This is a genomic window from Serinicoccus profundi (assembly GCF_008001015.1).
In the GTDB taxonomy this organism is placed as follows: domain Bacteria; phylum Actinomycetota; class Actinomycetes; order Actinomycetales; family Dermatophilaceae; genus Ornithinicoccus; species Ornithinicoccus profundi.
The window spans coordinates 170,618-227,059 of sequence record NZ_CP042862.1 but is presented as its reverse complement, the minus strand read 5'-3'; the positions used below and the strand labels follow the sequence as shown (position 1 = coordinate 227,059).

The 56,442-nt window shown below is 72.1% G+C and carries 54 protein-coding genes and 3 pseudogenes (2 of these 57 only partly in view); 9 read left to right on the top strand and 48 right to left on the bottom strand.

Translation table 11 applies throughout. The annotated features are described in order from the left end of the window. From FA582_RS16850 to FA582_RS01030, 3 genes are all read left to right on the top strand, one after another. A protein-coding gene (locus tag FA582_RS16850) for a hypothetical protein (RefSeq protein ID WP_237707452.1) crosses the window boundary here: on the top strand, positions 1–235 show its 3' portion. It extends 26 nt beyond the left edge of the window; only the last 235 of its 261 coding nucleotides appear in the window; the start codon falls outside the window, past its left edge; the stop codon is at positions 233–235. Between the two features lie 174 nt (positions 236–409). Continuing rightward, positions 410–3,385, top strand: a complete 2,976-nt coding sequence (locus FA582_RS01035) for a DUF4062 domain-containing protein (RefSeq protein ID WP_081480423.1) — start codon at positions 410–412, stop codon at positions 3,383–3,385. A gap of 331 nt (positions 3,386–3,716) precedes the next feature. Further along, positions 3,717–3,989, top strand: a complete 273-nt coding sequence (locus FA582_RS01030; protein ID WP_010145919.1) for a hypothetical protein — start codon at positions 3,717–3,719, stop codon at positions 3,987–3,989. Positions 3,990–4,209: 220 nt separating this feature from the next. Here the strand turns inward: FA582_RS01030 and FA582_RS01025 are convergent, their stop codons facing one another. From FA582_RS01025 to FA582_RS00995, 7 genes and pseudogenes are all read right to left on the bottom strand, one after another. Further along, positions 4,210–4,839 (bottom strand): hypothetical protein, encoded by a 630-nt coding sequence (locus FA582_RS01025; RefSeq protein ID WP_029540291.1) that lies wholly within the window; start codon positions 4,837–4,839, stop codon positions 4,210–4,212. A 255-nt stretch (positions 4,840–5,094) separates the two neighbouring features. Next, the gene (locus tag FA582_RS01020; RefSeq protein ID WP_010145921.1) at positions 5,095–5,337 is read right to left on the bottom strand and encodes a YlcI/YnfO family protein; all 243 of its coding nucleotides are present in this window, start codon (positions 5,335–5,337) and stop codon (positions 5,095–5,097) included. Continuing rightward, a complete protein-coding gene (locus tag FA582_RS01015) occupies positions 5,327–5,569 on the bottom strand; it encodes a hypothetical protein (RefSeq protein WP_202798056.1) in 243 nt (80 codons plus the stop codon). Before FA582_RS01015 ends, FA582_RS01020 begins: the two co-directional genes overlap by 11 nt. A 152-nt stretch (positions 5,570–5,721) precedes the next feature. Then, positions 5,722–6,276 carry a suppressor of fused domain protein gene (locus FA582_RS01010; RefSeq protein ID WP_010145922.1) on the bottom strand — a complete coding sequence of 185 codons (555 nt, stop codon included), beginning with the start codon at positions 6,274–6,276 and terminating at the stop codon, positions 5,722–5,724. An 82-nt stretch (positions 6,277–6,358) separates the two neighbouring features. Continuing rightward, positions 6,359–6,706, bottom strand: a complete 348-nt coding sequence (locus tag FA582_RS01005) for a hypothetical protein (protein ID WP_010145923.1) — start codon at positions 6,704–6,706, stop codon at positions 6,359–6,361. A gap of 88 nt (positions 6,707–6,794) precedes the next feature. Continuing rightward, entirely contained in the window at positions 6,795–7,424 is a 630-nt protein-coding gene (locus tag FA582_RS01000; protein WP_029540294.1) for a hypothetical protein, read from the bottom strand. Positions 7,425–7,615: 191 nt separating this feature from the next. After that, positions 7,616–8,825 (bottom strand): annotated as a pseudogene (locus FA582_RS00995) (AAA family ATPase). A gap of 82 nt (positions 8,826–8,907) precedes the next feature. On the opposite strand from FA582_RS00995, the gene FA582_RS00990 reads away from it, so the two are divergent. Next, on the top strand, positions 8,908–9,213 hold the full coding sequence (locus tag FA582_RS00990) for a hypothetical protein (protein ID WP_010145926.1): 306 nt from the start codon (positions 8,908–8,910) through the stop codon (positions 9,211–9,213). Positions 9,214–9,216: 3 nt separating this feature from the next. Here the strand turns inward: FA582_RS00990 and FA582_RS00985 are convergent, their stop codons facing one another. From FA582_RS00985 to FA582_RS00905, 17 genes are all read right to left on the bottom strand, one after another. Beyond that, a complete protein-coding gene (locus FA582_RS00985; RefSeq protein ID WP_010145927.1) occupies positions 9,217–9,567 on the bottom strand; it encodes a hypothetical protein in 351 nt (116 codons plus the stop codon). Next, complete coding sequence (locus FA582_RS00980) at positions 9,564–10,922, bottom strand: hypothetical protein (RefSeq protein ID WP_141567423.1); 1,359 nt, start codon at positions 10,920–10,922, stop codon at positions 9,564–9,566. The genes FA582_RS00985 and FA582_RS00980 overlap by 4 nt, the downstream gene beginning before the upstream one ends. Positions 10,923–10,946: 24 nt before the next feature. Beyond that, entirely contained in the window at positions 10,947–12,026 is a 1,080-nt protein-coding gene (locus FA582_RS00975) for a hypothetical protein (protein ID WP_010145929.1), read from the bottom strand. A 94-nt stretch (positions 12,027–12,120) separates the two neighbouring features. Beyond that, positions 12,121–12,396, bottom strand: coding sequence for a WXG100 family type VII secretion target (locus FA582_RS00970; protein WP_010145931.1), 276 nt, complete (start codon positions 12,394–12,396; stop codon positions 12,121–12,123). A 228-nt stretch (positions 12,397–12,624) separates the two neighbouring features. Then, positions 12,625–17,052, bottom strand: coding sequence for an FtsK/SpoIIIE domain-containing protein (locus FA582_RS00965; protein ID WP_147899711.1), 4,428 nt, complete (start codon positions 17,050–17,052; stop codon positions 12,625–12,627). A gap of 276 nt (positions 17,053–17,328) precedes the next feature. Then, positions 17,329–20,238 (bottom strand): LysM peptidoglycan-binding domain-containing protein, encoded by a 2,910-nt coding sequence (locus tag FA582_RS16280; RefSeq protein WP_010145933.1) that lies wholly within the window; start codon positions 20,236–20,238, stop codon positions 17,329–17,331. A 33-nt stretch (positions 20,239–20,271) separates the two neighbouring features. Continuing rightward, positions 20,272–21,237 (bottom strand): hypothetical protein, encoded by a 966-nt coding sequence (locus tag FA582_RS00955; protein WP_010145934.1) that lies wholly within the window; start codon positions 21,235–21,237, stop codon positions 20,272–20,274. Then, positions 21,231–21,974 carry a hypothetical protein gene (locus FA582_RS16275; RefSeq protein WP_158640845.1) on the bottom strand — a complete coding sequence of 248 codons (744 nt, stop codon included), beginning with the start codon at positions 21,972–21,974 and terminating at the stop codon, positions 21,231–21,233. The genes FA582_RS00955 and FA582_RS16275 overlap by 7 nt, the downstream gene beginning before the upstream one ends. Before the next feature lie 5 nt (positions 21,975–21,979). Further along, on the bottom strand, positions 21,980–22,567 hold the full coding sequence (locus FA582_RS00945; RefSeq protein WP_010145936.1) for a TadE/TadG family type IV pilus assembly protein: 588 nt from the start codon (positions 22,565–22,567) through the stop codon (positions 21,980–21,982). Then, positions 22,564–22,986 carry a TadE/TadG family type IV pilus assembly protein gene (locus FA582_RS00940; protein WP_010145938.1) on the bottom strand — a complete coding sequence of 141 codons (423 nt, stop codon included), beginning with the start codon at positions 22,984–22,986 and terminating at the stop codon, positions 22,564–22,566. The genes FA582_RS00945 and FA582_RS00940 overlap by 4 nt, the downstream gene beginning before the upstream one ends. A gap of 37 nt (positions 22,987–23,023) precedes the next feature. After that, positions 23,024–23,488: a TadE/TadG family type IV pilus assembly protein gene (locus FA582_RS00935; RefSeq protein WP_010145939.1), complete on the bottom strand. Its 465-nt coding sequence runs from the start codon at positions 23,486–23,488 to the stop codon at positions 23,024–23,026. Beyond that, a complete protein-coding gene (locus FA582_RS00930) occupies positions 23,488–23,697 on the bottom strand; it encodes a hypothetical protein (RefSeq protein ID WP_010145940.1) in 210 nt (69 codons plus the stop codon). Before FA582_RS00930 ends, FA582_RS00935 begins: the two co-directional genes overlap by 1 nt. Before the next feature lie 101 nt (positions 23,698–23,798). Further along, the gene (locus FA582_RS00925; protein ID WP_202798057.1) at positions 23,799–24,743 is read right to left on the bottom strand and encodes a type II secretion system F family protein; all 945 of its coding nucleotides are present in this window, start codon (positions 24,741–24,743) and stop codon (positions 23,799–23,801) included. Further along, on the bottom strand, positions 24,740–25,690 hold the full coding sequence (locus FA582_RS00920) for a type II secretion system F family protein (protein ID WP_010145942.1): 951 nt from the start codon (positions 25,688–25,690) through the stop codon (positions 24,740–24,742). Before FA582_RS00920 ends, FA582_RS00925 begins: the two co-directional genes overlap by 4 nt. Then, complete coding sequence (locus FA582_RS00915) at positions 25,690–27,045, bottom strand: TadA family conjugal transfer-associated ATPase (protein WP_237707453.1); 1,356 nt, start codon at positions 27,043–27,045, stop codon at positions 25,690–25,692. Before FA582_RS00915 ends, FA582_RS00920 begins: the two co-directional genes overlap by 1 nt. Next, positions 27,042–28,019, bottom strand: a complete 978-nt coding sequence (locus FA582_RS00910; RefSeq protein ID WP_010145944.1) for a CpaE/TadZ family protein — start codon at positions 28,017–28,019, stop codon at positions 27,042–27,044. The genes FA582_RS00915 and FA582_RS00910 overlap by 4 nt, the downstream gene beginning before the upstream one ends. A gap of 7 nt (positions 28,020–28,026) precedes the next feature. After that, positions 28,027–28,704: an SAF domain-containing protein gene (locus FA582_RS00905; RefSeq protein WP_010145946.1), complete on the bottom strand. Its 678-nt coding sequence runs from the start codon at positions 28,702–28,704 to the stop codon at positions 28,027–28,029. A gap of 146 nt (positions 28,705–28,850) precedes the next feature. On the opposite strand from FA582_RS00905, the gene FA582_RS00900 reads away from it, so the two are divergent. Both FA582_RS00900 and FA582_RS00895 read left to right on the top strand, forming a co-directional pair. Further along, complete coding sequence (locus tag FA582_RS00900) at positions 28,851–29,183, top strand: rhodanese-like domain-containing protein (protein WP_010145947.1); 333 nt, start codon at positions 28,851–28,853, stop codon at positions 29,181–29,183. An 80-nt stretch (positions 29,184–29,263) separates the two neighbouring features. Then, positions 29,264–30,088 carry an HAD family hydrolase gene (locus FA582_RS00895; RefSeq protein ID WP_010145948.1) on the top strand — a complete coding sequence of 275 codons (825 nt, stop codon included), beginning with the start codon at positions 29,264–29,266 and terminating at the stop codon, positions 30,086–30,088. 262 nt (positions 30,089–30,350) lie between these two features. Here FA582_RS00895 and FA582_RS00890 read toward each other — a convergent pair whose 3' ends face one another. The 11 genes and pseudogenes from FA582_RS00890 to FA582_RS00840 form a co-directional block, all read right to left on the bottom strand. Further along, the gene (locus FA582_RS00890) at positions 30,351–31,211 is read right to left on the bottom strand and encodes an Fpg/Nei family DNA glycosylase (RefSeq protein ID WP_010145949.1); all 861 of its coding nucleotides are present in this window, start codon (positions 31,209–31,211) and stop codon (positions 30,351–30,353) included. Beyond that, complete coding sequence (locus FA582_RS00885; protein ID WP_010145950.1) at positions 31,211–32,269, bottom strand: App1 family protein; 1,059 nt, start codon at positions 32,267–32,269, stop codon at positions 31,211–31,213. The genes FA582_RS00890 and FA582_RS00885 overlap by 1 nt, the downstream gene beginning before the upstream one ends. 9 nt (positions 32,270–32,278) lie before the next feature. Further along, positions 32,279–32,839: a hypothetical protein gene (locus tag FA582_RS00880; RefSeq protein WP_010145951.1), complete on the bottom strand. Its 561-nt coding sequence runs from the start codon at positions 32,837–32,839 to the stop codon at positions 32,279–32,281. A 24-nt stretch (positions 32,840–32,863) separates the two neighbouring features. Next, positions 32,864–33,088, bottom strand: coding sequence for a hypothetical protein (locus FA582_RS00875; protein ID WP_010145952.1), 225 nt, complete (start codon positions 33,086–33,088; stop codon positions 32,864–32,866). Continuing rightward, complete coding sequence (locus tag FA582_RS00870) at positions 33,076–33,588, bottom strand: twin-arginine translocation signal domain-containing protein (protein WP_010145954.1); 513 nt, start codon at positions 33,586–33,588, stop codon at positions 33,076–33,078. Before FA582_RS00870 ends, FA582_RS00875 begins: the two co-directional genes overlap by 13 nt. Next, the gene (locus FA582_RS00865; RefSeq protein WP_010145955.1) at positions 33,585–34,163 is read right to left on the bottom strand and encodes a thioredoxin domain-containing protein; all 579 of its coding nucleotides are present in this window, start codon (positions 34,161–34,163) and stop codon (positions 33,585–33,587) included. The genes FA582_RS00870 and FA582_RS00865 overlap by 4 nt, the downstream gene beginning before the upstream one ends. Next, positions 34,160–34,585: pseudogene (locus tag FA582_RS00860) on the bottom strand (MauE/DoxX family redox-associated membrane protein); the annotation flags it as partial. The pseudogene FA582_RS00860 and the gene FA582_RS00865, both read right to left, overlap by 4 nt. A gap of 142 nt (positions 34,586–34,727) precedes the next feature. Further along, positions 34,728–35,444 (bottom strand): hypothetical protein, encoded by a 717-nt coding sequence (locus tag FA582_RS00855; protein WP_010145957.1) that lies wholly within the window; start codon positions 35,442–35,444, stop codon positions 34,728–34,730. A gap of 13 nt (positions 35,445–35,457) precedes the next feature. Continuing rightward, entirely contained in the window at positions 35,458–36,087 is a 630-nt protein-coding gene (locus FA582_RS00850; protein WP_147899709.1) for a cell wall-binding repeat-containing protein, read from the bottom strand. After that, complete coding sequence (locus FA582_RS00845) at positions 36,042–36,929, bottom strand: cell wall-binding repeat-containing protein (protein WP_147899708.1); 888 nt, start codon at positions 36,927–36,929, stop codon at positions 36,042–36,044. The genes FA582_RS00850 and FA582_RS00845 overlap by 46 nt, the downstream gene beginning before the upstream one ends. Before the next feature lie 166 nt (positions 36,930–37,095). Beyond that, positions 37,096–38,922 (bottom strand): peptidoglycan-binding domain-containing protein, encoded by a 1,827-nt coding sequence (locus FA582_RS00840; RefSeq protein WP_010145959.1) that lies wholly within the window; start codon positions 38,920–38,922, stop codon positions 37,096–37,098. A gap of 427 nt (positions 38,923–39,349) precedes the next feature. Here FA582_RS00840 and FA582_RS00835 point away from each other — a divergent pair, with 427 nt between their 5' ends. From FA582_RS00835 to FA582_RS00825, 3 genes are all read left to right on the top strand, one after another. Then, on the top strand, positions 39,350–42,049 hold the full coding sequence (locus tag FA582_RS00835; protein ID WP_010145960.1) for a cell wall-binding repeat-containing protein: 2,700 nt from the start codon (positions 39,350–39,352) through the stop codon (positions 42,047–42,049). 305 nt (positions 42,050–42,354) lie between these two features. Beyond that, positions 42,355–43,542, top strand: a complete 1,188-nt coding sequence (locus tag FA582_RS00830; protein WP_158640844.1) for an amylo-alpha-1,6-glucosidase — start codon at positions 42,355–42,357, stop codon at positions 43,540–43,542. Between the two features lie 73 nt (positions 43,543–43,615). Beyond that, positions 43,616–44,506 carry a MerR family transcriptional regulator gene (locus FA582_RS00825; RefSeq protein WP_141567424.1) on the top strand — a complete coding sequence of 297 codons (891 nt, stop codon included), beginning with the start codon at positions 43,616–43,618 and terminating at the stop codon, positions 44,504–44,506. Positions 44,507–44,516: 10 nt separating this feature from the next. On the opposite strand, the gene FA582_RS00820 is transcribed toward FA582_RS00825, so the two are convergent. The 13 genes and pseudogenes from FA582_RS00820 to FA582_RS00760 form a co-directional block, all read right to left on the bottom strand. Then, positions 44,517–45,455, bottom strand: coding sequence for an ABC transporter substrate-binding protein (locus FA582_RS00820; protein ID WP_010145963.1), 939 nt, complete (start codon positions 45,453–45,455; stop codon positions 44,517–44,519). A 102-nt stretch (positions 45,456–45,557) separates the two neighbouring features. Beyond that, the gene (locus FA582_RS00815; RefSeq protein WP_010145964.1) at positions 45,558–46,247 is read right to left on the bottom strand and encodes an ABC transporter permease; all 690 of its coding nucleotides are present in this window, start codon (positions 46,245–46,247) and stop codon (positions 45,558–45,560) included. Next, positions 46,244–46,873 carry an ABC transporter permease gene (locus FA582_RS00810; protein ID WP_033228399.1) on the bottom strand — a complete coding sequence of 210 codons (630 nt, stop codon included), beginning with the start codon at positions 46,871–46,873 and terminating at the stop codon, positions 46,244–46,246. Before FA582_RS00810 ends, FA582_RS00815 begins: the two co-directional genes overlap by 4 nt. Positions 46,874–46,881: 8 nt before the next feature. After that, entirely contained in the window at positions 46,882–47,943 is a 1,062-nt protein-coding gene (locus tag FA582_RS00805) for an ABC transporter ATP-binding protein (protein WP_010145966.1), read from the bottom strand. A 50-nt stretch (positions 47,944–47,993) separates the two neighbouring features. Next, positions 47,994–48,866 (bottom strand): class II fructose-bisphosphate aldolase, encoded by an 873-nt coding sequence (locus FA582_RS00800; RefSeq protein WP_010145967.1) that lies wholly within the window; start codon positions 48,864–48,866, stop codon positions 47,994–47,996. A gap of 37 nt (positions 48,867–48,903) precedes the next feature. Next, on the bottom strand, positions 48,904–49,872 hold the full coding sequence (locus FA582_RS00795) for a PfkB family carbohydrate kinase (RefSeq protein ID WP_147899706.1): 969 nt from the start codon (positions 49,870–49,872) through the stop codon (positions 48,904–48,906). Then, on the bottom strand, positions 49,869–50,789 hold the full coding sequence (locus FA582_RS00790; RefSeq protein ID WP_010145969.1) for an ROK family protein: 921 nt from the start codon (positions 50,787–50,789) through the stop codon (positions 49,869–49,871). The genes FA582_RS00795 and FA582_RS00790 overlap by 4 nt, the downstream gene beginning before the upstream one ends. A 100-nt stretch (positions 50,790–50,889) precedes the next feature. Beyond that, positions 50,890–51,819 (bottom strand): NAD(P)H-binding protein, encoded by a 930-nt coding sequence (locus FA582_RS00785; RefSeq protein ID WP_010145970.1) that lies wholly within the window; start codon positions 51,817–51,819, stop codon positions 50,890–50,892. Between the two features lie 3 nt (positions 51,820–51,822). After that, positions 51,823–52,542 (bottom strand): CPBP family intramembrane glutamic endopeptidase, encoded by a 720-nt coding sequence (locus FA582_RS00780; RefSeq protein WP_010145971.1) that lies wholly within the window; start codon positions 52,540–52,542, stop codon positions 51,823–51,825. A gap of 300 nt (positions 52,543–52,842) precedes the next feature. Next, positions 52,843–53,712, bottom strand: a pseudogene (locus FA582_RS00775) (class I SAM-dependent methyltransferase). A 374-nt stretch (positions 53,713–54,086) separates the two neighbouring features. Further along, on the bottom strand, positions 54,087–54,848 hold the full coding sequence (locus tag FA582_RS00770; protein ID WP_010145976.1) for a DUF1365 domain-containing protein: 762 nt from the start codon (positions 54,846–54,848) through the stop codon (positions 54,087–54,089). Further along, positions 54,845–56,083: an NAD(P)/FAD-dependent oxidoreductase gene (locus FA582_RS00765; protein WP_010145977.1), complete on the bottom strand. Its 1,239-nt coding sequence runs from the start codon at positions 56,081–56,083 to the stop codon at positions 54,845–54,847. The genes FA582_RS00770 and FA582_RS00765 overlap by 4 nt, the downstream gene beginning before the upstream one ends. 134 nt (positions 56,084–56,217) lie before the next feature. Next, positions 56,218–56,442, bottom strand: the end of a protein-coding gene (locus FA582_RS00760) for a tryptophan-rich sensory protein (protein ID WP_010145978.1). 576 nt of this gene lie beyond the right edge of the window; only the last 225 of its 801 coding nucleotides appear in the window; the start codon falls outside the window, past its right edge — the gene reads right to left on this strand; the stop codon is at positions 56,218–56,220.

The following is a 56,442-nucleotide window of genomic DNA, read 5'->3' as shown; positions in this document are numbered from 1 at the left end:
CTTCCAACAATTGCTCGCGGCCGCGACCAAAGTCGAACAACTCAACTATCGCCAGCCGAGCGAGGATGCGTATCTGGCGGCGGGGAGGCGCGTGGTGGACCTGTGCGACGTGTTGGTCGCAGTATGGGACGGTCTCCCCGCGCAAGGCAAAGGCGGTACGGCCGACGTGGTGGAGTACGCACGTGAGGTGGGCAAGCCGGTCGAGGTGGTTTGGCCAGCAGGATTGACCCGTTGACATTACAACTGCCGAAGCTTCGGAGGTGGTGGTGAGCCTTGGATGGGGGGCCGTGCCACACCAAGCGCATTCTCAAGTTACGCAAATCCGCCCTGGCTGTATCTGCCTCACCCGACAGTCCTCACACACGCACCCACAAGCAAAGATGAGTATATCCGGTGAAGCGGAGTAGTCGTGTTCCAGCAGCCATCTGAAAACGAGTCGGCAACACGCCGCTGGACCAGGCTAGAGGTCCTGAGGTATGCCGCGCTCACCATCGCAATAACGGTCGGCGTTTGGCTTTTCGAGACCGTCGCAGGACTTGTGATAGCCATGGCTGGCTTCGTTCTCGTCTACCTAGCTGCTCCATTCCTGGCCTACCCAGTAGAGGCCATGCGGTACTACCGCACTCGAGCCCTTCTTGCGTCCTACGTCACGTCGCTGAAGGCAGGGTATGGAGTGGGTATTGACCTCGGCCCAGAGGCGGAGCAGCGCTCGTTGGCGCTTGCCGGGCGGGTCAAGCCATTCCGCGTGTTCATTTCCTCCACCTTCAACGATATGCTCAAGGAACGCGACATCCTTGCTCAGGAAGTGTTCCCTCGACTCGCAGTTGAGTGCGAGCGTCGGGGTGCCCTGTGGGCTCCCATCGACCTTCGCTGGGGCATCACGGAGTTGCAACAAAATGCCGGCGAGGTGGTCGACATCTGTCTGACCGCTGTCGAGCGGTGCCACCCCAACACGATTGGCATCCTTGGAGGTCGTTATGGCACCGTATTGGCTCTTGACGGGAAAAACTCAGGGCGGCTTCCTGAGTGGGTAGGTGAAGGCCGGGATCTTTCGATTACACATCTCGAATTGCGACATGCTATAGGCCTAAAGGGCCAGGTGGTCAAAGTATTCTCCCTAGACCGTGACCCAGCCAGTGACGGGGATGCCGCGAGTTTGTCGAGTTTGCGGCGAGAACTCGAGCAATCGGCTGACGTAGTCACCGAAGTCGAATCGGCAGAGAGTTTGGCTGCTCTAGTCCACGAACACCTGCTCGACCGACTCGATAGAGAGGTGCCAGCAGGCACCGACCACAGGCTCCTGCGTGAGATTTCTGCGCATGTGGTCCAAGAGCAGTTGCTCATTAGCCGTCCTCTTTTAAACGAAGAAGTTCTGCTTGAGACCCAGCATTGGCACGACGTTGAGAAAGTCGTCGCCCTTCTTGGACCACCCGGAAGCGGTCGCTCAACGCTGATGGCGAGGTGGGGTAGCCGTTGGCGGGAGACCCATCCTGATGACATCGTCATCCTGCGGTTCGTGGGCTTGACGGAAGAGTCTCAGACCTGGGCCGGCTTGCTTCGAAGCATCATGGCTGAACTTTCGCTGCGAACGGGACAGTCGATCGATCTCCCACAGGCTGATGGCGAGCTGGCTGTGCTAGCGGCCTTCCGGACGCGAGAGATCCAGCGACAACAGCGGGTCGTCCTGGGGATAGACGGCATTGAGCGAATCTTTGCGCCTAGCGAGCTGGAACGCCTCATGATGATGGGACTGGGGTGGCTCCCGCAACAGAGCCCTGCGACGACGATCAAGTACATTCCCATGGTGGTGACTGCGGCCGACCAGCCAACTACCTACGCGTACGACACAGCGACCGTTCGGGTGCCGCCGCTCGGCACGGAGGACCGCCGCACCCTCGTGGAGTCCAGCCTGGCGAGCGCGGGCCGGACGCTGCTGGCCAAGGAGGTAGAGGCCATAGTCAATCACCCGCAGACCAAGGACCCAGCCTTCCTCGGACTCTTGCTGGACGAGCTGCATAAAGTTGGCTCCCACACACGATTGGCCCACCGGCTCAGCACCTTGCTGCGAGCGACTTCGACCGCGCAACTCCTGGGTGACGTTCTCGCCCGAGTCACGTCCGATGTCAGGCCAGAAGCTGCGGCCGATGCAACTGCTGTCCTGACTCTTTTAAGCGGGTCTGAGACCGGTTATACGGAAGCAGAAGTCCTTGGTATTGTCCGGCAACTCATCCCTGCCTTTGACCAGGCATCTCTTGAACTACTGCGGTGGCGCTTGGCGAGCCTCATCGTCGAGATTCAGGGCCATCTCCAACTGAGGACGGCATACCGTCACGACGCGCGGTCACTACTTCGTGTGGGTGGACTCCAGGCCGAGACTCGCGCTGCCGTTCTCAGATGGTTTAGCCACCCAGACCGGATCCTCACCGGCAGGGCCGTACGAGAGGCCTGGCAGGAGGCCGACAAGCCGGACGTTTCCATGCTGCACAACATCGCACTTAGGCCTGGCGGGTTGCGGGCGCTGCAGTCCGCTCTCGGGTCGGGCTACCGGCAGGCTCTCGCCTTGCTTGCCGACCGTACCTCACAGAGCGCTGTGGACCTACTAGACTCGACGGTTGGCCCCGTGCAGACGAAACCCGCAGATTTGTCTGCACTGGCTAAGGCCTATATCGACATCGGCGAGGTCGAGCGAGCAGCTGCTCGGCTCCCAGACTTGAGTCACTGCGTCGTTGAGGACAGGGTGGTACGCGACGAAGTCCTGCACGTGCGGGGTCGCCTTGGTGTAAGGGGCACGATATCGCTTGAACCCAGTGAGTGGGACCTGCTGCTTACAGAGGGACTCCGTGAGCGCTCCGATAAAGTGTATCTCGCCCTTACGGGGATGGGGGCCATGAGCATTCGTCGAGGTGCCTTCTTCTGGGGCCACAAATACTTCAAGCAGGCTGCGGATCTAGCCTTCAGAACAGGCAATATGTCCTGGATCGCGCTGGCCGGCTTGAACGCGGCCATCTCTTCTACGGAGGGAGTGGCCGACCCCCTGCGAACGGAGCTTGGGTCCCTCCTCCATAGTGGCTTCGACCGTCTTGCCTCGATGGGGTTCAACACGGGAGACCTGAACCTGATCCTGGAGGGTCTTTGCCGCCGAGGGGTTGCTGAACTTGCTCTGGATCACGCTCACGAGGCCCGGGAGACGTTTCGGGCCGTCACGGAGAGCGCGCGAGATATTGGCCACGAGGGGTTTGTTGCACTGGGCGAACTCGGGGAAGCGGTTGCAGCCCAGGCACTTGGTAACCCCCGGATGGTGCGTGACCTCGAGCGGCAATACGGTGTGCAGGCTACCAGCCTCCACAAGGCACTGGAGCAACGTGCTCTGAGCTTGCTTGGCTGAGTCGAGGCCGTGAAGCGGCCGACCAGTATGCGGCACCTTGGCCCCGCGTTAGCACCGTTGTCCGTCAGCTGGCTCGGATCCAAATTGGCCAGCCCCCGATGCTCAGCGCATCCGTCCGTGGAGCCTCTGCGTGCGCATGCCCAAGTGTGGCACCGCCTGCGCCAGGTGACGAGAAGCGCCACGTCCGCAACTGCCGCCGAGCGAGCAGGCGTGTCAGTGACCATCATCGCTGGATGCCCTCGGGCAGGTCGGGCAGCTCGAGCCGTCCTGCGAGCCGAGGCAGGGCAGGAACGGCCCTTGTGGATTCTCCTGGGCGGGGTCATAGTGACACATGGCTCTGCAGCGCACGCCTAGCGCCGGGACGGTCTTCCCCGACCTCCGGGGGGATGGCCGCCTGCTTCGCGCGACCTGGCACCAGGAGCGGCAGGTCGTCGTCCTCTCACTCTGGCGCGACAACGTCTGCGTCAGCACCTTCCGGCTCGCAGCCGACGAGGTGCCCGACCTCATCGCCCTGCTCCGTCACGGCCTCGACGAGGCATACGACGTCGCCCGCGAGCGGGTAGAGCGGGTAGAGCGCCTCAGACGGCCCTCCCAAGCGGGCTGACCAGGCAGTCGGAATCACCCTCGGAGTCCCCCCGGGGGCGTTCCATTAGTTGCACTGTCGTAGCGGCCCGATTCTGCGCCAGCTGCCTCGATCGAATCGACGCCGCCTGCACAATCTGTGAGGGTTACTCGGTCGTGCAGCGTCCCTCCTGCCGCGTGGAGGACGGCTACGCTCGTCGGACTGCGCCGCAGGTGGGACCTGAGGAGCGTTGCGACCAGGCTCAGGAGTACGGGTGGACAGCCGGAGATGGGTGATTCGTGCTGCCCGGCACGGGCGAGGGGTGGAGGGCCATCCTCAGCGTCAGGACGGCTGCGACGACGAGCGTTGCAACGGTGACGGACCCGGTGAGCGGTGGCGTGTCCCAGTTGGCGTCGCTGAAAGCGAGCATGAACGCATATTCGACGACCAGGTGAACCGCACCGAAGGCCGTGGTTCCCCAGGCCACGACCAGCACGCGCGCAAGGGTGCGTTCATCGAGCTCCGGTTGCCAAGCCAGGATCGCGGCTATCGCCGCCAACGCAGCCACCTCAGGCGTCAGCAGTATCCACATCGAAACGTCGTCGTCGGCGCTGAGGCCGGGGTCGACGGTGGCGAGCGCCAAGGCGGCGGCCAGGGCCAGGGTTGTCAGTCCTGGCAGGGCTGCCACCAACTTGGTCCTCAGCGACCAGCTCGTCCCCACCACCAAAAGGAGCCACGCCGCCGCGGCCAGGCTCATGGCCACGACTCCGAGCTCCGAGGCCCACGGCGTCCGCTGCGCGGCCTCGGGTAGGAACGGGAAAGGGAGGCTGCCGTCCATCCGGCGCAGGCACGCATCGGAGAAGTCCGGAGCGTACTTGTAGGCGCGGACCACGCTGCCGGAGAGAAGAGCGCCACGACAGGGTTGCCAGTGCAGGTAGGTCGACCAGCCGGCGGCGACGGCGGCCGCTAGGAGCAGGACCGATGTCCCGACCCATGGCCAGCGCCGTTCTCGCATAAGTGACCGTAGCGCCGCCGAGGCCTCCATGTCAGCCGACTGCGTCGCGGAGCTCCGTGCCCATTGCCAACATCCCGAAGGTGAGCGAGATGCTTACTGTCATGCCGCTGGCCGCGTGCTGGGCTTATTGGGTCAGGCGGGGCGGGACAGCTCGTGCTCGACGGCTCGGCGGATCCAGGCCGAGACTGAACGATCGTCAGCTTCCGCCGCGCGCTTGACTTCCTCGAGCAGCTCGGCCGGGAAGCGCACCGGTACGGGTGCGCTCAGTGGACGCTTGCGTCGACGCGCAGGCCCCTGGGGCTCCTGGTTGCGCGGGTCGGCGTAGAAGTCGTACTCCTGCTCCGGCGTCATCGGCCGGCTGTCGTCAGTGCTCATCACGGTCCCTTCGGTACGTAGCGGCGAGGCCCGAAGACGCCTCGTAGCAGCCGATCGGTCGGCACTTGCTCGGATCGCCCGATCGAGATGGAGCCAGCGGCACGATGAGTACTCGCCCACTGACTTCCGCGAACATCACCCAATGAGCGGGCGGCTTTGCCACGTAGAACAGCGGGTCGCTGCTCCACGCGTCCATCACGTCGTCCATCCCCAGGTGCGGATGCTTGAACACGTGAGCGATCTGCTCGTCGACCTCGAAGGTTCGCCGCTCATCACCCGCATCTGCCGACTGGCGCTACTGGGGACCCCGCCTCAAGGAGGATTGGTCGCTGCATTCGCGAAGCGAGCGGCTCACGGCCCTGACCCAGCCGTCACTGCGGCGCACTAGACCACTGGCGGGCGTGTCACATCGTAGGGATCCCAGTCCAGCGCCCAGAACGCCTCGAGGCCCTTCTCGGCGATGAACTGCCTCTCAGCCGCGTAGGTGGGGTACATCCCGACGATGGTGACCGGCAGGTCGTCGCCAACGTCCACCCGGGCGGCGCCCGGACCGAAGACCAGCGGGGCGAACACGACGAAGCCGTCGAGCGATGACCCAGCCGCGATCGGCTCGCCGAAGTTGATGGTGTTGCCGTAGCTGAACGGGCAGTCATGGCGCAGCTGCTCAGCGAGGTGCGCAATGGCGAGAGCCCAAGCCGGATCGTCAGATCTCACGCTGATGCTCAGCTCCGGCCGACCCAGACGCCACGCCTCCTGACGGGCCAGCGAGAGTCCGTACGTGACACCGAGGAGCAGACCTTCGTCTGGCAGGTCCTGGTATCCGATGGCGGTCACACCATGATGGCCAGGTGATGTGGCCTCGACGGGCCAGAACTGCGGCTCGACGCCGCCGCTCAGCCCATCCAGGTGGGAGAGGAACTTCTCGATGCGGGTGCCCATACCGCCATCCTGACTCAGAACTCACCGAGCTGCCGTGCGACAGGAGCTCAGTGTCAGAGCGACGGTCCTGGCCACCCCCGACCTAGTGATGCCAGGGTGAGAACCACCACCGCGCCTCCGAGAACTTCAACGTCGAGGTGGTGGAGACGCTCAGCACGACGCCGCCGACAAACTCCAGGCGCAGTGCGCCCCCGCTCACTACCGTGGCATCCGAAACGGTGAGTCCGTCGAGATCATCGGCCGCGGTCAACCACTGCTGTGTCTCGTCCACGCCTCTTTCCGGCTCGCCACCGATCGACCAGGTGGCGTCCAGATAGAGGCGCGTCTCCCTGCTCGACGTCACGCGGTGATCGCAGAAGCCGACGAAAGGCCACGCCTGCCGGACACCCACCTCGACGACGAAGGTGCCCACCAGTTCGTTGACGTCCATCGCGACATCATGACTCAGGGCGACTGTGCACATGCTTCTGATGCCGCTCTGCGTGAGCCCCCGCGACGACGGCGGCCGCTGCCGCGCCTCAGTGCTGAGACGAGGCGGACCTCCTGAGAGCGATCCTCGCCAGGCCTACACCGACCGCCAGCGTCACAAGGCCCGCGACAGCCACCGCCGGGACGGGCCACCGTGATCCCTGCGCGGCGTCCTGCACCGTGGCCGATGCGTCGTCTCCGTGGGAAACCGCTTCGGGTGGGATGGTCTTGAGCTGGTCGTCCGGCCAAGGATGCTCGTCAGCTACTGCGACGAGATCTGTGACCGTGCTCGGATCCACGACGCTGATGGGGTCACACACGAAGGACTTGAGGTCGCCCCCGTCGATGACATAGGGCACGAAATAGTGCTGGCCGGCTTGCAAGCCGAAACCGTTCATCCACCCGGGATCTGGCTCGATGATGTCTACCTGCTCCGGCAGGCGCGGACCGAGAGCGCCCAGGACGTCCATCACCACTATGGTGCGCCCGTAGTCCGGACGGTTCGAGTCATCTTGGGTGCGTGTCCGCACGACGGTGCCCAGGACCGCCCCGTCATATCGCTCGCGGAACGGCTGTTCAACGGCGAGCACCTCCTGCTCGGCGGCGATGGCCTCCGGCGATCCATCCGGATGCGGCGCGCACGACGTGGCCGCGGCCCCCGGAGCGGAGATGGTGATCACGAGGGGGCCAAGACTCGCCGCGAGGCCAACACGCAGTCCTCTGCTACAGCTCCACATGACGACCCTCCTCGATCCCTCGGACGCGATCGTGGACCCGCTCGTTCCACCAGCCGAGAAAGCACCCTCTCCACTGCACGGCGCCCTGCTGTCCAGCGGACCTCCGTGCCCGTGCAGGGGCGTCAGCCCTCGCCTCACGTGTGCTGGCGGAGATACCTCCCGAAGTGCGGGACCGTGAAGGCGATCCGGCCCCGCTCGCCGGAGTAGATGAGGCCCTTCTTGAGCAGCGCGTCGCGCGCCGGGGACAGCGACTGCGGCTTGCGGTCCAGGTGGGTGGCGATCTCCGCGGTCGGCACCGACTCGGTCTCGTCGATCTCCTCGCCGGCCTCGACCCGCTCGGCCGCGAGGTCGGCCATGGCCCGGAGGTACTCCCGCTCCCCCGGCGTCGCCCGCTCGTAGCGGCTGCCGAAGAAGCCGACCGCCAGCTCGGCCTCCGCCGCCGGCCCGGCGACCCGCACGTCCTCGTCGGTGATCGGCGACTCCGGCGCGAGGTCCCACACCTCCTTGCCGTAGGCCTGGATGAAGTAGGGGTAGCCGCCGGTCGCGGCATACATCGCCGCCAGCGCCTCGGGTGACCAGGCCGCGTCCTCGTCCTCCGCGGGCAGCTGCAGGGCCCGCTCCGCCTCCTCGCGTGAGAGGCGGTCGATCCGGTTGTAGCGGAAGAGCCGCTCGGAGTAGGACTTGCTCGCCGACAGCACCGCCGGCAGGTGCGGGAGCCCGGCCCCGACGACGATCACCGGCAGGGCCGACTGGGCTCAGCTCGTGGCAGGCCGCGCAGATCGCCGACACGTCGTCGGCCTGCAGGTCCTGCATCTCGTCGATGAAGACGGCGACGCCCTTGCCGACGTCCGCCGCGAGCCCTCCGACGTCGGAGAGGAGCTCGACCAGGTCGATCTCGATGTCGCCGGAGTCGGCACGGCCGGTCACCGCCGGCGCGTCGATCCCGGGGTTCCACCGGTCGCGCAGCTTGGCACCAGGCTGGTCCTTCTGCGCGAACGCCTTGATGACGCCCAGCACGTGGTCGACCTCATCGCCCTGCGGGTGCCCCAGCTCGCGCACCGCCACGTGCAGCGCCGCCGCCATCGGGCGACGCATCCCCTGCTCCGGACGCGCCTCATACTTGCCGGTCCCCCACCGCGAGCGCACCGCCGCACCTCGCAGCGCGTTGAGCAGCACCGTCTTGCCGACGCCGCGCAGCCCGGTGAGCACCATCGAGCGCTCGGGGCGGCCGCGCTGGATGCGCTCCAGCACGACGCGGAAGCGGTCCAGCTGCTCGTCGCGACCGGCGAGCTCAGGTGGGCGCTGACCGGCGCCGGGGGCATAGGGGTTACGGATCGGATCCACGATGGCACTGTATGCGGTTCTCTAGCGAATCTGTCAGAGGCACGCAGAAAGAGCGATGGTCGGTCGTGCGAGACTGGATCGTATGCCTACGCCGTCCGAGCTCCGCGACCGCGCAGAGACCCTGCGGGACGTCGCCCGGACGATGCGGACCAAGGCACCGCTGCTCGACGACGACACGTCCGGCGTGCTCACCCACTACCCCCACGCGCGTGACGGGGTGTGGTGGGGCAGCGCCGCCACCGAGTTCTACGACCAGGTCACGCAAGCCCGCGGCCGGCTCCGCACCGCGGCCGAGGACGTCGTCGACTACGCCGGACGATGCGAGACCCGCGCCGAGGAGCTCGACGACGAGGCCGACCGGCTCGAGCTCGAGCAGGCCGGGCAGTAGGCCTCAGCGACACCCCCGCGCCCGACGGAGCCAGCCGGGCGTGAGCCGCCCTGCCGCGCCTCGCGGCCGACCGAGCACCAGCACGCACAGGGCACCCAGCAGCAGTCCCAGGACCACCAGCGCCAGCACCCGACCCGCACCGAAGCCCTCCCCCGGCAGCGCCACCAGCGCCAGCACGGGCACCCCGAGCAGCCCGAGCCACAGGGCACCGGCATGCCGTTGCCCCTCCGGGTCGGCGAGCATCCGCTCCCGCAGGAACGACCAGCGGCCGAGGTATGCCGCGACCCCCCACCCGACGAAGGCCAGGCAGGCGACGCCCCAGGCCAGGGTGGGGAGCACCTCGCCGTCGGTCACGGCACGCGTACCGGGTCGATGACGAGGGCCACGAGCTCGTCGAAGAGCGCCGCCGACGGCAGCGGGGTGAGGCCGACCCGCTCGGCGCCTGCGGGTCCGGCGCCGGTTGTCCCTGCGGCCACCTCCCCGTCACCCTCCCTGTCGACCTCGGCAGGCTCGGTCAGCAGATAGGCACCCCGGTCCCCGGCGTCCACCGCGACCAGTCCCGCCAGCGGGCCGTCGGCATCCTCCACCCGCAGCGTCCACAGTGCCGCCAGCCGACGCCATATCTGACGCCACCGCTCCTGCGTGTGCGGCGGCGGGGTCGTGCGGTCCTGCAGGCGCGACAGGAGCCGGTCACGGGTGACCTCGCGTGGGTCGAGGGCCAGCGACCAGGCCGGCGCGACGCCCAGCCACGAGCACAGGACACCGACGGCGCCCACGGTGGACAGGTCCATCACATGGATCCGGGAGGGCACCTCGCCCAGAGCCCGCCGGTGGGGATCGGCGCTCCGCCACTGCGAGATGCCGTCGGTGGCGAGGACGATGGTGTCGCCGCCGCGACGGTAGAGCGAGAAGGTCAGCGGCAGCAGACCGATGGTCGCCCCGATCTGGACGACGCGGTCCGCCCCGCCCACGACGGTCCGCAGCCGCGCCCCCGTCTCCGTCGGCGCACCGTCGTGGTCCACGAGCCCGACGTCGGCCAGCTCGGGTGCGCTCGTGGTGCCGTCACGCACCCAGCCCAGCAGGCTCTCGCGGTCCACCGTCACCCCGGAGGGCCGGAAGCGCTGCGCGTCCCGCACCCGCGACAGGTCCTCGAGGTTCTCGCCGAGGTCAAGCAGGTCGACGTCACGGGCCGGCTCGGGGTCGGTGCCGGTGCTCCTGGCCCGCTGCCACCGCCGGTTGTAGGGCTGCTCCGGCGCCTGCTCCCCCTCGATCCGTGCCCCCGCGACCACGTCCTCGAGCAGCGGGCCCACCACGGTCCACCGCTCCACGTCGACCGTCGCCGTGAAGGTCAGCACGCGGTCGGTCATGGCCATGACCCACTGCTGCAGGACGAGCTCCTCCCCCGCCACCCAGGCCAGCCACCGCAGGCGTCGACCGCCCGGCCACCGGTCGTCCGACACGAGGTGGGCGTCCTGCTCGGCGAGCGCGACGGCCATTGCCTCGGTCGCCGCGCGGTGCGGCGAGACGGTCGCGCCCGCGGACGGCACGGCCACCACGCTCAGGCTGGGCCGGAAGCCGAGGTCGGGACCCCACGGCTCGGGCACGAGGACGACCGGCTCCCCGAGCGTGGTCCGCACGGTCCCGACCGCCCATCCGGCGGGAGGCGTCAGGGTGACGCCGAGGTCGGGCAGGGTCGTCATGTCAGGCATCAGGGCCGAGTCTGTCATCCGGCCTCATCCGAAGACCGAGTCCCAGACCGCCTCGGCACCCTCCCGGAGGCCGGTGCCCAACGCCTTGCCCGCCTTCGACCCCACGAAGGCGCCGACCGCGCCCCCGACAACACCACCGACCACGGCACCGACCCCCGTGCCCAGGCCCGGCACGACCGACCCGACGGCTGCCCCGATCCCGGCCCCGACCTTGCCGCCGGCGATCCCGCCGGCCACGGCGCCGCCACCCTCGGTCGCGACGCTCCAGCCCGTGGAGGCCACGCGCTGGGCGTCGGAGTACTCGGGGTGGTGGCGCTGGTCGTGCTCCCACTGCGAGGCGCCCGCGTCGTAGAGCGAGAGCGCCGAGCCCACGACGATCAGGCCGCGTCCGCCATGCCTCGCCCACGCCGGCGGCCGACCGATCGTGGGGTCGGGCACGAGGCGTCGCCAGGGGGCATACGTCGCGTCGTCGATGAGCGTGCCCCTGCGGGCCGCCGACCCCTGGATCCGCCCCTGGCTCAGCCGTCCACGCTCGACCGGCTCGGGCACCAGCAGCCCGCTGGGCGAGGTCGTCCACGGTCGCCCCTGCACGACGACGCGCCCCGGACGCACCTCCACGTCGTCGGCGAAGGTGATCAGCTCGGAGATCTCCCCCAGGGCCCGTCCTGCCGACGGACCCCGGCGCGGCACGTGCAGACGCCAGGTGCGGTAGCGCTCCAGCAGCGACTCCCCGGTGCCGAGCACGAAGGCACCGAACTCGTCCGACCGGGAGATGCGCTCGACGTTGCCGAGGACCGACTCCTCGCCCTGCCACCCCAGCGCGCTGAGGTCGGGCAGCCAGTAGCCCGCCTCCGCCAGCTCGCGCAGCGGTCGCACGTCGTCGACGTAGTGGGTGGCGTGGTCGTAGGCCAGCCCCGCCGCCGCGGTGAGGGTCTCCCCGACCGACCGCACCGCGGATCGCACGTGGGGCGTCCGACCGACGAGGTGGTCCACCCGCTCCACGGCACGCTGGACGTCCTCGGCGACCTCGCCCGCGGTCTGCGCCGCGGCCAGCGTGGCCGCAGACATGGCCAGGACGCCGTCGGGGTCGATGCGAACGCTCATACGCTCCGTCTCGGTCTCGGGCCCTCGGGCGGGACGGGCATGCAGCAGGGGTCGAGGTGCGCAGCGCGCTCCCCGACCCCTGCGTGGACTGACGTCAGATGCGGTCCGACTCGCCGGTGGCGGCGGCCAGGTTGTTGTGCTGCGTCTTGATGTCTTCCTTGGCCTCGTTGAGCGCGTCGACCAACTTCGGGGTCAGCGTCGGCTTGAAGGTCTGCCAGGCATCCTTGAACTTCTCCGAGTTGGAGCCGGTCCAGACGGTGCTGTTGAGCGACTTGTCGATGTCGTCCGACACGCGCTGGATGTCCAGCGCCGAGGTGTCGAGCGTCTTGTGCAGGTCTCGCAGGGTTGCGAGTTCACCACCAACGGCCATGATGTATGTCCCCTTCCGAGGGTTGTGGAAATGGTCGTGATCGCACCCCCCTCAAACACCCTCGGCGGTGCGATCTCTCGCCACCCTAGGCAGACGCGTGCATCGGTGTCCACCGCTCAGGCGTCCGCTTCGGGCCAAACGGGCTGATTGGCACCTACCTGCCTGAGTGGGGTCGTCGCCGCCGAGGAGGTGGGCAGACCCCGAGCGCCGGTATGCCGTGACGTCAGGTCAGCCTGGCCAGATCACCTGCACCCGCTCGGCCTGACCGGCGACGACGAGGTAGCCCCCACCCGGGGGCAGCGACTGCCCGAAGGCCGACCGGTTGAGCCGGGCACCGAAGAGGTCGGCGTCGGCGCTGGACTGCGGGTTGAGCAGGACGCCGTTGCCCGACTTCTTGAGCAGGGCCGATGGGCCGCGGTAGTGGCTCTGCATGTCGGAGGCGGTGCCGGCGCCGACGAGCATCTTGCCCGAGTCACGCATCTGCTCGATGACCTTGACCAGGGCGTCGGCGAGCCACCCGTCGGACCCGACGAGTTCGGTGTCGTCGACGAGCACGACCAGCGGCTCCTCGCCCTGGACGAGGGCGGTGAGCTGCTCGGTCACCTCGGTCTGGTCGCTCTGGAGGTCCCACGGCCCGTGGACGTCGGCCGACCCGGCCAGGTCGCGCAACGGGCTCTTGCGCGGCGTGACCAGGGCCACCTGCCATCCCGCCGACAGCGCCTCCCCGGCCAGCTGGGAGAGCACCGAGGACCGACCGCTGCGCCGCGGGCCGGTGACCAGGACGGCGGGCCCGTGGTCGATGGCGTCGAGGTGCCGCAGCCCGAGGGTGTCTCCACCCACCGCGACCGCCAGCGAGGTGTCGGGCACGGTGAGGCCCTGCGCCCGCTCCTCCTCGCGCAGGCGCTGTGCCTCCTGCGCGGTGACGCGCACCGGCAGCAGGTCGACGTGGAAGGGGCGTCGCGAGCGCGGCAGCTCGGCATACCTCTCGGTCGCGGCCTTGCCGAGCTCCTGCAGGGCCCGCACCTGGGCGGTGCCCGCCGGGTCGTCGGCGAGCAGCGCGAACTGCGTCTCGCGCAGGCCCTCGGCCCGGAACCCCCGCCCCTCGACCATGGAGTCCGGGACCTTCTTGGCCGACATCCCGATGTTGGAGAAGTCGCTCGGGTCGGTCATCCGCAGCATGATCTTGTCGTCCAGGAGCGTCCCCATCCGCCCGATGATGACCGACCGGTCCCCCGTCATGACGACGCGCACCCCGACCGCGGCACCCTCCTGCAGGATCTGCTGGAAGGCGGTCACCAGCTTGCCGCCGTCGAGAGCGTCGTAAGCCTGGAAGAAGCCCTCCCAGCGGTCGAAGAGGATGAGCACGTAGGGCAGCCGGTCCTCCTGCGGCACCGAGGCCCGCTGCTCGGCGACATCGGCGAAGCCGGCCTGGGCGAGCAGCTGCTGCCGCTCGCTGATGAGGGTCCGCAACCGGCTCACGAGGCGGTCCATGCGGTCGGTCTGGTCGCGCGAGACGACAGCCCCGACGTGCGGCATCGCCTGCAGCGGCAGCAGGGCGTTGTTGCCGCAGTCCACGCCGTAGACATGGACGTCCTCCGGGGACAGGTCGCGCGCGACCGCCCCGGCGATCGCGCGCAGCGCCGTCGAGCGCCCGGACCGTGCGGCGCCGACGATCGCGAGGTGGGACCCGGTGGACAGGGTGTATGTCGCGACGTCCCGTCGCTGCTCGGCCGGGAGGTCGACGATGCCGACCGGCAGCCGCATCCGGTCGGCGTCCGCTGCGGCGCGCGGGAACTGCTCCAGGACCTGCTCCAGGGTGATGACGTCGTCCAGCGCCGGGAGCCACGGGCTGGCGGGAGCCCGCACCCCCGACTCCTCGCTGGCCTGCTGGCAGGCCTCGACGAGGGCCGCGAGATCGGTGGGGATGGACACGTCCTCCTCCGCCGCGGCCGCTCGTGGCGGGGCGACCCCGAGCTCGGCGAACGGCATACCCCGCAGCTCGATGTCGGCGGCCCGGCCCTCGCCGCGGGGGCGGCCCCCGACCCGCGAGGACTGGAAGGGGATGAGGCTGGAGTGGCCGAGCCGGGCGTAGGCGCGACCAGGGGTCGACTTCGCGATCTGGGCGGCCTCGCGCGACTCGATGACGTCCTGGGAGTCGTTGGCGTCGGTGACCCGCAGGGCGATGCGCAGGTTGGTGTTGGACTTGATCTCAGCGCTGACGACACCGGCGGGGCGCTGGGTCGCCAGGATGAGGTGCACCCCGAGGGACCGGCCGCGCCGGGCGATGTCGACGAGCCCGGTGACGAAGTCCGGCAGCTCGGCGACGAGCGCGGCGAACTCGTCGATGACGATGAGGAGCCGGGGCATCGGGGCGTCGTCCGGGCCCTTGGTCGCGAGGTAGTCCTCGATGTCCTTGGCGTCGGCATCCGCCAGCTGGTGCTCGCGCCTGCGCAGCTCGGCGCCGAGGGACTCCAGGGCGCGCCCGGTGAGGTGGCCGTCGAGGTCGGTGACCATGCCCACCGTGTGCGGCAGCCGGTTGCAGTCCTTGAAGGCCGCGCCGCCCTTGTAGTCGACGAGCACGAAGGTCATCTCGTCGGGGCGGTTGTGCACGGCGAGCGAGGCGATGACGGTCTGCAGCAGCTCCGACTTGCCCGAGCCGGTGGTGCCGGCGACCAGGCCGTGCGGCCCGTCCTTGACCATGTCGATCGCGAAGGCTCCCTCGGTGCCCTCCCCGATGACCGCCTGGGTGGTCCGCCCCACGGACACCCAGCGCTCCTGCACCGCCGCCCCGGTCGGGGGGTCGAGCCGCAGCACGTCGAGCAGCCGGCTCGAGCCGGGGATCGTCGCGGCGGCGTCCTCGGCCGAGACGTCGCGCACCGGCGCGATGGCGCGCGCGACCCGCTCGGCCCAGGACGAGCTCACCAGGTCGGGGCGGACGCCCTCGATGACCCACTTCTCGCTGACCGTGACCCGCATGAGCGGCTCGTCCGCCTGGACGACAGCACGGCACTCCTCGGGGAGGAGGCGCTCGTCCTCGTCGAGGCACAGGAAGGTGATGCCCACCGACGGTCCGCGCTGGAGGAGCGGGACCATGCCGGGCAGCAGCCGGAGCCGGCGGGAGCCGTCGAGGACCACGAGCTTCGGCGGGAAGACCGCTCCCTTGCTCGAGAAGGACCCCGAGTCGGCGATCTCCAGGCGCCGCTCCAGCTCGCCCACCAGCTCGGCGATCCGCCGCGCGGTGGTCTCGTCGTCGACGCCGACCTGCGCCAGCTCGGGGTCGCCGTCGTCGGAGCGCAGGTGGGGCAGCCAGCGGGCCCAGTGCCAGTCGGCCTCGCCGTCCGGGGAGGTGAGCAGGATGACGTCGAGGTCCACCGGCGAGTGCAGCACCGCGAGCTGGGCCAGCACCCACCGGCCCACCGCCCGGCGCACCGGGCCCGCCAGGCCGGTGACCCCCGCCTCCAGCAGGCTCACGGTGACGGGGACGTCCGGCGCGGTCCAGGCCAGGTCGCCCTCGTGCTCCTCGCGGGCGTTGGACTTCACCGTGACCGAGGAGACCTGGTCGGCGCTGCCGAAGCGGGCGAGCAGCCAGTCCGGGTCGCTGCGGCGCCGCTCCCAGAGCCGGCGCCGAGGCCCGATCGCGGTCATGAGCACCTCGCCGGGGTCGGCGAAGTCGCGCCGCCGGGCCGCCCGCTCGTCGGCGAGCCCGTCGAGAGCGCTCTGCTGGACCTTCTTCATCCGGATGGTGTACTCGGCGAAGTCGTTGCGGTAGCGCTTGCGCTCCTGGCTCCGGCCGGACACCCAGTTGGACAGCGCCATGAGCGGGGTGAGCGCGATGAAGATCAGGGTGTAGAGACGACCGGTGATGAGGTACATCGCCAGGCCCGCGATGGCCGGGAGAAAGATGAAGGCCCACGGGATCTGCTGGCCGAGGGGGCGACGCGGCTCGTTGGGCAGGGCGAACTCGGTCTGGCGCGCCGCGGGCAGCAGCCGGGGCGGGCGGTTGTAGTCGAGCGTCGCGCCCTGGGGGCTGAGGGAGAGCGAGGCGTCGGGCGCGGTCGGCACCGTGAGCTCCAGGAGGCAGGGCCCGACGACGAGTGCCTGCCCGGGCTCCCACACCTGGCCGGGAGCGACCTCCTCGCGGTCGAGGTGGAGCAGCGGGACCGGAGCGTCGGCGCTGATGACCCTGGTGCCCGGCGGCAGCTCGCTGTAGGTGCTCTCCCCGGCCCTGCGCTGCTGGATCTCGGCCTCCGCGTCCAGCACGATGGGTCCGGGCAGGGGGCGCGTGCGCCACACCGGCTGCTGGAGCACCCCCAGGAGCTCGGGGTCGGGGTCCAGCACGACGGTGGCGTCCGGCCGGACCTGAACGGTGAGACAGACCTCGGGCAGGCCCACGGGCGGCAGCGGCACCGAGGCGTGCACCGACGTGCCGACCACGTGCTCGCCGGTGCTGACCCGCGCGACCGTGCCCGACCCCGGCCCGGAGGAGATACGGATCTCGACGGTGCCCCGAGGCTCCGCGAGCAGGTCACCGACGGGACCACCGACCCCGACGAGCGACCCGTGCCGGACCGGGCTGGCCGTGAGCGGCATACCCGGGTCGAGACGTCGGTCCCCGACGTAGAGCTCCGGCGGGTGCTCGCGCTCCGCGACCGCCACGGCCCGCTCGCCCCCCCCGCGCGCGGGGCGGGGTCGAGGCCGTCCTCGCGGACCACGCGCAGCTGCGGGACCTGCCCCTCGTGGCCGCCGCCCACACCCAGGCCCGGGCGGATGCCCCGACCTTGCGTCTGCGCCGCCGTCCGGCGCGCGAGCGCCAGCGCGAGGTCACCGACGGTGGCGTCGTCCTCGGTGTCGACGACGAGATCCAGCGGCGAGGCAGGTGCGCCCCCCGCGGCCTCACCGGCCGCGATCGCCGTGATCAACAGCCGCACTGGCTCACCCCAGCTCGCGCAGATCCGGGGTGAGGTGCTGGGCCAGCGAGACGGTCTCCGGCTCGAGCGCGGTGTCACCCAGGGCCAGGGTCATCTCCCGCACCACCCGCGCCGCGCTGTCGGGGTCGGAGCCCCCGAGCAGCCGCAGCAGGTCACGCCACAGGGCCTGGGCCCGCGGGACGAGGGTCAGCCCGTCACGCAGCACCCGCTCGGCGCCACCCGTGTCACCCAAGGAGGCGAGGCCGGAGGCGGCGTGCCGGGCCACCGCGGTGACGACGACGCGCGCGTCGCGGGCGGCCTGGTGGAAGGCCAGCCAGCTGTAGCGGGTGCCGGGCGTGCCGGAGAAGGTCTCACCGCGGGCCTGGCCCAGGACCTCGGCCAAGCGCTGCGGCTCGACGCCGCGCCGCCCGGCCAGGGCGGCGAGCTCCAGCCAGTCGACGTGCACCTCGCGGCCCAGGCGCCACCGGCCGGAGTCGTCGCGGTCCAGCAGGGGGCTGCCGTCCTCGCGGGTGCCCAGCCACTGGGTCGCCGACGCCAGGGTCGCCTCGACCACGTCGTCGTCGACGCCTCGCGGCCACAGCGAGATGCGCAGCACCGCGTCGTGGACGCCCTCGGGGTGCAGGGCCACGAGCGTGACGAGCTCGGTGAGCAGCTCCTCACGGGCCGGGTTGACCTGCCCCTGCGCGTGGACGACCACCGGCCCCAGGAGCCCGACGTGGGCGCGGGCCTCCTGGCGGTCCTGCATCGAGGCCGCGGCGTCGACGTGGGCGCGCCCGGACTCCGGCAGGGTGGCCACGGCATCCGCGGGTCCCAGCGCCGCGGCCCGGGCGGAGGCTTCGCGGCCGTCCTCCGCGGTGTCCCTGACCCAGCCGGCCACCGTCTCCAGGTCACCGTGACGGAGCCGACGGGCGGTGCCGGTGAGGCCGAGCACGCCGAGGTCGAGGTGGCCGGACGCATCCACGGCGAACCTCCACCGGGCGGCGAGGGTCTGACCCACGCACACCACGGACACCCCGGTGCGCCCGGCCGCGAGCAGCTCGGTGAGCTGCTGGGCCTCCTGCGGACCGGGGCTGCCCGACAGCACGATGACGTGCGGCCGGAGGTCGCCCCCGGCGCCGGCGGAGCGGCCGGCCAGGACGCCGTCGACGCCCAGGCGGCGCAGCAGGGTGCGGCGTGCGTCGGTGTCGCGGCGGCCGACCTGCAGGGCCTCCTCGATCGAGCGCACCTGGTCGATGCGGCCCGGCGCGAGCTCGGCGAGCGTGTCGGCGCTGCTGCCGGCGAAGCCGACCAGCGTGACCCGGGTGCCGTCCGACCAGGGGTGGGTGACGAGGTCGACGACCGTAGACAGGGCGACCTCGCGGGCCACCTGCTGGTCGCCCCCGATGCTGACCAGGCCCGGGGCGTACTCCAGGTCGATGAGCAGGTCGAAGCCGTGCGAGCGTGCGACGTTGACCAGTCCGGGCCAGGGCGCCGGACCGTCGACGGGGTAACCGGCGAGGTCGGCGGCGCGCAGGACCCAGACGCCGCCCTCCTCGGTCTGCTGCCAGGGGGCGGGGGGCGCGGCGTGCTCGCCGCCGCCCGCGAGGTGCACGATGACCTGGTCGTCGCCGACGTAGACCGCTGCGGCGTCAGGAAGGGCCAGGCCCTGCTCGACGCGTTCGGCCGCCAGGACCCGCAGACCGCGGTCGAGCAGCTCGGCGCGACCGCCGTCCGCCGCGAGCCGTAGTGCCTGCTCTGCCGCGCCCGGGTCGCCGTAGGGGCCCCGGCGGGTGGACAGGGCGAGGGCCAGCCCCGCCAGGACCATGCCTCCCCCGAGGGCGAGGTCACCGAGCGGGACCTCCTGGCCGTCCGGCACCGCCACCGGCCCGGCCCCGGAGTCGGACGAGGACGAAGAGACGTCGAGGTCGCCCGCCCGGTCGACCGCCTCGGAGCCGGCGCCACCCGCGGCATCCGCCGCGACCTGCGCCGTGCGGCCGCCGACCTCGTCGAGCACGGCCCGCGAGGTGTCGGGGGTCGTGGCAGGCGCGGCGGGAGTGGCCGCCGGGGCCTGGGTACGCACCGAGGTGATGTCCGGACCGGTCGCGTCGGAGGGCATGACGAGCTGCCACCCCGGCTGGATGAGGTCGGCGTCCTGGAGCTTGCGGCCGTCGGGCTGCACGCGGTCCTTGTTGAGCTGGTAGAGCTCCTTGTAGCGGTAGGGGTCGCCCATGGTGCGGTCCGCGATGTCCCACAGGGTGTCGTGGTGGCGACCAGCGGGCGGCTTGACCTCGTAGAACTTGGTCACGGTGACGCTGGACCTCGCCGACTCCCGGGCGGCGTCGTCCTCGGTGGCGCCCGCCGAGGCCTGCTCGATCGTCCCCACCTCACCGACCGTGAGCCCGCCACGGGCGCCCTGCTCGGCCGAGGCACCGGCCTCGGCGGTGCTGACCACGGAGGCCGCCGGGGCGCCGGTCTGGCCCGGTGCCTGACCCGTCATGGTGGCCGTGCCGGCCAGGAGCAGGACCCCGGCGATGAGCCGGCGCGCCACGAGCTGGGACCCACCACCGGCGGGCACCATGCCGGGCAGCCGCCCGGCCCGCACGGCGCGCCACTCGGCGACCAGGCAGACCACGAAGTGGGCCCACACCAACCAGACGAGGACGGCCACGATGTTGATGAGGGCCTCGGCGGTGACCGGGGCGGTCAACCAGTCCAGGCTCGGCGCAGACGTGGGCAGCGGGTTGCCCACGAGGAGGACCAGGCCGACGGGCACGCCGACGACGAGGACCAGCATCCCCAGGAGGGCCGCGAGGCCCTTGCCGACGTGCCGCTCGGACGCTTCCGCCCGAGGCAGGTGGTCGGCCGCGGTGCGCGGCTGGAAGCCCGAGGTCTTGCGGCGCTCGCTCGCGGGACGCTTCGGTGTGGTGGTGCTCATCGGTGATCCTCCCCAGATCTCTGCCGGCTCAGGTCACGGGCGGACCAGGGCCTGCACCTCGTTGACCTGCATGAGTCCCTCGCCGCTCTTGACGAAGGAGTGGAACGGCTGCCACTCGCCCATGATCCGGGCGTCGATCTGCCACTGGGCGTGGATCTCGCCCCGGTAGGCGTCGTCGGGCTGGGTCTGACTGGCCTGCTCGTAGGCGTGCCAGCAGGCGTTCGGGACGGTCTTGGGGGTGTCGTCCGCCTCGACCTGGAGCCCGGCGCCCGGGCAACGCACGACAGGGCCACCGCGCCCCTCGGGGTAGACGAGCAGCTCGGTGATCCGCCCGCGCATCTGGACGCCCGGGATGGACAGGTCGACGAGCAGCTCGTCGTCGCTGGCGTTGTAGAAGGCCACGTCGTCGTTGACCCAGGGCACCGAGGCCGGTGAGGACAGCATGATCGGGTCGGGCACGTTGCCGCGCCGCACGAACCGGTCGATGAAGGCCTGCTGGTTGGGCGTCAGCTCGGTGAGCTCGGGGTCGTCGGGCTCGTAGATCCAGATGCCCACCGCGAAGAAGAGGCCGCCGGGCTCGATGTCGAAGGTCTTGCGGTCGATGCCTCGCAGGCACCGGTGCCAGAAGTACTCGGTGCCCTCCGGCGCCGCCGGGAGCTCGGTGTCCCGCAGCTCCTCCGGCGTCAGCCGCTCGTGCCAGCAGTCCGGCAGGTCGTCACCCTTGAGGACCTCCCGGATGGTCGGTCCGTCCGAGGCACGCGCCGAGACGCAGACCCCACCGACGGAGTTGGGGGAGGCGATGAGCGAGCAGGCTCCCCCGCCGGTCTGGTAGGTCTTGATGCGGGTGCGGTTCTCCGAGGGCCACACCACGGGCTGGCCCTTGCGTGGCTCGGTGTTGACGCCGGCCTGGGCGGCCAGCGGCACAGCGGCGAGCAGGAGCCCGGCGGACAGGGTCGCAGCGAGGACTCCGCGGGCGCGGGGCGTGAGCTGACTTACCATGATCGTGTCTCCACCTCGGTGGTCGAACAGTTGAGTGCTCCGGAGTACAACGCCTCGACGAGATACTCCTCCTCGTCATCCGGATCCGTGACGAGGGAGTACTCGATCGACGACACCTCGAGGCCCTGCATGCCGTCGTCGGATCGAGAGGGATCTGCCGAGAACCCGTCCGTCACCATACAACCCTGGACCGACCATGTCCCGTCCTCGAGCTCGGTGACCTGCAGCGGGGCATAGGGAAGAGGCCCCGGGTAGGCCCGGCCGAACTCCTCCTCGAAGACCTCGACCAGGGCGTCGTGCCCGCTCTCGTCGAGGGTGGCCAGCCACTCCTCGTCGCGGGGGTCGTCTGCCGTCGCCGCCCGGGCGAAGGCCTCGTTGAAGCGGACCACTGCCTGGACGCGAGGGTCCTCCTCGAGCTCGCCAGCCTCGACCGACACCGGCGGCGGCTCGGCGGTGAAGGTCGCCCAGGTCTCCGGCTGATCGTCCTCGGCGGCGACACCCTCGTCGTCGGCCGGGGACTCCTGCTCGGCGTCCTCCTCCTCGGTCGCGTCCTGCGTCGTCGGCTCGGACTCCTCGCCCGTGGGCTCGGCGCTGGTCGGCGCCGCGTCGTCCGAGGCGAGCGCGGTCGGCGAGCTCTCCGGGACGTCGCTCGAGGTGCCGCACGCGCCGAGCACGAGGGGCAGCACGACGCCGGCGGTCAGCAGCCGCCACCGTCGTCGGGGAAGGGGGGTCGTCATCGTCATCATGGTTCTGGGAGGGGTCCTGGCTCGGGGTCGGGTTCAGGGTCAGGTCCGGGGGCCGGACCGGGGTCGGGGTCCGGCTCGGGGTCACCCGGGCCGGGGAGCGGATCGGGATCGGGGTCCGGCTCGGGCGCGGGCTCGAGGAGCTCCCCGGCGACCGGCTCGGCGCGGCCCTCCCCCGAGGCGCTCAGGCTGCGGACGCCGACCATGCCCAGGAGGGTCGTCGGGATCTGCGTCTGGACCCGGACCACCATGGTGTAGGGCCGCGGGCTGTCGTCGGCCGGCTGGATGTCGGTGACGCCGCAGCTGGTCACGGCCTGGCGCTGCAGGACCTGGGCGCAGTAGTCGCGCACGTTGCGGCGGGCCTCCTGCGGGTCCAGCGTGGCCGGCGGCTCCGGCTCGATCGCCTGGGCCCCCGCCCGAGCGGCCTCCTCGGCATACGCCACGGCCTGGCTGCGGGCGTTGAGCTGCCGGGAGGCGTCGATGACGAGCCCGGCGATCATGAGCAGGGCCAACGCCATGATGGGGATGAGCGGGAGGATCGAGCCGCGCTCGGCATCGGCCCGCAGGGACGTCACGAGCCGGTTCACGGGGCCACCCCGCGGTACCGGTCCACGACCGAGGCGAAGGAGGAGGAGGGCGAGACCCGCCCCGGGGCACCCGGCATACCGATGTCGGAGAGGGAGTAGGTGCAGCTCGCCTCAACGGTGAGGGTCGACCCGGGCTCGAAGTCGCCGGAGATCTGCATCGTGAGGCTGCGTGGGCACCCGTCGATCGCCTGGGTGTTCTCCCGGAGCACCGCCATCGCGCTGGAGCGGGCCTCCTGCATCGAGCGGGCCTGGGTGGCGACCCGCGCGGCGTCACGGGTGCCGGCCTCGAGGTGACCGTTGGCCCACGCGACCCGTCCGAAAGTCCAGGCGAGCGCGAGCATCAGCAGGATGATGGGCGCGGCGAAGGCGAACTCGAGCGCGATGGATCCGCGCTCGCGGGTGGCGGTATGCCGTCCCATGTCGTCCTCGTCTCGCTCGTGCTGGATCTGTGGTGGTCTAGGGGATGCGCTCGGGCTCGAGGAAGCGCTCCACGGTGCCGGAGGCGTCCGCCGTGGCGTTGAGCCGCAGGCCGGGCACGAGGGTGATGACCCGCCCGGTCACCGTGACCGTCACCCGGGCGGTGCCGTCGGCCTCCTCGAGGTAGGTGCTGCTCACCTCGGGCGCCACCAGCCCCGGGCCGCCGACGTTGGCCGCGAAGCGCTCCGTCCGGGCCAAGGCGTCCGGCTGCAGGGCGGCGTAGTCGGCCTGGTCCTCAGCAAGACGCAGCATGGAGACTCCTTCGCGGGCGGCGTGCGTGGCGGCGGCCCGACCGTAGAAGAAGAAGGCGGCCTGCAGGCTGAAGAAGATCAGCGAGAGCAGGACGGGGGCGATGATCGCCAGCTCGAGCGCCGAGGTGCCACGGTCCGCGACGTCCCGGCGCTCCCGCCGCACCCGCGTCAGCGGGCGGCGGCGTGCGAGCATCAGCAGGTGGCGCCGGGAGCCAGGTTGCCGCAGCGCTGGACCTCGGCGGCCCGCGACTGGATGACGTTGAAGACGGCCGCCCCGATGAGGGCGGCGGCGACGACGACGACAGCGGCGATCAGGGCCCACTCCAGCGCAGAGGCCCCGCGGTCCTTGCGGGCGAGCAGGTCGTGGCGGACGCGCAGTGCGTAGGCTCTCATCGGCTTCATGAAATCCCCTTAGTCATGGTGAATCGCCTGGTCACTACCAGGGTCGCAACTCACGATCGTTGCACAACTAGACAGACGATGCCAGTCGGTCATCGGTTCCCTCAGATCGCCCGTTCTGACATGAGCGCCACGAGAGCGGGGTAGGCGAGGTAGACGAGGAAGGCGATGACGAGCAGCATCTGGGCGATGAGCATCGACTGCGAGCGCTCACCCTCATCACCCTCGGCCTCGGAGAGCGCCTTGCGCCGCATCGTCGTGGCCCGCGCCGACAGCGACTGCCGGATCTTGGCGCCGTCGTCGGCCGCGAGCACCAGGGCCCCGGAGAGGCTCTCCAGCTCCTCCAGGCCGATGTCCTTGCCCAGCCGGCCGAGGGCCTCCCAGGGGGTGGTGCCGAAGAGCCGGGCGTTGGCCAGCGTCTGACGGATCCGCACGACCGACCAGTGATCGCTCACCGAGGACGCCGCGAGCAGCGCCTCGGGCAGGCCACGCCCACCGGCGAGGTTCATCGAGACGAGGTCGAGGAAGATACCGACCGTGCGGCGGAACTCGCGCCGACGCTGCTCGGCCTCGGCGCGCAGCGAGAAGTCGGGCAGGAAGAAGCCGAGCAGCCCGAGCAGGAGCCCGAGGCCCAGCGGCATCGTCGGTCCGACGTCCAGGCCGCCCAGGCGCAGCGCACCCCAGACCAGCGGACCGACGAGCAGCATGATCGTGCCGCTCACGACCTTGAGGGCGAGCATGGCGCCGACACTGCGGTTGAGGATCGTGAGATCGGCGCGGTGGCGGTTCATCTGCCACCCGCGCTGCGCGGCGAGGACCTCGAAGCGGTCGGCCAGGGCCGTCATGACCGAGCGGCCACGGCTGCTCATCTCCGAGAACGAGGAGTCGTAGTCGGACAGCGTGTGGGTCTGCATCGAGCGGGAGCCGGCGTCGATGCGGGCCACCAGCGTCGCGACACCCGGGCGCGGGCGCAGCAGGATGCGGATGAAGAGGTAGAGGCCCAGCCCGACCAGCCCCCCGGCGAGCATCGGCCAGATCATCGCGCTCATCCTCGACCACCTCGACCACCCCGGCCGGCCCGACCGGTCTGCGCGCCCTCGCGGACGTCGTCGAGCAGCTGCTCCATGTCGCGGGCTCGGGCCTCACGGTTGACGACGAGGAAGCGGCTGAGCTTCTGCGGCTCGGAGAGCCGGCGCATCCAAAGCAGACCACCGGCGAAGAGGGCGGCGACCACGAGGAGCACGCCCTGGCCGGCGAGGGTGCCGTAGGGCTCGACGTAGACCCGGTTGAAGAAGGCCAGGCCGCCCATGACCGAGAGCACGATGATGACGATGATCTTGACCGAACGACGGATGGAGCGGCGCCCCGCGGAGATCCGCCGGCGCATGTCCAGCTCCTCGCGGGTGGAGACGGCCAGCGCGCCGAGGACGTCGCGCAGGCCCGGGCCGCGCAGGCGGGCGTTGAGCACGAGCGCCGAGCAGATGACGTCGGCCGAGGGGTCGTCGAGGTCCTCGGCGAAGTGGATGAGCGCCTCGGAGAGCGGCTCGCGGATGCGCAGCCGGTCGACGAGCAGGTTGAGCGAGGACCGGATCGAGGGACCGGCGTTCACCGCGGTCGCGGGGATGGCCTGCTCCAGACCGACGGCACCGGCGATGGTGTCGCGCAGCGACTCGGTCCAGGTCGCGAGCGACTCCAGCTTGTTGATGCCGGCGGTCTCGGCCCGGGCGTCACCGGTCAGCTGGTCCCACAGGCCGGCCAGCAGACCGACCCCGATCGCCGCGACGACCCACCGGGTGAGCAGCAGCACGAGCAGGCCCACGGTGATCCCGACGACCAGGCGCCGGCTGATCCCGCCGAGGGTGACCCCCGAGAACTGCCGGGGCGTCGAGGGGTCCCGCTCGGGCAGCCCGACCACGGCCAGGACCGCGACATACAGCCCGAGACCGACGACCGCGCCGGTCGCCATCGGCAGCAGCAGGGTGTAGAGCTGGCCCATCAGTCCCACCGGGTGACCGGCGTCGGCGTGTAGCCGAAGGGCACCAGGTCATCGATGCACTCGATCGGGGCCTTGGCCCGCGCGACCCCGTCGGGACCGGCCGCGAAGACCTCGGAGGAGAGCACCCGGCCGTCGACGCCGGTGACCTCGCGGATCGACTGCACCCCGCGGCGGAGGCCGCCACCCGTGGCGTGCTCGTTCTTCTTGCGCAGGAAGACGACGAAGTTGACCGACCCGGCGATGAGCATGTGCGTGGCCTCGACGGGAAGGTTCTCCTCGGCCTGCAACGCATACGTCGCGATGCGGTTGAAGACCTCCATCGAGGAGTTGGCGTGGATCGTCGACAGCGACCCGTCGTTGCCCTGGCTCATGGCGTTGAGCATCGTGACGATCTCATCACCCAGGACCTCACCGACGATGACCCGCGAGGGGTTCATGCGCAGGCTGCGACGAACCAGCTCGGCCATCGTCACCATGCCGACGCCCTCGGAGTTGGGCAGCCGCTCCTCGAAGGCGACGACGTTGGGGTGCTGGTCCTCGAACTTGTCGAGCCCCAGCTCCAGCGCCCGCTCCACGGTGATGAGCCGCTCCTCGGACGGGATCTCCGCCGCCATCGCGCGCAGCATCGTCGTCTTGCCCGAGTTGGTCGACCCGGCGATCATGATGTTCTTGCGGGCCGCGACCGCCGCCTTGAGGAAGCGCATGACGTCCTCGTTGAACGTGTTGGTCGCGAGGAGGTCCTCCAGGCTCACCTGGCCCAGCCGCGCGCGGCGGATCGACAGGGAGGGTCGCTGGCAGACGCCCATGACCGCCGACAGGCGCGAGCCGTCCGGCAGCCGCAGGTCGAGCTGGGGGTTGGCCGAGTCGAAGGGGCGCGAGGTCAGGCCGACGTTGGCCGCGAGGATCTGGATGAGCTCGATGAGCTCCTCGTCGCTGTCCGCGACCGGTGGGGCCGTCTCCTCGTGACCGTCGGCATACCCCACGAAGACGCGGTCGCAGCCGTTGATGTCGATGTTCTCGACCTCACGGTCCTCCAGGAGCGGCTGGAGCCGACCGACACCGAAGAGCGCAGCGTGGATCGCGGCCGCGACCCGCTCCTCCTCCTCCGCCGTCGGGGGCACCCGTCCCTCGGTGATCATGAGGGTGGCGTGGTCCTCGAGGACCTGCACGATGAGCGAGCGGGCGAAGTGACGCTCGTCCTCGCTGCTCATCGGCGAGCGGCCGGCGACCTCGTCGCGGCGGCGCTGCTGGTTGAGCCGGTCGGCGACCTGCGAGCGCAGGGTGCGGACCAGCTGGTTCATCTCCTGCTGCTGCTCGGGGGTCGCGCCGGCGAGCAGGGGGGACGAGGTGCTCATCGCAGGCTCCATCTCTTCTTGCGTGGGCGTGACCGGCTCGACCGGGTCTCCTCCGCGGCCTCACCGTCGCCGGCCGCCTCGGCGTCGGCGTCACCCTCCGTGGTCCCGCTCACGCCCTCCTCCGGTATGCCGTCGGCCGACTCCTCCTGGTCCTCCCCCTGCGCGGTGGTGTCGGGGCCGGTGGCGGCCTCGGGTGCGGGGGCCGCGGCGATGCTCGGCCCGACGGCAGCCACGAGGCGCTGGACGAGCGAGCGGCCGGAGCGCACGAGCATCGTGCGCTCGGGCCGGGACACGGGGTCGCCGTGGAACATCCGCTCCGGGCGCGCGTCGAGGGCCACCTGGCCCAGGTCGAGCACCTCGGGGAACTCGGCGCGCACCGTGGCGATCGCCGAGGACGCCTCGTCCTGCTGCTGCACCCCGGACAGGGCGATCAGCCCGATCCGCGGGGCGTCGGCGCCGAGCGCGGCGAAGGTCTGGGTGATGACGGTCAGCCGCTCCCGCATGTGCATGACGCTGGCCGGCTCGGCCCGCACCACGCCGACCACGAGGTCGCTGCGCTGCACGAGGGACAGCTGCCCCGACCGCGCGGCGAGCTGGCCCGCGTCGACGACGACATCGGTGCCGGGCAGCTCGCGGAAGGCGCGCGCCAGGGTCGGCCACAGCGCGGCGGAGGCCTCGGCCTGCTCGGAGGTCTCCAGCCCGACGAGCACCCGCTGGCCACCGAGGGCGACCTGGGAGTGGTCCATGACGACGCCGGAGGACAGGCCGTGCCGGGCGAGCGGCAGCAGGGTGAGCAGGCCCGGGTGCTGGGTCAGCGCCATCCCGGACTCCGAGGGCAGCCGCATGAGCAGGTCTCCGCCGTTGCCGTCCGCGTCGACGAGCAGCGTCGGGCGGGGCCAGAGGGCGGCCACGAGCATGGCGGTGCTCGTCACCCCGGGGGCGCCCTTGGCGCTGAAGAAGGAGATCAGTGCCATGCCGCGCTCACTCCGTGCGCCAGTCGACCACCGGTGCGGTGTCGGCCGGGAGCACCGCCAGGGCCGCGGTGCCGGTCACGCTGGCCGTCACCACGGAGGCGACGACGTCCTCGGGCAGCAGCAGGGTCACGTGGATGGTGTCGCTGGTGTCGACCTGCGCGCCGACCGCGACCACCTTGGCCGCACCGACCAGCTCGGTCGCGTCCTCGGCGGCGGCGACGGCCGACTCCTGCGCCGTGGCGAAGACGCGCACGATGTCGCCCGCCTCGACGGCATCCGAGGGCCGACCCGGGGAGGCGATGACCACACCGACCTGCTGGGCGCCGGCGGGCGCGAGCTCGGAGGGGGTGAACATCTGCCCGGACACCAGGCTGCCCGCGGGGATAGTGCTCACCGCCTGGGAGCCGACGAAGCGCTGGAGGGAGTCGGCGCTCACCACCTGGGCACCGTCCTCGAAGGCGATCTCGGCGACCCCGAAGTCGTCCTCGGTGACCTGCTGGCCCTGGCGGATCGTGTCGTTGGCGACGAGGACCTGCACCCGGTTGCCCGTGCGGTAGACCAGGAGCGCGCTGCCGAGCGCCCCGACCAGGACGAGGAGGAGCGCGAGCAGCGCGAGGGCCGGCCGCTTGTCGCGGGTGCGCGCGGGCAGGCGCGAGGGCGTCGCACCTGAGGTGGCGGTGGTCATACGGTGTCGTCCCCTTCCGGCACAGACCGGAGCGTCGTCTCGATGGAGTGGCGATCACCGTGGGGTGCTCAGCCGACGTCCACTCTAACCCTGACCACGGGTTATCCCTAGCGACTCAGGCTCGGAATCGGTGTCATAGTGAAGCCATGAGCGACATTCCCAGCATCGCCGTCACCGATCTCGCCGACGACGCCACGGTCGTGGACGTCCGGGAGCCAGAGGAGTGGGCGGCCGGCCACGCGCCGGGCGCCGTGCACCTCCCCCTCGGCGACCTGCCCGCGCGCATCGACGAGCTGCCCGAGACCCCCGCGTCGCTCGCCGTGGTCTGCCGCAGCGGTGGGCGCTCCGGCCGCGCCGTGGAGTGGCTCGTCCAGCAGGGCTTCGACGTGGTCAACGTGGACGGTGGGATGCAGGCGTGGGACCGCGCGGGCAAGCCGCTCGTCGGCGGGGCCGACGGGCAGGACCCCTCGGTCCTCTGACACCTTCTGGCAGGATCTAGCGTTTTCTAGTTTCTTCGCGAGATTGGTCCAGAAAACCCTCGCGAGCTAGGGTCGCGACCATGTCGACGCCCCGTCCCGCACCCCTTTGCATCGGCACCCGGGTCGTCGTGCGGCACCTCATCGAGGGCGGCGAGCGGGCGACCGACACGGTGGGCGAGCTCGTCTGCTCCACCGACGTCGACGTCGTCGTCCGGAGCCGCCAGGGTGACGTGTCGATCGCGCGGGCGGACGTCGTCGTGGCCAAGGAGGTGCCTCCGCCCCCGTGGCGACTGGCCGCCTTCCTGCGGCGGGCCGGGGTGGCCGTGCTGGACCTGGACGGGGTGCTGCGGGCCTTCGACGCCGAGGGCGCACGCTCCCGCAGCGAACGCGAGCTGGGGCTGGACCACCTGGGTTTCCTCGACGTGGCGTTCGACCTTCCGTCAGCACGGGCCATGGTCATCGGCGACGGCACGTATGCCGGGTGGGTCGCAGACCTGCGGGCGCGACTGCTCGAGCTCGGTCACGCCGAGCCACTGGTGACGAGGGCGATGGAGCGCTGGGAGCGCGACCGGGGAACCCCCATCGCGTCGACCGTCGAGCTGCTCGAAGAGATCGCGGGCCGCGGCACCCCGACGTTCGTCTTCACCAACGGCACCGACCGCGTGCCGCACGAGCTGGAGCAGATCGGCCTGGGGCACCTCGTGCCGATGCTGCTCAACTCCCACGTGCTGGGCTTCGCCAAGCCGGCACCCGAGGCGTATGCCGTGGCGCACGCCGAGATCGAGCGGCGCCTCGGGCGGCCGGTCGGTCGGGCGGAGGTGCACTTCACCGACGACCGCGTCGGCAACGTCGATGCGGCGCGGGAGTTCGGCTGGCAGGCGCAGGTGTTCGCCCCACCGAGGTGAGGTGTAGGCCGCAGGGCGACCCAGGGGCCACCTCGCGGCCCTGCTCCGGCATACCGGGCCGCGGCGAGGGCGCCGACGGCGTCACGACGGTGAGGATGCCTGCCCGTGCACCGATCCTCCCCAGGAAAGCCGCCCACAGCGGCGAGGATGCCTGCCCGTGCACCGATCCTCCCCAGGAGAGCCGGCCACAGCGGCGAGGATGCCTGCCCGTGTACCGATCCTCCCCGCTGTCGGCAACCCACGGTGCCGGCGACCCAGGGGCTCAGCGCAGCAGGCGGGACATGCGGCGGTCGGCCAGCGGCTTGCCGCCGGTCTGACAGGTGGGGCAGTACTGCAGCGAGGAGTCGGCGAAGGCGACCTCGTGCACGGTGTCACCGCACACCGGGCACGCCTCGCCGGTGCGGCCGTGGACATTCATCCCCGCCCGCTTGGCGTCCTTGAGCTGCGCCGCAGGCTTGCCCTCGGCCGCCATCACCGCCGCCTCCAGCGTCGTGCGCAGCGCCTGGTAGAGCACGGCCACCTGCTCCTCGCTCAGCCCCGCCGCGAGGGCGAAGGGCGAGAGCCGCGCCGCGTGGAGGATCTCGTCGGAGTAGGCGTTGCCCACCCCGGCGATGACCGACTGGTCGCGCAGCACCCCCTTGATCTGGGTGCGCCGCCCGGCGAGCAGCGCCGCGAAGGCGGCCTCGTCGAAGTCGTCGGCGAGCGGGTCGGGGCCGAGCGAGGCCACCCCCGCCACGTCGGCGGAGTCGCGGACGACATAGGCCGCCAGACCCTTCTTGGTCCCCGCCTCCGTGAGGTCGAAGCCGGCGCCGTCGTCGAGGCGCACCCGCAAGGCGATCGGGCTCTTGCCGGGCCGGATCATCGTGCCGGGCACCTCGTCATACCAGCGCAGCCAGCCGGCCCGGGCGAGGTGGAAGACCAGATGCGTGCCGTCGACGTCGACATCGACGAACTTGCCGTGCCTCGACACCCCGTCGACCGGGGCGCCGACCAGGGCGCTCGGCGGCGGGTCGAAGGTCTTGAGGACGGCGATGGAGCCCAGCTCGACATCGGTGACGACCCGCCCCGTCACCCGCTCGGACAGGAAGTCGGTGAGGGCCTGCACCTCGGGCAGCTCGGGCATCAGCCCTCCTCCCCCGACCGGGTGCGGGCCCCCACGAGCAGCTGGTGGAGCCCGAAACCGTTGGACGCCTTGAGCATCGGCACCTGCACCCGTTTGCCGAGCAGCTCATCGGTGGCCACCGGGAGACCGCTGGAGAGGACCTGCTCGGCCGGGGTCAGCTCACGCAGGCAGATGGCCTCGACGGACTCGGGGTGCTCCTGGGCGAACTCGCCGTAGATCACCGGGTCGTGCTGCCCGTCGTCGCCGACGAGGATCCAGCGCATCCCCGGGAAGTCCTCCCGCAGCCGCCTCAGCTCGGCCTCCTTGTGCTCCTGACCGGACCGGAACCAGCCGGTGTTGGTCGGCCCCCAGTCGGTGAGCAGCATCGGCCCCACGGGGTAGTCGTGGCGGCGCAGGAAGCGGGTGAGGGCCGGAGCGGTGTTCCAGGCGCCGGTCGAGAGGTAGAAGACCGGCATGCCGTGCGCCTCGGACAGCAGGGCGCGGTACATCGCGCTCATCCCCGGCACGGCCTGGCGAACCTGCTCGGAGCGCACGAAGGTGTTCCACCCGGCGATGAAGATACGCGGCAGGTGGGTGACCATCACCGTGTCGTCGATGTCGCTCACCAGGCCGACGCCGACGGCCGGGTCGACGACGAGCACCGAGACGGTGAGGGAGTCCCCGTTGCCGAGGTCGAGGTGCGCCTCCTGCCACCCTGGCTCCAGGCCGTGACCCTCGATCTCGACGTCGACGTAGCCGCCCCGGTCGGTGCGCGCGGTCACCTCGGCCTCCCCCAGCCGGACGTGCACCCCGACATCGACCGCCGGGGCGGTGAGGAAGAGCCGCCAGCCCCGCTGCGCGATGTCGAGCAGCGACTCCTGCGCATGGGTCAGCGCGGTGCGGGACTCCTCCGGCTCGTGCCGGGACAGCAGCACCCGGGCGAAGATCCGGGCCCGCGTGGGAGTGCCGTAGCCGGTGTAACCGAACAGCCGCTCGTGCCAGCCGCGCCGACGCAGGCGGGAGTCCAGCCGTCGTCGGACGGAGTCTTCGAGCAGGGCGGCGATGTGGGGACGCGCCATGCGCACACCCTAGCCGCCGAGGCGCGACCAGGCCGCTGCGAGCAGCAGCACCCCGGCGAGCACGCTGCCGGAGCGCTCGAGCAGCCGCGAGTGGCGGGCGAGGAAGGTCTGCCACCCCGGCGCACCCAGCAGGATCCACACCAGCACCGCCCACGACCGGGAGAAGCCGAAGGCCGCGCCCAGGAGGACCGCCGACCACCACGGGGGCACGACGAGCAGCACGAAGGCCGCCGCGAGGTAGGACGCGGCCGAGGGCACGAGGGTCCGCCAGCCGCAGCCGTACTCCAGCCCGAAGCGGAAGCCGCCGCGCGCCATACCCCGGCCGAAGACCTCCTGCGGGATGAGCGTGGCCCGCTGCGGCAGCGGCAGCGCGGGCGAGGCGAGGTCGAGCACGACGAGCGCGAGGACCACCACGACGAGCAGCGCCAGGCGCACCGTCTCCGGGACCGGGCTGATCAGGCCCGACAGCACGCCGAGCGCCAGCCCGGTCGTGGCACCGCCGAGCGTCGTCCCGACAGCGAAGGCCCCCCACAGGGGGAGTTGGAGATGTCGGCCCCGGACCGAGGCCACCAGCGCCCACGCGCTGTTGACGCCTCAGGTGGAGCCGGAGAGCGCCAGCCCGGCGACGGTCACCGCGAAGAGGGCGGGGACGACCCAGACCGGGCCTCCGGCCGGCAGCAGCGCCGCGCTGAGCAGCACGCCGACCCCGCCGAGGAGCAGCAGCAGCGGGAGCGGGTCCGCCGCCCACCGGCGACGGGTCGAGATCCCGGTCGCGGCGTCGGAGACGACCGGGAGGTCGGGATCCTCTAGATCGCCCATGGGCAGATCGTGGCCAGGCAGGAGCCGGAGCCCGAGCAGGTCCAGCCGTCGGAGCACCGGTAGGTGCGGCCGTCGCTGAACTTCCAGTTCCAGGAGTCGTAGACGCCGTTCCAGCAGTCGTCCGGGCGGTGGGTGTAGTAGCGGTCGGCCCCCGGGCCGTTCTTGTGCCACGCCACGACGTTGCCGGCGCCCGAGCGGTACTTCCAGCAGCAGGCCCGGTCGGTGCACATCGGCGAGGGACCGCACGGTATGCCGTTCTCGGTGTGGTCGCGCGCGTAGGTCGCGCACGGCCCGGTCGAGGTGTCGGTGTAGTCGAGGAAGTAGGCGGCCTGCGCCTTGGCGCGGCCGCTGCCCTTGTTGATCAGCGCCAGGGACCCGACCCCGACGGCGGTGCCCGCGCCGAGCACCCGGGTGAGGAAGCCGCGTCGGCTCGGGCGCTCGCGCAGCCGGTCGCGCAGGCGCCCCGTGTCGGCCTCCGGAAGATCCTCGAAGCGCATCATGACGGGCTGTCCTCCCTGATCGACAGTGGCGTGCGGGACTGGCGGAGCCAGCCGGAGAGGTCGGTGTCCTCCTCGGGCAGCAGGGCCGCCCGGAGGGTGCCGCGCGCGTCGACGAGCGCGAGGTAGGGCGTCGCCGGCACGGCCAGCCGGTCCATGACGGCGCGGCCCTGCGGGACGCAGGTGAGCCGGTCGGCACCCTGCGCGTCGAGCAGGCCGGGCTCGCAGGAGCCGGCCGAGACCAGCGCCAGGGCGGTGGAACCGTCGCGGACCGAGGGGTCGGCCGCCAGGGCCCGCAGGGTGAGGGCGCAGGAGCTGCAGCCGGGTGAGACGAAGGCGAGGAGGGTATGCCGCGCGGCCGGGTCGAGGAGGTCCGCGGCCAGGTCGTCGGGGACCCGGAACCCCACGAGCTCGCGGGTGGTGCGGGCACCGGTGGCGCCCGGGGCCGAGCCCGCCGCCGCTCCCCCCTCGAGCTGCTGGGTCAGCAGGCTGACCTGGCGCAGCAGCCCGGCGAGGCCGAGGGCCAGCAGGGCGATGGCGACGAAGGCGAGCACGAGGGCCGAGGCGGTGAAGGTCATCGGGCCACCCCCGCCAGCGTGGTCAGCCGCGCGGGGACGGCGCGGGCGGCGGGCAGCGCGGCGGTGGCCACGGCCAGCGCGAGACCGGCGCAGGCAGCCACGACGCCCTGGGCCCAGACCGGCGCCCCGGAGGTCGAGGACCAGGGTCCCGAGGGCAGCGCGAGCGCCGTGACGGCGAACGCGGCGAGCAGGCCCGCGCGCACGACGCTCCAGTGGGTCAACGGTGTCGTCCCGAGGCCGCAGCCGCAGGGCACGTCGGCCCCGGTGGTGCGCCGCAGCGCGAGCAGGAGGTATGCCGTGAAGCCGAGGCACAGGAGCACGGCACCGAGGGCGGCCACCCGGGTGGGGAGGGGCGCCAGCAGGCCGACACCGCCCGCCAGCAGGGCGAGCGCCAGCACGACCTCCGTCGGCCCGAGGAGGAGGGCGAGCGCGCGGTGGTGGGGACCGGCAGGACGCCGTGGGCCCGCAGCGCGGCGCGGGTCGACCGGGGTGCCCGCACGTGCTCGGCGCCCGACGCGAGGAGCACGAGCCCCACGGCCAGTGCCGTCGCGGCGGTGAGCACGCTCACCGGACCAGCTCCACGCTCACCTGGGCCATCGAGGAGATGACGGTGTCGACGATCTCCTCGCTGCCCGGCATGCCGTAGGTGACGAAGTCGGCGCTCTCCAGCACGGCATACGGGTGGCGCTCCTCGCCAGAGGACCGGGCCAGCAGGCCGCCGCGCACCTGAGCGCCCGCGGAGCGGCCGGCCTGCAGCTGCCCGGTGCGGGCCCGACGGATGTCGAGGAGGTAGCCCATCGGGCCGGTGCCCTCGACGGCCGGGGCGGGCGCGAGCTCGACGACCTGGGCCAGGGTCTGCGTGCGGTAGGGCGACCAGCTGGTCCGGCCCGCCGGGGTGAGGACCGGGCCGAGCGGGTCGGCCTGCACGTCGATGTCGGCGAGGTAGCCGGCGAGGGTCTCGACGTCCATCGTCGGCACGGTGTGGCCGTAGACCTGATGCCCCTCGACGGCGACGGCCCAGCCGACACCTTGCTGCGGGTCACCCCCGAACCGGCCGTAGCGCAGCGTGCGGCCCTCGCGCAGCCCGACCTCGCGGTCCAGGGTCGTGCCGGTCACCTCGAGGTAGAACGCGAGGTCCGCCTCCACGCCGGAGGTGACCTCCAGCTGACCGGCGCCGTCCAGCGCCAGCACGGCCAGCGAGGTGCCCCCGGGAAGGGCGGTGGCGTCCGGCACGTCGACGCGCACAGCATCGCCCGAGAGCAGGCGGTGGGTGGTCTCCATGATGTCCCTCTCCTCAGCCGACCCGTGCGCCGACCTGGTCCATGACGACGGAGCTCAACGCGCCCTGCCCGCCGAGCAGCACGCCGCGCAACGGGTCCAGGGCGCTCAGCGCCGTCCGCGCGTCGCTCACCAGCTGGTCCTGCCGGGTGAGGACGACCGGCACCCCCTGGCTGCCCGCCCGGGCCGCGCCCACGAGGGCGTCCGGGAACGCGGTGCCGGTCGCGACGTAGACCCGCGAGGGCTCGGCGTCGAACTGCCGGGCGATGGCCGAGGCGACGGCATACCTGTTGCTGCCGGTGATGCGCGTGACCGAGCCGGAGGTGTGCCGCCGCAACTGGTCGACGACGGTGTCGGAGACGGCGACCGGGCCGCCGACGACGACGATCCGCCCCGGGTCGAGGCGGGCGATCTGCTCCTCCACCGCCGGGTGCAGCCCGGACTGCGGGGTGAGCAGGACGGGGACGCCCTGGTCGCCCGCGCGGGCGCCGATGGCGAGGGCGTCGGGGAAGTTCGCGCCGCTCGCGACGTAGAGCACCGGACGACCCGGGGAGTATGCCGCGGCGAGGGCCGCCGAGACGTCGTAGCGGGTCGCGCCGGTCACCCGGCTCGTGGACCCGGCGTAGGCGCCGGCCTCGCGGGCCACGCCGAGCTCACCGCCCCCGTCCCGCCGAGCACGACGAGGCGCTGCGGCGCGAGGCGGTCCAGCTGGGCCGCGGTGTCGCCGGGCAGGCTGGTCGAGCGGGTCAGCAGCACCGGGGCACCACGGTGGGCGGCGAGGGCCGAGGCCCCGATGGCATCCGGGAAGTTCTCCCCCGTGGCGAGGTAGGCGACCGGCACCCCGGCCGGGTAGGTCGCCGCGATCCGGGCGGCGGAGGCATACCGGTCGGACCCGGAGATGCGGGAGACCGGGGCGCTGCGGCAGGTGTAGACCTGCACGTTGTCGATGTCCCATCGGGTGGTCGCGCCGGACTGGCTGCGATGCTCGAACCACGTGCCGAGGTCGCCGCCCTCGTCGTCCGTCGCCGCCGTCACGTCGTAGACCCGGCCGTCCCAGGAGTCGTCGGCGTAGACCCGCAGGTCGACGGAGTTGACCTGCGCGCGGGTGTAGGCGGAGTTGCCCTGGGTGCCGCGTGTCGAGAGGCCGAGCATCGTGCGGCGGTCGACCGAGACCTCGAGGTAGGGCAGGAAGAAGTGGTCGCTGGGATCGCTGGAGGAGACCACGGCCCGGGCGGCCGAGCCGTCGCGCGAGGAGACCAGGCCCCAGCCGTTGGTGAAGCGGGACTGCGGGATCGCGGAGTCCATGCTGTAGGCGCCGACGCTCACCCGGCGGGTCATGCCCTCCGGGCACGGCGCCTGGCCCAGCCCGGACCAGTCCACCGCGGTCGCCGTGGCCGCCTGCAGCTGTCCGGCGTCCGACTCGTCCGTGCCGTCGCCCTGTGCGGTGGAGGTCGTGGTCAGGCCGGCCAGCGCGAGCCCCGCGACCATCAGCCCGGAGGTCGTCAGTGTGCGCCTACGGCGTGCTGCCCTCATCGCGTGCCCCTTCTCCTCGACCTGGACCTGTCCACCGTATGACGCGATGGCCGGTGTCCGACGTTGCCCCGCGGCTCGGGAGACGATGCAGCGGATCCGCCGCGGACCAGGAGGGTGGGCCTCAGCGGTCGGCGTCCTCGACCGCCGCCTCGTGCTCCTCCTGCTGGCGCGCCAGCTCGGCCTCGCGCTCCTTCTCCTCGCGCTCCTGCGTGGCGCGCTTCTCCCGCTCCTGCTCCTCGCGGATCCGCTGCGCCTCCAGACCGGGAGCCGCGGAGACCCGCTCCGCCTCGATCGCCTCGGCCTCGACGGCCACCCAGGTGAACCCGTCGACCTCGCCCGTGGGCTCGAGGTCCGCGCCCTCCTGCACGGCCCGGACCGCCTCGGCGGTGAGCGGGCCGAAGCTGCCGTCGACCTCGACGCCAAGCAGCTCCTGCAGCACGGCGACCGCGCCGCCGGAGTAGGGGGTGTCCTCGCTGCCCTCGATCACGGCTCGGGCGGCCAGCTCACCGTCCGGGTCGGCGCCGATGTCGCGGCTGCCCTCGGCGAGTTCGACGTCGCGCAGCGCCATCGTCGGGTGGACCGCGCGCTCGAGGTAGACCCAGGTCAAGGGGGTGACGACCGCCGGCTCGTCACCGCGACGCTCGGCCTGCTCGGCGAGCACCGGGATGGTCTGCTCCCACTCGGCGAGCGCCTCGGCGGTCTGGGGCCCGAAGTCGCCGTCCGGCTCGGCCCCGAGGGCCTCCTGCAGGGCGACGACGGCCTCACCGGTCTCGCCCTCGGTCAGCGTCAGCCGCTTGTAGGGCGTGAACCGGGAGACCTGCCAGTCCTCCGGCGTGATGGCGCGGGCCGACTCGGGGACCTCCTCGAGGTCCCAGCCCTGCGCGGCGGCGTAGGTCAGGGCGTCCGCGACACCGGTCGCCGGGAGGTCGTGCTCGGTCTGCCACTCGACGAGCGCCCGCCGGGTCTGCTGGTCGAGCACGCCCGTGGCCTCGATGCCGAGGACGGACTGCAGCATCGAGACTCCCGCTCCCGCCTCACCCGGGCGCACCCGGCCGAAGTCGGTCCGCGGGGCGGCGAGCGCGGGCTCGAGGCACTCCTCGAACCGCGGGAAGGTGTGCAGCGCGGCATACTCCAGCGCGACCGTGTCGCACGGCCCGAGGTCGGGCTCGGTCACCGCGACGCCGGTCCACCAGGAGGTCCGCATCATCGCGCCGTCCCAGGTGAAGGAGAGGTGCACGTGGTCGGTGTGCGGGCTGGGCCCGACGTAGTGCCGCCACTCGTTGTCGTCCTTCATGAAGACGAGGCCGTTCCAGATGATGTACTCGATCCCGAAGCGGCGCATCATCTCGCCGTCGTTCTCAGTCAGCCAGGCGACCGCGGCGTCGCCGATGCGACGCTCGTGCGGGTCGAAGGCGTTGAGCGTCCAGTCAAGCGCGCGGCCGTCGTGGTGCTGGCTCATGTAGTCGATGCACGGCCGGGCGCCCGACCAGGCCTCGCGGCCGTAGTGGTCGGTGAGGAGCAGGGCGAAGGCGGTGACGCCCGGCCGGTCCTCGGGGTCGCAGGAGAGCTGGTCCTGGTAGGACGTGTCGGCGTCGACCTCGACCGGGAGCCCGTCGTTCTCGGGGGGCGCGGGGACGGGGTAGGCCGGGTCCTGCGGCAAGGGGGCGAAGGTCGCCGCCCCGGCCGGCGAGCCGCTGTGGGAGTAGCCGGCGCCTCCGGGGGTGGGCGCGGGGGTGCTGCCCACGGCGGCACCCGCGCCCTCCCCGGAACCCCCGGTGCCCGGGTCGGCACCCTCGGCGCCCGGGTCGGCCTGACCTGCGGCGCCGGACTGGCCTGCTGCCCCGGACTGGTCGCCGGCCGCCGACGCGGCGGGGTCGACCTGGGTCTCCTCGTCCGCCAGGGCCATCGAGGTCGACAACGCCAACGTCCCCGTGAGCAGCGAGGCCACCAGCAGGCGTGCCCCTCCCCGACGCCGTCCCCCAGTGCCTACCATCGCCTGCCAACCCCTGACTGATCCGTGGGCGCGAGAGCGCCGAGACTCTTACTTGTCTGTGTCGCGTCGTGGTCCACGCCGCGCAGCGCCGAACGCCACCCGCAGGTAGGACTCGACGCTGGTCGGAAGCCTACGTCGGCCCCCTCGTGCGCGGTACCCCCGTCTGCCAATCTTTGCCAACTCGTGACTGCGCACTTCCCCACGAACCCCAACAACCACATACGTTACACGTGCCCCACTGGCCGCGGCTGGCCGACCGCCCGCGTTCACCGGACCGTGACCTTTTCGTCGGGTGACGGACGGTCTCCATGGGCTACGTTGCTACCGGCGGGCTCAGTGACGAGTTCGCGACGCACATCCCCCCGCGAGGAGAACTCAACGCATGTCCCCCCGAACCCCCTCCGCACGTCGTGGTCTCGTGGCCGTCGGCGCAGCGGTCGCCCTCGTCGGTGGCGGAGCGGTCGCCGCGACGAGCGCGCCCAGCCTGCCGACAGCCCCCGAGATCGAGGACCCGACCCAGGTGCACCGCATCGCGGGCACCGACCGCTACGAGACCGCCGCCGAGATCGCCCGCGCCTTCCCCGCGGACGCGACCGACACCATAGTCGTCGCCTCCGGCGAGGTCTTCCCCGACGCGCTGAGCGCGCAGATGCCCTCCACCTCCGCCGGTGCCGCCGGTGGCATGGCCCGTCCGGACGCCGACGGCGCCGGCCTGCCGGTGCCCATGCTGCTCACCAAGCAGGACGCCCTGCCCGGCGCGACCGCGTCCGCACTCACCGACCTCGCCCCGAGCCAGATCATCATCGTGGGTGGCACCGTCGCCATCTCCGCGGACGTCGAGGCCGAGCTTGAGAGCTTCGGCGCCGAGGTGGTGCGGATCTCCGGGGAGAACCGCTACGACACCTCCGCGGAGATCGCCTCCCTCTTCCCGACCGGCCTGCCCGTCCTCTACCTCGCGACCGGCACCGACTTCCCGGACGCCCTCACGGGTGGAGCCCGCGCCGGGCGCGACGGCGCACCGATGCTGCTCACCGACCCGGACACCCTGCGCCCCAGCACCGCCGACGCGATCGAGGCGCTGCAGCCGCAGTCCGTGGTCGTCCTCGGTGGCTCCGGCGCCGTCTCCGACGAGGTCGTCGAGTCGGTCACCGCCCTGGTCCCCGACACGACCCGGGTCTTCGGCGCCAACCGCTACGAGACGGCCGTCGCCCTCGCCGCCTCCTACGAGTTCGACTCGGTGGCCTACGTCGCCAGCGGCGAGAACTACCCGGACGCGCTCACCGGCGGCGCCCTCGCGGCATACCACGGTGGTCCGCTGCTGCTCAGCCGCGCGGACAGCGTGCCCGAGCCGACCGTCGCCGCGCTCGACCGCCTCTCTCCTCAGGGCGTCGTCCTCTTCGGTGGGGAGGGTGCGCTGAGCGAGCTCGGCGTCGCCACCCCGCTCAACACCTGGCTGCCGCTCTGGGTCGACGAGCTCGTCGTCCAGATGCTGTCGTTCAACGACTACCACGGGCACATCGAGGAGGAGGACGGCACGCTCGACGAGGAGCAGGACCCCGACCAGAACCTCGTCGGCGGCGCGGTCAACCTCAGCTCCACGCTGGATGCGCTGCGCACCCGCTCCTTCGACGAGCAGTCGCTGACGGTCGCCGCGGGTGACCTCATCGGCGGGTCGACCTTCGTCTCCGGCCTCTTCCAGGACGAGCCGTCGGTCGAGACCCTCGAGATCGCGGGGCTGGACATCTCCGGTGTCGGCAACCACGAGTTCGACGAGGGTGTCGAGGAGCTGCTGCGGATGCAGAACGGCGGCTGCCACCCCGAGCGCGGCTGCTTCGAGGAGGAGCCCTACGACGGCGCCGACTTCCAGTGGCTCGCCGCCAACGTCGTGGACAAGGAGTCCGGCGAGTCCGTCCTGCCGGCGACCGAGGTCCGCACCGTCGACGATGTCGACGTGGGCTTCATCGGGATGACCCTGGAGGAGACCCCCACCCTAGTCAGCCCCGGTGGCGTGGCCAGCGTCGAGTTCCTCGACGAGGTCGAGACCGCCAACGCCCAGGCCGCCGAACTGCGCGAGCAGGGCGTGGAGTCGATCGTCGTGCTGCTGCACGAGGGCGGCTACCAGAGCGGGACCTACCGTGAGTGCGAGGGCGTCTCGGGCCCGGTCGTGGAGATCGCCGAGAACCTCGACCCCGCCATCGACGCGGTCGTCACCGGCCACACCCACGAGCCCTACGTCTGCTCGATCCCCGACCCGTCCGGCGCCGACCGCCTGGTCACCAGCGCCAACCAGTACGGCCGGGTGGTGACCGAGACCGCGCTCACCATCTCCCGCGAGAGCGGTGACGTGATCCGCGAGCGGGCCTACGCCGACAACAACCTCGTGCTCCAGTCGATCGACGACGACCCGGAGATGGCTGCCGCCGTCGACAAGTGGGTCGCCCGTGGCGAGGTGCTCGGCGGCGAGGTCGTCGGCACCGTCGTCGAGGACATCACCGGTGACGCCGGTGGCGACCGCGGCATCGAGACCCCGATGGCCGACCTCATCGCCGACTCCATCCTCTACGGCACCGACGGTGACGACGAGGGTGGCGCACAGATCTCCTTCATGAACGTCGGTGGCGTGCGCGACAGCTTGCTCGTCGACGAGATCAGCAACGAGGAGGCGCCCGGTGAGGTCACCTACCAGGAGGCCTACGACGTCATGCCGTTCGGCAACATCCTCGTGTCGATCGACATGACCGGTGCCGACATCAAGGCGGTCCTGGAGCAGCAGTTCGTCCCGGACCGCGGCCGTCAGTACCTCGCGCTCGGCGTCTCCGAGGGCTTCACCTACACGTGGGACGACGAGCAGCCCGAGGGCAGCAAGGTGAGCGACATGCAGCTCGACGGCGTGGCGCTGGAGATGGATCAGACCTACCGGGTCTCGACCCTCAACTTCCTCCAGCAGGGCGGCGACAGCTTCACCGCCTTCACCGAGGGCACCAACCTCGTCGGCGGCCCGGAGGATCTCGCCAACCTGGTGGACTACCTGCGCGCCAACCCGGACCTCACCGCTCCGGAGAGCCGCGTCGACGGTCTGTGAGGCACGCGGTCACACCCGGCGCCACCAGCGCCGGGTGAGCACCCCGGTCTGAACGCACGAGGGGCCGCCACCCATCCGGGTGGCGGCCCTTCGGCATACCTGGTGCGGAGCGTGCCGGGAGCGCGGGGTGCGGGGTGCGGGGAGGATCCGTGCACGCGCAGGCATCCTCACCACCACAGCCACCCCGGGCGGGAAGGATCGGTGCACGCGCAGCCATCCTCACCACAAGTGCCACCCCACACGGGAAGGATCGGTGCACGCGCAGCCATCCTCACCACCACAGCCACCCCGGGCGGGAAGGATCGGTGCACGCGCAGGCATCCTCACCACCCCAGCCACCCCGGGCGGGAAGGATCGGTGCACGCGCAGCCATCCTCACCGGCGAGACGCACGACCTGGCCACCGCGGCGGAGGTCGGCAAGATCCTGCACGAGGTGCGGCGCGCCTCCTTCGAGGACCACGAGATCGCGCTGCCGCCGCTCTACTACGGCACGGTCGACGCCACCCCGCTGTGGATCTGCCTGCTGCACGACACGTGGCGGTTCGGCCTGCCCACCGAGGGCCTGCGCGAGTTCCTCCCCACCCTCCAGGCGGCGCTGGGCTGGATGGAGCGCAGCGTCGCGCAGTCCACGGACGGCCTGCTGCGCTACCTCGACGACTCCGGGCACGGCCTGTCCAACCAGGGGTGGAAGGACTCCGGCGACGCCATGCGCCGCGCCGACGGCAGCATCGCCCCGGCCCCCATCGCCCTGCTCGAGGCCCAGGGGTATGCCGTGGAAGCTGCCCGCGGCGCGGCCCGGCTCCTCGAGGCGCTCGGCGAGGGCGACCCCGCCGGGTGGCGCTCGTGGGCGGACGCCCTGGCCGGTCGGGTCCGCGACCACTTCTGGGTCGGCTCGGGCGAGGAGGCCTACCTCGCCATGGCGCTGGACCGCGACGGACGCCCGGTCGATGGCGTCGGGTCCAACATGGGGCACGTCCTGGAGACGGGCCTGCTCACCGAGGAGGAGTCGGCACGCGTCGTCCGCCGGCTCATGCGACCCGACCTGCTCACCCCCTTCGGCGTGGCCACGCTGTCCGCGGACAACCCGGCCTACAACCCGCTCGGCTACCACACCGGATCGGTCTGGACCCACGACACCGCGATCGCGCTGCGCGGCCTGGTCGCCACCGGTCACCGGGCCGAGGCGGACATCGTCATCGAGGCGCTGCTGCGACTGGCCCAGGCCGTGGACGGGCGCTTCCCGGAGCTCACCTCCGGTGAGCCCCTGGGGTCCACCGCGGTGCCCTACCCCGCGTCATGCCGGCCGCAGGCGTGGTCGGCCGCGACCGCCGGCGTCCTCATGACCGCCGCCGTCGGGCTGGAGGTCGACGTGCCGGGCGGGGTCGTGCGGACCGACCCGTCGGGGGTGCTGCCGCGTCAGTGGCGCCTGCAGGGGGTCACGGTGGCGGGCGAGGAGCTGACGCTCGAAGGGGGCCCGGAGCCACGGTCCTGACCCAGGGACCGTCCACGCGGTAGCATCGTCGAAGTTGTTCAACGATCGTCACACTTTTGTCACAGCTGGAGAGGTGGCCGCAGCGATGGGGCAGGCGCGCTACACCGTCAAGCAGGTGGCGGATCTCACCGGTGTGGCACCGGCCACCCTGCGTGCCTGGGAGCGTCGGTATGCCGTCGTCGCCCCGCAGCGCAGCTCCTCGCGCTACCGGCTCTACGACCAGGCCGACGTGCGCCGCCTCACCCGTATGGCCGAGCTCGTCCGCGAGGGGAGCCCGGCCTCGCTCGCGGCCACCCAGGTGCGGGACGAGGAGTCGGTGCAGAACGCCACCGCCGAGTTCCGCAGCGTGGACGGACCGCCGGTCGCCGACCTCATCGAGGCCGCCCAGCGCTACGACCAGCAGCTGCTCACCCGGGTGCTCGACCGCGCGTTGTCCAAGGTGTCCTTCGAGCACGCGCTGGAGGGCTGGCTCATGCCCGCCCTCACCGAGCTGGGTCGGGCCTGGGAGCGGGGGGAGGTCGACGTCGGCAGCGAGCACTTCGTGTCGGCCGCCGTCCACCGACGCCTCTCGGCGGCCTTCGACGCAGCCGGGCTCAACGAGGGCGCGCCCGTCGCGCTCGTGGGCCTGCCTGCGGGGGCGCTGCACCAGCTCGGGGCGCTGGCCTTCGCCGTCTGCCTGCGCCGGCAGGGCATCGACGTGCGCTTCCTCGGCGCGGATGTCCCGCACGCCAGCTGGGAGCACTCGGTCCGGACCCTGAACCCCGCCGGGGTGGTGGTCTCGGTGCCGATGCCCCGGGACGCCGAGGCGGCGGCCGAGCTCATCGCGAGCCTCGAGGAGTCCCACCCCACCCTGCGGGCGTGGGTCGGGGGCCACGGCACGGCCGACCGCGCACTCGGCACCCCGCTGCCACCCTCCGCCGTGGAGGCCGCGCGCACCGTGTCGCGCGACCTCCTGCGGCGCTGACGGGCTCCGCTCAGAGGTTCTCGTCGACGAACTCCCGGGCGACCTCCGCCGGGTCCTCGCCCTCGCTCTGCACCTGCACCATCATCGAGGTGAGGTTGTCGGTGTCCAGCGCGGCCGAGACCTCGTTGAGGGTCTCCTCGATGGTCGGGGTGACCGCATCGGCCCGGATGAGGGGCACGACGTTCTGGGCGGCGAAGAGGGACTCCGGGTCCTCGAGCACGACGAAGTCGTTCTCCTCGATGGCCGGGTTGGTGGTGAAGATGTTGGCGACGTCGACCTGGCCGTTGGCCAGGGACTGCACGGTGAGGTTGGCGCCCGCCGCCAGGGACCGGAAGCTGGCGAACTCCAGGCCGTAGACCTCGCTCAGCCCGTCGACGCCGTTGGGCCGGCTCTCGAACTCCGGCGGTCCGCCAAGGGTCAGGTCGCCGGCGTGGTCGGCCAGGTCGGCGATGCTCGTGAGGTCGAGCTCCTCGGCCGTCTCGGCGGTGACGACGAGGGAGTCCTTGTCCTCGGCCTCGCTGATCTCCAGCACCTGCATCTCCTCGGGGAGGTTCTCCTGCAGGTCGGCCAGGACATCCTCGGAGGAGGTCGCGGTGATCTCGGGGTTGAGGAAGGTCGCGAGGCCACCGGTGTACTCGGGGATGGCGTCGATCGAGCCGTCCTCGATGCCGGCGATGTAGGCCTCGCGGCTGCCGATGTTGAGCTGGGTGTCGACCTCCACCCCGGCGTCGTCGAGGGCCGCGGCGTAGATCTCGGCGAGCAGCTCGTTCTCCGGGAAGTTGGCCGAGCCGATGGTGAGGCTGCCGGCGTCGCCGCCGGCTTCACCGCTGCTGCCGGCGTCGGCGTTGTCGCCGCCGGTGTCGGTGTCCATGGGGTCGCCTCCGCCGCCGCAGGCGGCGAGGCCGAGGGTGGCACTCAGGGCGAGGGTGATCACTGCGGTGCGGCGCATGAGGGGGTCCTCCCGGTGGGGTTCGGTTGCTTGGTCAAACGTCCGGCCCGAGCGCGGTATGCCGCGCCCAGGTCACGATGTGGTCACGAGATCGGTGCGCCATCAGTGCTCCTTGGCCACCACGAGCCCGGGTGAGACGACGAGCCGTTGGATCCCGGCCATGACGAGGTCGACGAGCAGCGCCAGCAGCGCCACGACGATCGCTCCCCCAGCCATGACGTCGTACTGGCGCGAGGCCTGCCCGTCGATGAGGTAGCGCCCGAGCCCGCCGATCCCGACGATCGCGGCGATGGTGGCGGTGGCGATGATCTGCAGCATGGCCGAGCGCAGCCCGGAGAGCAGCAACGGCAGTGCCGCCGGGACCTCCACCTGCCACAGGATCTGGGCCTCGGTCATCCCCACGCCCCGGGCGGCATCACGCGCGGCGGGGTCGACCGCCTCCACCCCGGCATAGGTGCCCGAGAGGATCGGCGGGACGGCGAGCAGGACGAGGACGAGGATGACCGGCAGCTCGAAGGCCAGGTCACCCTCGAGCCGGGGCAGCAGGATGAGGGTGGCGACGAAGAGCACGCCGAGCGAGGGGATCGCCCGGAACGCACCGGCGAGGTTGATCGCCAGCCAGCGACCGCGGCCGGTATGCCCGATGAAGAGGCCGACCGGCACCGCGACCAGCGCCGCGAGCACCAGAGCGATGAGCGAGATCCGCAGGTGCGTGAGGCTCTGGGCGAGGATGCCGCCGGGGCCGGTCCAGGTGGCGGGATCGGTGAGCCACTGCCAGGTGAGGCCGATCATCGGGCCACCCCCGTCCGGAGCCACGGGGTCAAGGCCCGGGAGAGCAGCGCGATCCCCGCGTCGAGCACCAGGGCCAGCGCCACGCAGGCGCCGATCCCGACGAGGATGGGCCCCATGTCGTTGCGGTTGAAACCCTCGGTGAACAGCTGACCGAGCTGGCTGACGCCGATGAGCGCGGCCACCGAGACGATCGAGACGTTGCTCACCGCGGCGACCCGCAACCCGGCCGTGATGACAGGCACGGCGAGCGGCAGGTCGACGACCAGGGTGCGCCGCAGCTCGCCGTAGCCCATCGCCGTCGCGGCCTGCCGGGTCGCTCCCGGGACCGAGCCGAGCCCGTCGGCCACCGTCCGGGTGAGCAGGGCCACGGAGTAGAGGGTCATGGCGACGAGCACGTTGGCGTCGTCGAGGACCCGGGTGCCCAGCACCAGCGGCAGCAGGATGAACAACGCCAGCGACGGGATGGTGTAGAGCAGGCCGGTGCCCGCGATCATCGGCGGCGCCACCCAGCGGTAGCGCGTCGCCAGCCACCCGAGCGGGAGGCTGATGAGCAGACCCAGCAGCAGCGGCACCCCGGCGAGGTAGAGGTGGCGCAGCAGGAGGTCCCCGATCGTGGACCAGGCCACCCCGCCGATCACGCGCGCCCCAGGGCCTCGAGGACCTGCTGGGCCCGCACCGTCCCGACGACGCGGCCACCCTCGACGACGACGCCGCGACCGGACGGCGCCGACAGCGCGGCGTCGAGGAACACCCGGGCGCTGTCACCGACGTCGGCGAGCGACCCCATACGGTGCAGCTCCTCCTGGCGCACCGGGCCGCCCGAGCCGTCGCGGTCCACCCACCCCAGCGGTTCCTGGGCCTCGTCGACGACGAGCACCCAGCCTCGCCCTGCGGCGACGTCCTCACCCAGGGTGACCGTCGCCTCCGGGCCGGGCTGGATCCGGGCCTCGGTGAAGCCGAGCTTGCGGTAGCCGCGGTCCTTGCCGACGAAGCTCGCGACGAAGTCGTCGGCGGGCTCGGTGAGCAGCTCGCCGGGGGTCGCGAGCTGGGCCAGGTGGCCGCCCTGGCGCATCACCGCGACGTGGTCGCCGAGGCTGATCGCCTCGTCGATGTCGTGGGTGACGAGGACGACGGTGATGCCGAGCTCGCGCTGCAGGCGTCGGACCTCGTTCTGGAGGTCGGTGCGGACCAGCGGGTCGACCGCGCTGAACGGCTCGTCCATGAGGACGACCTCAGGGTCGCTGGCGAGCGCCCGGGCGACGCCCACGCGCTGCTGCTGACCGCCGGAGAGCTGGGCGGGGTAGCGCGAGGCCTGGTCGGCGGTGAGACCGACCTTCTCGATCGCCTCCATCGCGGCGGTCCGGGCCCGCCCCTTGTCCCACCCGATGAGGGTCGGCACCGTCATGACGTTGGCCAGGACGGTGCGGTGCGGGAACAGCCCGGCGTGCTGGATGACGTAGCCGATCGAGCGGCGCAGCTGGGCCGGCTTGCGCTGCGCGACGTCCTCGTCGTTGATGAGGATCCGCCCCTCGGTCGGCTCGACCATGCGGTTGATCATGCGCAGGCTCGTGGTCTTGCCGCAGCCCGACGGGCCCACGAAGACGGTGATGTCGCCCCGCGGCACCTCCAGGGACAGGTCGTCCACGGCGGTGGTGCCGTCGGGGTACCGCTTGGTCACGGACTCGAACCGAATCATCGCCCTGACCCTACGGTGCCGCACCGACAGAGGCGACTCGTGCCGACGCCTCACGCGCCCGCCTCAGCGCGGGGGTGCCGCCCCCTGCTCCGGGCCCGCCAGCAGCGCGAGCAGACGCCGCGCCTCCCCCTGCACACCGCGGACCGGCCGGCACCGAGGTAACGCCGGGGGTCGACGGTGTCCGTGGAGACCAGCGTCGAGCGGATCGCCTCGGTGAGGACGACGTTGAGGTGGGTGGCGAGGTTGATCTTGGTCATCCCGACGCGCACGGCCGCGGCGAGCCCGTCGTCGGCGACCCCGGAGGAGCCGTGCAGCACCAGCGGCACCGGGACGCGGCGGGCCAGCTCGTCGATGAGGTCGAGGTCCAGCGCGGCGGTCCGGGTGGTCATCGCGTGGGAGCTGCCGACCGCGACGGCGAGCGCGTCGACGCCGGTGTCGGCCACGAAGCGCGCGGCGTCACCGGGGTCGGTCCGCACCCCGGGGGCGTGGACGCCGTCCTTGCCGCCGACCTCCCCCAGCTCGGCCTCGATGCTGACCCCCGCAGCGTGGCACAGCTGAACCATCTGCGCGGTGACCCGGCGGTTCTGCTCGTCGTCGAGGTGGGACCCGTCGAACATCACGGAGGACAGACCGAGCTCGACCGCCTCCCGGACGAGATCGGTGCTCTCGGCGTGGTCGAGGTGGACCACGACGGGCTGGGCGCATGCCTCGGCCAGGGCCAGCGAGGCGAGCGCCAGGGGGCGCAGACTGCCGTGGTAGCGCACGCAGTTCTCGCTGATCTGCAGGACCATGGGCCGTCCAGCCTCCTCGGCTGCCGCGACGTAGGCCTCGGCGTCCTCGAGCTGGATGACGTTGAACGCCGCGACCCCCTGACCCTTCTCACGGGCGCGCCGCAGGATCGGGGTGAGGGTGCTCAGGGGCATGGTCGGCTCCAGGGGAGATCTGCTGGGGGTCTGAGGGTCACGCGGAGGTCGGGGGTGGCCCGTCGAGCCGGACGAGTGGCCGCTGCCGGGCCACGTCGGCGGGGTCGAGGTCACCGGCCAGCGGGGAGAGCACGGCGGCCGCCGACCACGCGACGACGTCGCGCAGCAGCGCGTCGTGGTCCGGTATGCCGACGCCGGCCAGGTGGGCGGCGACCGCCGCGGTCGCGGCGTCCCCGGCACCGGCCGGGTTGCCGGTGAGTCGCTCGCCGGGGCGTGCGGTCCGCACCACCTCCGCGGCCCCCTCCCCGGAGACGAGCACGACGCCGTCCGCACCGCAGCTGATGAGCGCGGCTCGCGCACCAGCGGCCACCAGCGCCCTGGCGGAGGCCACCGGGTCGACCTCGCCCGGTGGTGGCGGCGGCCTCGGCCTGGTTGGGCTTGACCACGGCCGGGCGCGCGGGCAGGGCGGCCTCCAGGGCCGCGCCGAGCCGTCGACGACGACCGCCGCCCAGCGCCGCCCGGCCTCGGCGACCAGCGCCCCGACGGCCGCCGGGGCCAGCCCCTCGGGCAGGCTCCCGCAGAGGGCGAGCACGTGGCGGCTGCCGGGGTCGGCAGGGTGCTCCAGCTGCTCCAGGACGAGACCCGACAGCGCACGCCATACCTGCGGCGGCGGAGCCGCACCAGGCTCGTTGAGGACCGTCGCGGCGCCCTGATCGTCCACGACGGCGACGCTGGCGCCGGTCCGGTAGGGGTCGTCCACGACCACGACGCGGGAGCCGATCCCCCGCTCCTCCAGCTGCGCCCCCCACCACGACGCCGTCGCCGCGTCGAGGTGCACGACCGAGAGCGCCGGGACCCCCATGAGGGTGAGCACCGCCGCGGTGTTGACCCCTTTGCCCCCCGCCCGTCGGGCCGGGGCGTCGACGCGGGCGGACTCCCCCACGTGCAGCCGGTCGACCCGGTAGGTGAGGTCGATCGCCGGGTTGGGCGTGAGCGTGACGATCACGCCGTCACCTGCTCCTGCTCCTGCCCGAGGACCAGGGCGCCGAGGGCGGCGGCGCGGTCGCCCAGCGAAGCGAGCCGCACCTGCACCGTGCGGCCGGGCAGCAGCGCCCGCAGGCGCGCGTCGACCGGCTCCCGGAGCCTCTCCCCGGCCTGCGCCAGCCCGCCGCCGAGGATGACCCGCTCGGTGCCGGCCGCAGCGACCACCGGGGCCAGCACCCCCGCCAACGCCCCCACCGCCGCGTCGAGGAGGCGCTGGGCGCGGGAGTCACCGGCGCCGACCGCCCCGAGGAGATCCCGGGCGTCGCGCCGGGCGCCGGTCGTCTCGCTCCAGAGCCGGCCGAGGGCTCCCGCGCTGGCGACCGCCTCGAGGCAGCCCCGCCCACCGCACCCGCACGGCGGCCCCTCGGGGTCGACGACGACGTGGCCGATCTCGCCGGTCCAGACCGACCCCGTGACCAGGCGCCCGCCGGTGAGCAGGGCCCCGGCCAACCCGGTCCCGACGGGGACGAAGAGCACGTCGTCGACGCCTCGGGCGGCACCGAAGCGGTGCTCGCCCAGCAGCCCGGCCCGCACGTCGTGCCCGACGGCGACCGGGAGCTGGAGCTCTCGGGTGAGCAGGGCCCGCAGGTCGAGGTCGCGCAGCCCGACGTTGGCGGCCCACTGCACCTGACCCGCCCGGTCGTCGACGAGCCCGGGGACCACGACCCCGAGCCGGGCCGGTGTCACGTCGAGGTCGCGCAGGATGCGGCGGACGTGGTCGACGAGGCCCGCACCGAGGTCGTCCGGGGTGTCGTGCACGACGTGGGTGGCGCGGTCCAGCCCCTCGTCACCCCCGCGGGTCAGGGCCACCGACTTCGTCCGGGTGCCGCCGATGTCGATGCCGACGGCGGGCAGCCTGGCGCGGTCCGCAGCGGCCACGGGGCCTCCTCCCCACTATCGTCGTGAGTGTTTGTGATGACTTGGAGGCAGATTAGCGCACGATCACGCAGAAGAGTGGCCCGGCCACGCGCTCCCGGACCTACCGACGGGCCCCACCCACGGCGGCGCGGACCGCGTCGCGGTAGGGCGTCGCCCCGCCGGGGGGTGCACCGACGAGGTCGCGCAGGTCGTCCTCCTGGCACACGACCTCGTGGACCAGCGAGCCGACGAGCGGCTTGGCGACCCCCGCGTCGACCGGGGTGACCAGGCCGACCCAGTGGCTGGCCAACCACGGGGTGAGCACCGGCACGGTGACGATGAGCCGGTGCGCCAGGCCGGTCTCCTCCGCGAAGCCCTGCATCATCGCGCGGTAGGTCAGCACGTCGGGGCCGCCGATGTCGAAGGTGCGGTTGACCTCCGGGGGCAGGTCGGCGGCGGCCACGAGGTAGTGCAGCACGTCGTCGATCCCGATCGGCTGGATCCGGTTCTTGAGCCACTTGGGGGCCACCATGACCGGCAGCCGCTTGGTGAGGTGGCGCAGCATCTCGAAGCTCGCCGAGCCCGACCCGATGACGGTGGCCGCCTGGAGGACGGCGGTCGGGACACCGGAGGCCATGAGGATCTCGCCGACCTCGACCCGGGAGGCCAGATGCTTGGAGAGCTTGCCCTGGGGGTGCAGCCCGGAGAGGTAGACGATCCGCCCGACACCGGCCTCCCGCGCCGCACGACCGAACTCGCGAGCCAACCTGCGGTCGCGCTCCACGAAGTCGCCCGAGCCGTCCATCGAGTGGATGAAGTAGTAGGCCAGGTCGACGTCGGCGAGCGCGGACTCGAGGTCGGAGCGCTCGCTCGCGTCACCCTCGCTGACCTGCACCCGGTCCGCCCACTCCTGCGGGAGCTTGTCGGCCGAGCGGGTGAGCACGCGGACGGTATGCCCGGCCTCCAGCAGGCGCGGCACCATGAGCCCGCCGATGTAGCCGGTGGCCCCGGTCACCAGGGCCCGTCGCGTGTCAGGGGTCGATGCGGTCATGGGTCAGCTCACGATCTGTAGGAGGGGAGGGAGGAGCAGGAGCATCCCGGCGGACCAGGTGACGTGCGTGATGGCCGGGCCGAGGATCCCGCCGGTGACCCGGCGCTGCAGCCCGCACACGAGGCCGATGACGACGGCGGCGAAGACGAGGAGGGGCACGCCGGAGCCGACGGTGGCGAGGGCATACACGGCGGTGGTGGCGAGCACCGTCCACCGTTGCGGGATCGCGGCGTAGAGCGCGCCGCGGAAGAAGATCTCCTCGGCGATGCCGTTGACCACGGTGATGAGCAGGACGAGCGGCAGGGAGGCGAACCTCGCGTGGTCGAGCAGGTCGTCGACCGGCCCGGCCAGCACCGGGACGCGGGCCACGACCAGGGCGCCGGCGAGGAAGAGCGCGAGCAGCAGGAGCCCCAGGGCCAGCGACTGCACGATCGGCCGGGCGTAGTGGCCGCCACGGGTATGCCCCCGGCCGAGGTAGAGACGCCCGGACGCGAAGGCCCCCACGACCCACACGCCCGCGAGGGCGGTCGTGCCGAGGTAGAACCACGGGTTGCCCGGCTCGAGCTGCAGCGACCACCACAGCAGGGCGGCGCCGGCCAGCAGGGTGAGGACCGACACGACGCGCCGGCGGCGCAGGACCTGCGGCGGGTCACGGTGGTCGCGCGGCACCGGCGTGACCAGGGCGGCCCGCAGGAAGGCACGCAGCTCTGTGACCGGATTCACGCTCCCCACCCTGTCTCACGCGGCACCGTCGTGCCTCCTCAAGCTCGCCTCCGACAATCCTTTGACAAACATTGTGCAGCATGATGCTCCTTGGCGCCAGATGGAGGGTGTGACGTGTCACGCAACACCTCCTCCGGGTCGCCCGGCGCTCAACGCCGCGACCACCGGCCCCCGACAGGGACTTCGGGGCGCCCAGCACCACGAGACATGCCCCGGCGCCGCACCTGCGGCCCGGGGCATACCTCGTGCGGGCCCGGACTCTCGTGCCCACCCGGGGTGCGGGCGGGTGCCCGCCCCGCCTCAGCCCGCGGCCACCGGGCCGCGGGTCGGCCGGCTGAGGACGACCTGGCCCACGTCGATCGAGCCCGCCGTGAAACCGGCCTGGCAGTAGGCGAAGTAGAACTCCCAGATCCGCCGGAACCGCTCGTCGAAGCCGAGGTCCTGCACGGTCGGCCAGGCCGCGAGGAAGGTCGTCCGCCACCGGCGCAACGTCTCGGCGTAGTGCTGGCCGAAGGCGTGGAACTCCCGCAGTCGCAGACCCGTGTGCGCCGTGCAGGTGCGCTCGATGGCGTCCACGCTCGGCAGGGCCCCGCCGGGGAAGATGTACTTCTGGATCCAGCCGTAGGTGTTACGGGTCGACAGGTAGCGGTCGTGCGGCAGGGTGATCGCCTGCACCACCGCGGTGCCGCCCGGGGCCAGCCGCGCGTCGATCGTGGCGAAGTAGGTCGGCCAGAACTCCTCACCGACCGCCTCCACCATCTCGACCGAGACCACGGCGGCGTCGAACTCCCCCTCGACCTCGCGGTAGTCCTGCAGCCGGACCTCGACCCGGTCGGCCAGGCCGGCCTCGGCGATCCGCTTCTCGGCGAGCGCCGCCTGCTCCCGCGACAGGGTGATCGTCAGCACCTGCGCGCCGCGCTACGCCGCCCGCATGGCCAGGGTGCCCCAGCCGGTCCCGATCTCCAGCAGCCGCGTGCCGTCCCGGACACCGGCGCGGTCCAGGGCCGCGTCGACCTTGCGCAGCTGGGCGTCGGCGAGGGTCTGGGCCTCCCACGGCTCGTTCTCGTCGAAGAGCGCGCAGGAGTAGGTCATCGACTCGTCGAGGAAGGCCGTGAACATCTCGTTGGACAGGTCGTAGTGCGACTCGATGTTGCGCCGCGACCCGGTCATCGTGTTGCGCGTCGAGCGCGGCAAGGCCTGGTCGGCCAGGTGGCGCAGGGCCCGCACCGGCCCGGGCAGGCCGTCGGAGAGGCGCTCGGCGAAGGGCATGAGCACGGCGGCCAGGTCGTGGCCGGGCGCCGGGCTCCAGTCGCCCTCGGTGTAGCCCTCGCCGACCGCCACCTTGTGCGAGGCGCCCAGCCGGGCGTAGAAGCTCTCCGCGTCGTGCATGACGATGGCCGGACGGTCGGCCGGTGCCGGCGCGGCAGGGTCGGTGAGCACCTCGATCTCGACCCGGCGCAGCACCTGGTCCATGACCCGGCGCGCGGCCGCGGCGCGGGCCCGGCCCACGGGGTCGGTGCGGACGGGGATCGGTGCGGGTCCGGTCATCGGACAGCCTCCTTCGGGTGGGGGGGACGTGCCTGCAGCGGCAGCTTGCGCCACAGGCGCAGACCGTGCAGGCGGATGAGCAGGGTGACGACCTGCGGCATGAGGGCGTGCCGCAGCGCCACCCGGCGCAGGGAGCGGGGTGTCGCCGGCTCGGGTAGGCCGTCGGTCACCGCCGTGATGACGCGCTCGCCGTCGCGATCGAGCCCGATGCTCACCGCGACCCGGCCGGGGGTCAGCCGCAGGGACACGGCATACCGGCCCGAGACGTCGTTGAAGGGCGAGACGTAGAACGCCTTGTCCATGCCCGAGCGACCGTCCTCGTCGACGTCGAGGAGGTAGGCGTGGCGCTCGCCGTAGGTGTTGTGGACCTCGAACACCACAGCGCGCACCCGGTCGTCGCGGTCGAGGCACCAGAAGACGGTGAGCGGGTCGAAGACGTAGCCCAGGACCCGGGCGTTGGCCAGCATGAGGACCCGGTCGGTGGGCTCCAGCTCGACGCCACGGTGGGCGAGGAAACGGGTGACGTCACCGCGGATGCCGCCGCCGAGGCGACCCTCGTCGAGGTGGTCCTCGGCGCTGAACCGGCTGGCCCAGCGCCAGGACCGCGGCAGGTGGTGCTCCGGCAGGTCGTCGACGTCCACGAGCCACTGGTAGGCGCGGTAGCGGAAGGCGTGCCGCACCGGCCGGTGGCGGGTGTGGGCCACCGTGCCGACGACCAGGGCCGGGACCCGGGTCGGTTCGAGGGCCAGCGGGCTCATGCCACGCCGCCGAGCTCGAGCTCCCCTTCCAGCTTGTGCACCGCCCCGAGACCAGACCGCGCGCCGTCCTCGTGGAAGCCCCACCCCAGGTGCGCACCGGCGAAGGCCAGGCGCGGCCCTCCCGCCTCGCGCAGTCGCGCCGCCGCCTCGATCGCCTCGTGCGTGAAGACCGGATGGGCGTACTGCCGCTCCACCAGCACCCGACCGGGGTCGACCCGGCCGACGTGGTTGAGGGTGACGACGTAGTCGGTGCCCGCGACGTCGTCGGGGTCCAGCCGGTGCAGGTTGTTCATCCAGTAGCTCACGAGCACCCGGTCGTCGCGGGCGGCGCACCCGGTGAGGCGGTAGTTCCACGAGGCCCGGGCCCGGCGCGCGGTCGGCAGCACCGCGGTGTCGGTATGCAGCACGGTCGGGTTGACCGAGTAGCGGATCGAGGCCAGGTCGGCGCGCTCGGCGTCGGTCGCGTCGGTGAGCATCTCCAGCGCCACGTCGGCGTGCGTGGCCAGCACGACGCGGTCGACCTGCTCGGTCCCGGGGGCGTCGCCACCGATGGTGAGGTCCACCCCGTCGCCGTGCCGGACGATGCCCCGGACGGGGGCTCCGGTGCGCACGGTGGCGCCCGAGGCGAGAAGCGCGGAGCGGATCGCCTCGACGTAGACCCGGCTGCCGCCGACGACCGTGCGCCAGGTCGGCGACCCACCGATGGTGAGCAGGCCGTGGTGGTCGAGGAACTCGAAGAGGTGGTGCGCGGGGTAGGCCGCGGCGTCGTCGTGGCCGGAGGACCACACGCACGAGATGAGCGGGATGGCGTAGTGGTGGACGAAGTAGGGGTCGAAGGACTCCCGCTGCAGGAAGCCGCCCCAGGTGATGGGCGCCGCCTCGCCCCGCCGCGCGTCGGCCAGCTCGGCGAGCGCCGCTTGGTGGAAGCGGGGCACCTCCCGCAGGAGCCGCCGGTAGCGGCCGTCCAGGAGCCGAGTCGGTTGCGCCAGCAGGCCGCTGATGCCCTTGGCGCCGGCGAAGGAGAGCCCGCACTCGTCGCAGGTGATCGACATCGACATCTCCGTCTCCTGCGTGGGGATGTCGAGCTCGGCGAAGATCCGGCGCAGCATCGGGTAGGTCTTGTCGTTGTGCACGATGAACCCAGAGTCGATGCGCAGGTCGGTGCCCTGCGGGCTCGTGACGTCGTGGGTGTCGGCGTGCCCGCCGAGACGGTCATCGGCCTCCAGCAGGAGCACCCGGTGGGTGCGCCGCAGGTGGTATGCCGCGCTCAGCCCGGCGATGCCGGGCGCCGATGACGGCAGCGGTAGGTCGGTGGTCGCTCACGGCGGGTGATGGCCTGTCGGAAGGGGTGGGTGGGGGCAGGGTGGGGTCAGCGGACGGTCTGGGGTGTCGCCCCACGGCGGCGGGCGACCGCCCACACCCCGAGGCCGAGGACGACCAGGGCCGTGAGGGCCGCGGCGACGCCGACGACGTCGGAGCGCAGCTCGCCGGTGAGTCGGCCGGAGGACACCCAGGCGGTGCCCCAGACGACGGCGGCCGCCAGCCCGATCTGGAAGAGGCGCTGGTCGGTGCGCCCCAGCAGCACGGCGGCGAT

Bases quoted from the DNA above. Each gene is read 5' to 3' on its own strand.
- FA582_RS01030 (WP_010145919.1), top strand. From the start codon at position 3,717: ATGGCTCTGCAGCGCACGCCTAGCGCCGGGACGGTCTTCCCCGACCTC.
- FA582_RS01020 (WP_010145921.1), bottom strand. From the start codon at position 5,337: ATGAGCACTGACGACAGCCGGCCGATGACGCCGGAGCAGGAGTACGAC.
- FA582_RS01010 (WP_010145922.1), bottom strand. From the start codon at position 6,276: ATGGGCACCCGCATCGAGAAGTTCCTCTCCCACCTGGATGGGCTGAGC.
- FA582_RS01005 (WP_010145923.1), bottom strand. From the start codon at position 6,706: ATGGACGTCAACGAACTGGTGGGCACCTTCGTCGTCGAGGTGGGTGTC.
- FA582_RS00990 (WP_010145926.1), top strand. From the start codon at position 8,908: ATGCCTACGCCGTCCGAGCTCCGCGACCGCGCAGAGACCCTGCGGGAC.
- FA582_RS00980 (WP_141567423.1), bottom strand. From the start codon at position 10,922: ATGCCTGACATGACGACCCTGCCCGACCTCGGCGTCACCCTGACGCCT.
- FA582_RS00975 (WP_010145929.1), bottom strand. From the start codon at position 12,026: ATGAGCGTTCGCATCGACCCCGACGGCGTCCTGGCCATGTCTGCGGCC.
- FA582_RS00970 (WP_010145931.1), bottom strand. From the start codon at position 12,396: ATGGCCGTTGGTGGTGAACTCGCAACCCTGCGAGACCTGCACAAGACG.
- FA582_RS16280 (WP_010145933.1), bottom strand. From the start codon at position 20,238: ATGAGCACCACCACACCGAAGCGTCCCGCGAGCGAGCGCCGCAAGACC.
- FA582_RS00955 (WP_010145934.1), bottom strand. From the start codon at position 21,237: ATGGTAAGTCAGCTCACGCCCCGCGCCCGCGGAGTCCTCGCTGCGACC.
- FA582_RS16275 (WP_158640845.1), bottom strand. From the start codon at position 21,974: ATGACGACCCCCCTTCCCCGACGACGGTGGCGGCTGCTGACCGCCGGC.
- FA582_RS00940 (WP_010145938.1), bottom strand. From the start codon at position 22,986: ATGGGACGGCATACCGCCACCCGCGAGCGCGGATCCATCGCGCTCGAG.
- FA582_RS00935 (WP_010145939.1), bottom strand. From the start codon at position 23,488: ATGCTCGCACGCCGCCGCCCGCTGACGCGGGTGCGGCGGGAGCGCCGG.
- FA582_RS00930 (WP_010145940.1), bottom strand. From the start codon at position 23,697: ATGAAGCCGATGAGAGCCTACGCACTGCGCGTCCGCCACGACCTGCTC.
- FA582_RS00925 (WP_202798057.1), bottom strand. From the start codon at position 24,743: ATGAGCGCGATGATCTGGCCGATGCTCGCCGGGGGGCTGGTCGGGCTG.
- FA582_RS00920 (WP_010145942.1), bottom strand. From the start codon at position 25,690: ATGGGCCAGCTCTACACCCTGCTGCTGCCGATGGCGACCGGCGCGGTC.
- FA582_RS00915 (WP_237707453.1), bottom strand. From the start codon at position 27,045: ATGAGCACCTCGTCCCCCCTGCTCGCCGGCGCGACCCCCGAGCAGCAG.
- FA582_RS00910 (WP_010145944.1), bottom strand. From the start codon at position 28,019: ATGGCACTGATCTCCTTCTTCAGCGCCAAGGGCGCCCCCGGGGTGACG.
- FA582_RS00905 (WP_010145946.1), bottom strand. From the start codon at position 28,704: ATGACCACCGCCACCTCAGGTGCGACGCCCTCGCGCCTGCCCGCGCGC.
- FA582_RS00900 (WP_010145947.1), top strand. From the start codon at position 28,851: ATGAGCGACATTCCCAGCATCGCCGTCACCGATCTCGCCGACGACGCC.
- FA582_RS00895 (WP_010145948.1), top strand. From the start codon at position 29,264: ATGTCGACGCCCCGTCCCGCACCCCTTTGCATCGGCACCCGGGTCGTC.
- FA582_RS00890 (WP_010145949.1), bottom strand. From the start codon at position 31,211: ATGCCCGAGCTGCCCGAGGTGCAGGCCCTCACCGACTTCCTGTCCGAG.
- FA582_RS00885 (WP_010145950.1), bottom strand. From the start codon at position 32,269: ATGGCGCGTCCCCACATCGCCGCCCTGCTCGAAGACTCCGTCCGACGA.
- FA582_RS00875 (WP_010145952.1), bottom strand. From the start codon at position 33,088: ATGGGCGATCTAGAGGATCCCGACCTCCCGGTCGTCTCCGACGCCGCG.
- FA582_RS00870 (WP_010145954.1), bottom strand. From the start codon at position 33,588: ATGATGCGCTTCGAGGATCTTCCGGAGGCCGACACGGGGCGCCTGCGC.
- FA582_RS00865 (WP_010145955.1), bottom strand. From the start codon at position 34,163: ATGACCTTCACCGCCTCGGCCCTCGTGCTCGCCTTCGTCGCCATCGCC.
- FA582_RS00855 (WP_010145957.1), bottom strand. From the start codon at position 35,444: ATGGAGACCACCCACCGCCTGCTCTCGGGCGATGCTGTGCGCGTCGAC.
- FA582_RS00845 (WP_147899708.1), bottom strand. From the start codon at position 36,929: ATGGTCGCGGGGCTCGCGCTGGCCGGCCTGACCACGACCTCCACCGCA.
- FA582_RS00835 (WP_010145960.1), top strand. From the start codon at position 39,350: ATGTCCCCCCGAACCCCCTCCGCACGTCGTGGTCTCGTGGCCGTCGGC.
- FA582_RS00820 (WP_010145963.1), bottom strand. From the start codon at position 45,455: ATGCGCCGCACCGCAGTGATCACCCTCGCCCTGAGTGCCACCCTCGGC.
- FA582_RS00815 (WP_010145964.1), bottom strand. From the start codon at position 46,247: ATGATCGGCCTCACCTGGCAGTGGCTCACCGATCCCGCCACCTGGACC.
- FA582_RS00805 (WP_010145966.1), bottom strand. From the start codon at position 47,943: ATGATTCGGTTCGAGTCCGTGACCAAGCGGTACCCCGACGGCACCACC.
- FA582_RS00800 (WP_010145967.1), bottom strand. From the start codon at position 48,866: ATGCCCCTGAGCACCCTCACCCCGATCCTGCGGCGCGCCCGTGAGAAG.
- FA582_RS00785 (WP_010145970.1), bottom strand. From the start codon at position 51,819: ATGACCGCATCGACCCCTGACACGCGACGGGCCCTGGTGACCGGGGCC.
- FA582_RS00770 (WP_010145976.1), bottom strand. From the start codon at position 54,848: ATGAGCCCGCTGGCCCTCGAACCGACCCGGGTCCCGGCCCTGGTCGTC.